Source organism: Streptomyces sp. CNH189 (assembly GCF_000527195.1).
The window spans coordinates 1-56724 of sequence record NZ_AZUS01000009.1 but is presented as its reverse complement, the minus strand read 5'-3'; the positions used below and the strand labels follow the sequence as shown (position 1 = coordinate 56724).

The window sequence follows — 56724 nt, the reverse complement described above, 5'->3', positions numbered from 1 at the left end:
CCGGCCGCGCAGGTCGCCGAGGCCGCCCGCGCCGTGGCACAGCGGCTCGCCGCCGACGAGACACTGAGGGCCCGCCTGGTGCGCGGCCTCGACCTGGCAGTCCTGCCGGCCGAGGCGACGCCGCCCGGCGAGCCCTTGTACGTACGTAACTGAAAAGACCGTGACCGGGAAGACGGAGCGGGCGCCCCGGTGAAGGGGCGCCCGCTCGGTCAGCCGTAGATCGCGCCCGTGTACTTCTCGCCCGGCCCCTGACCCGGCTCGTCCGGGACCACGGAGGCCTCGCGGAAGGCGAGCTGCAGCGACTTCAGGCCGTCCCGCAGCGGCGCCGCGTGGAAGGAGCTGATCTCGGTCGCCGAGGCGTCCAGCAGACCGGCCAGCGCGTGCACCAGCTTGCGGGCCTCGTCCAGGTCCTTGTGCTGGTCGCCCTCCTCGGTCAGACCGAGCTTCACGGCGGCGGCGCTCATCAGGTTGACGGCGACCGTCACGATCACCTCGACCGCCGGGACCTCCGCGATGTCGCGGGCCATGGCGTCGAAGTCGGGGTTGCCGGGGGTCTCGGGGGTGTCCGAGGGGGAGGTCTCACTCATGCCCCACACGATAGGCGGTGGCGTCCGGCGCCCTCCGGTTAGCCCTTGTCAAGCGATCCTGGTAATCTGGTGGGCGACCGGTCGGACCCGTATGCCTCATGGTGCACAGGCCCGGCCCACAAGTGGAGGCCTTGAACTCCCACCTGGCCGCCCTCAGGGCGGCGGGTCACCGGTCAGGCGGTCCCGTCCCCGAGTCGGCGATCAGCCCGAAAGCGCGCCCCGCGGTCCTCGCGGCGGTGCTCCGGTAGTTCGAGGAGCCCCGCCTGTGATCGTCCGGGGCATTTTTTGTGTTTCGGTGCGGTTAGGTCTCACAAGAACAGAGACGTTACGCGGCTGTCCGCCAGACCGTCGCGTGGTGCTACCGAGGAGGATCCATCAGCGCCGAGCCCCGCATCAACGACCGGATTCGCGTTCCCGAGGTGCGACTTGTCGGTCCCAGCGGCGAGCAGGTCGGGATTGTCCCGCTTGCCAAGGCCCTGGAGCTTGCGCAGGAGTACGACCTCGACCTCGTGGAGGTCGCGGCGAACGCCCGTCCGCCCGTGTGCAAGCTCATGGACTACGGGAAGTTCAAGTACGAGTCGGCCATGAAGGCCCGTGAGGCGCGCAAGAACCAGGCGCACACGGTCATCAAGGAGATGAAGCTCCGGCCGAAGATCGACCCGCACGACTACGACACCAAGAAGGGTCACGTCGTCCGGTTCCTCAAGCAGGGCGACAAGGTCAAGATCACGATCATGTTCCGTGGTCGCGAGCAGTCCCGGCCGGAGCTCGGCTACCGACTGCTGCAGCGTCTCGCGGAGGACGTGGCCGACCTCGGGTTCGTGGAGTCGAACCCGAAGCAGGACGGCCGCAACATGATCATGGTTCTCGGTCCGCACAAGAAGAAGACCGAGGCGATGGCCGAGGCCCGCCAGGCACAGGAAGCCCGCAAGGCAGAAGCGAAGGCCAACCCCGGCAAGTCGCAGAACGCCGCGGACGCGGACTCCGTCCAGGCGGCCGAGGAGCCGGCCGAGGCGTGACTCCCCGGGGCGCCAGCCCCAGGAAGCAACCCGAACAAGTACGACGCTCCACCGTGCCCGGTTTCACGACCGGGCACAGGAGCGCCACCGACGAGGAGAGAACGGCGCTATGCCGAAGAACAAGTCGCACAGCGGTGCCAGCAAGCGCTTCAAGATCACCGGCTCCGGCAAGGTGCTCCGCGAGCGTGCCGGCAAGCGCCACCTGCTCGAGCACAAGTCGTCCCGCGTGACGCGTCGCCTCACCGGCAACGCCGAGATGGCCCCGGGCGACGCCGCGAAGATCAAGAAGCTTCTCGGCAAGTGACGCCCCGGCGCGCGAGCGCCGTACGTACGTCAGACCGGGACCCAATCGATTTCGGGCCGTGTGAGCACCACCACGGCCCCGCTACAAGGAGTTAACAAGTGGCACGCGTCAAGCGGGCAGTCAACGCCCACAAGAAGCGCCGGGCGATCCTCGAGCAGGCCTCCGGCTACCGCGGTCAGCGTTCGCGCCTGTACCGCAAGGCCAAGGAGCAGGTCACCCACTCGCTGGTCTACAACTACAACGACCGCAAGAAGCGCAAGGGCGACTTCCGTCAGCTGTGGATCCAGCGCATCAACGCCGCTGCCCGCGCCAACGGCATCACCTACAACCGCTTCATCCAGGGTCTGAAGGCCGCCAACGTCGAGGTCGACCGCAAGATCCTGGCCGAGCTGGCCGTCAACGACGCCACCGCCTTCGCCGCGCTCGTCGAGGTCGCGCAGAAGGCGCTGCCCGCGGACGTGAACGCGCCCAAGGCTGCGTGAGGTCGTCGGCCTCGGCCGACGTTCCATTTCTCCGGGACCCGCAGGCTTCGGCCTGCGGGTCCCGTTGTTGTCGTTGCCCTCGGCCGGGTCGTCGGCCGCGGGTTCGTCGTGGTTGGTCGCGCAGTTCCCCGCGCCCCTGGGGGTGCTGTGCCGACCCCCGGTCGGGAAGTTGAAGGTGACTGAAAATGGTGTCCGTCGGTCCTGAGCTGATCTCTCCCCGTTCCGCCCGGGTGAGTGCCGCGCGGCGGCTCGCCAAGCGGAACTTCCGGGGGAAGGAACGGCTGTTCCTCGCCGAGGGGCCGCAGGCCGTCCGGGAGGCCGCCGCGCACCGTACCCAGGACACCGCCACGCTCGTCGAGCTGTTCGCCACCCCCGAGGCCGCCGAGCGCTACGCCGACATCGTCGGCGCCGCCCGGGACGCCGGCGCCCGCGTCCACCTCGCCTCCGAGCAGGTCGTCGCCGACATCTCCACCACCGTCACCCCGCAGGGCCTGGTGGGCGTGTGCCGTTTCCTGGACACCCCGTTCGAGGAGATCCTCGCCGCCCGCCCCCGCCTGGTCGCCGTCCTCGCCAACGTGCGCGACCCCGGCAACGCCGGGACCGTACTGCGCTGCGCCGACGCCGCCGGGGCCGACGCCGTCGTCCTCACCGACGCCTCCGTCGACCTGTACAACCCCAAGGCCGTCCGCGCCTCCGTCGGATCCCACTTCCACCTGCCCGTCGCCGTGAACGTGCCCGTCGAGCGGGCCGTCGCCGGACTGCGCGACGCCGGTGTGCGGCTGCTCGCCGCCGACGGGGCCGGCGACCGGGACCTCGACGAGGAACTCGACAAGGGCACCATGGGCGGCCCCACCGCCTGGGTCTTCGGCAACGAGGCGTGGGGGCTGCCCGAGGAGACCCGCGCCCTCACCGACGCCGTCGTCCGGGTGCCCATCCACGGAAAGGCGGAGAGTCTGAACCTCGCCACCGCCGCCGCCGTATGTCTCTACGCGTCGGCACGTGCACAGCGCGCCGCCGGAGGGTCCCGCTCCGTCACCGGGAGCTAGTAGGCTGACCAGCTCGGGGACCCTCCCCAGTCTTTCGGCCGGGGCCCGAGGACGGGGCGCCCCGAGGACGTTCCGAGAGGTGGGGTACGGGGATGAGCGTCGGCACGAGCAGCGCACCGGGAGCAGAGCGCACGGCGCGCCCGCCCGCGCCCCGGCCCGGTGACGTCGCCGACCTCGGCATCCACCCCGACCAGCTCCCCGACGGACTCGTCGTCGCCGACGAGCACGGCCGGGTGATCTGCTTCAACGCCGCCGCCGTACGCATCACCGCCGTCCCCGCCGAACAGGCCCTCGGCCGGTCCCTGGAGACCGCGCTGCCGTTAGAGGACCTGGAGGGGCGCCGCTGGTGGCAGCTCACCGACCCCTACGGCGGCCTCGCCATCCGGGTCGGCCAGCCCGAGCGCAACCTCCTGCTGCCCGGCGGCCGTGAGGTCCTCGTCTCCGCCCGCTACGTCCGCACCCGCCCCACCGGACCCGTCCGCCGTGTCGTCGTCACCCTGCGCGACACCGAGGCACGCCGCCGCACCGAGCGCAGCCACGCCGAGCTGATCGCCACCGTCGCGCACGAACTGCGCTCCCCGCTCACCTCGGTCAAAGGCTTCACCGCCACCCTCCTCGCCAAGTGGGAACGCTTCACCGACGACCAGAAGCGGCTCATGCTGGAGACCGTCGATGCCGACGCCGACCGCGTCACCCGGCTGATCGCCGAGCTGCTCGACATATCCCGCATCGACTCCGGGCGCCTGGAGGTGCGCCGCCAGCCCGTCGACATCGGGGCCGCCGTGGGCCGGCACATCCAGGCCTACGTCGCCGCCGGGCAGGCGGCCGACCGGTTCCTGCTGCGGGTGCAGCACCCGCTGCCCGCGCTGTGGGCCGATCCCGACAAGATCGACCAGGTGCTGAGCAACCTGCTGGAAAATGCCGTGCGTCACGGCGAGGGAACCGTCACCATCGACATCACACCCTCGGCGTCCCCGCGTGACCGCGAGCACGCCGAACCCGCAGCCACGTCGGTCACCGTCAGCGACGAGGGGCCCGGCATCCCGGAGGAGTCCATGAACCGCGTCTTCACCCGCTTCTGGCGGGGCAGCAAGCGCGGTGGCACGGGCCTCGGGCTGTACATCGTCAAGGGCATCGTCGAGGCCCACGGCGGCACCATCACGGTCGGACGCGCCCCCGGCGGCGGCGCCGAATTCCGATTTACGTTGCCCGTGGCGGCCCCCGCGTATCTCACCTGAGACGCAGGCGGCCCCCCACGGGCGCCTTCGCGTTCCCCCACCCCGTTAGACTCGGCCTTTGGCACCTTTGCGTCCCGAGGACGGAAAGCCGCGACGCCGAGCAGACGCGCGACGGACCATTCGTCCACGAGTCGATGACGGGGACCATCAGCCAGCCAACCGGAAGCACGGGAAGAGATGTCGGCACCGAATAAGTCGTACGACCCTGTCGAGGTCGAGGCGTTGAAACCGGAAGAGATCGAGCGCATGCGGGACGAGGCGCTCGCCGCCTTCGCCGCCGCGGACTCCCTCGACGCGCTCCAGGAGGCCAAGGTCGCGCACACCGGCGGCACGTCCCCGCTGGCCCTGGCCAACCGTGAGATCGGCGCCCTGCCCCCGCACGCCAAGGCCGAGGCCGGCAAGCGCGTCGGCCAGGCGCGCGGTGCCGTGAACAAGGCGTTCGCCGCCCGCCAGGCCGAGCTGGAGGCCGAGCGCGACGCGCGCGTCCTGGTCGAGGAGGCCGTGGACGTCACGCTGCCCCACGACCGCGTCCCGGCCGGCGCCCGGCACCCGCTCACCACCCTCTCCGAGCGCATCGAGGACATCTTCGTGGCCATGGGCTACGAGGTCGCCGAGGGCCCCGAGGTCGAGGCCGAGTGGTTCAACTTCGACGCCCTGAACATCGGCCCGGACCACCCCGCCCGAGGCGAGGCCGACACCTTCTTCGTGCAGGGTCCGGAAGGCGGCACCGAGTCCGGTGTCGTGCTGCGCACCCACACCTCGCCCGTGCAGGTCCGCTCCCTGCTCGACCGCGAGCTGCCGGTCTACGTGATCTGCCCCGGCCGGGTCTACCGCACCGACGAGCTGGACGCCACGCACACGCCGGTGTTCCACCAGGTCGAGCTGCTCGCCGTGGACGAGGGCCTGACCATGGCGGACCTCAAGGGCACCCTGGACCACATGGTGCAGTCGCTGTTCGGCGCGGAGATGAAGACGCGGCTGCGGCCGAACTTCTTCCCCTTCACGGAGCCGTCCGCCGAGATGGACATGCTCTGCTACGTCTGCAAGGGCGCGTCCGTCGGCAACCCCGACCGGCCCTGCCGCACCTGCTCCAGCGAGGGCTGGATCGAGCTCGGCGGCTGCGGCATGGTCAACCCGCGGGTGCTCACCGCCTGCGGCGTCGACCCGGAGAAGTACAGCGGCTTCGCCTTCGGGTTCGGCATCGAGCGGATGCTGATGTTCCGCCACAACGTCGAAGACATGCGAGACATGGTCGAGGGTGACGTCCGGTTCACCCGGCCGTTCGGGATGGAGATCTGATGCGGGTCCCGCTTTCCTGGCTGCGGGAGTACGTCGACCTGCCGGCCACCGAGACCGGCCGTGACGTGCAGGCCAAGCTGATTTCGGCCGGCCTCGAGGTCGAGACCGTCGAGCACCTCGGCGCCGACCTCAAGGGCCCGCTCGTCGTCGGTCAGGTGCTGACCGTCGAGGAGCTCGAGGGCTTCAAGAAGCCGATCCGCTTCTGCACCGTCGACGTCGGCCAGGCCAACGGCACCGGTGAGCCCCAGGAGATCGTCTGCGGCGCCCGCAACTTCGCCGTCGGCGACAAGGTCGTCGTGGTCCTGCCCGGCGCCACCCTGCCCGGCGGCTTCTCGATCAGCGCCCGCAAGACCTACGGCAAGGTCTCGCACGGCATGATCTGCTCCAGCGGCGAGCTGGGCATGGGCGACGACGGCACCCACGGCATCATCGTGCTGCCGCCGGAGACCGAGGTCGGCAAGGACGCCATCGAGCTGCTCGAACTGGTCGACGAGGTCCTGGACATCGCCGTCACCGCCAACCGCGGCGACTGCCTGTCCATCCGCGGCGTCGCCCGCGAGACCGCCATCGCCTACGGCCTGCCGCTGCGCGACCCGGCGCTGCTCGACGTACCCGGCCCGAACGCCTTCGGTTACCCGGTGAAGGTCTCCGACCCGGCCGGCTGCGACCGCTTCACCGCCCGTACGGTGACCGGCCTGAGCCCCGAGGCGCGCTCCCCGATCTGGCTCCAGCGCCGCCTGCAGAAGGTCGGCATGCGGCCGATCTCGCTCGCCGTCGACGTCACCAACTACGTGATGATGGAGCTCGGCCAGCCGCTGCACGCCTACGACCGCAGCCAGGTCCAGGGCACCATCGGCGTGCGCCGCGCGCAGGAGGGCGAGAAGATCGTCACCCTCGACGGCGTCGAGCGGAAGCTGCACGCCGAGGACCTCGTCATCACCGACGACCGCGGTCCGATCGGCCTCGCCGGCGTCATGGGCGGCGCCGACACCGAGATCGCCGACCACGACGACGTGGAGAAGTCGACCGGCGACGTGGTCATCGAGGCCGCCCACTTCGACCAGGTGTCCATCGCGCGTACCGCCCGCCGCCACAAGCTGTCCTCCGAGGCCTCCCGCCGCTTCGAGCGCGGCGTGGACCCGCAGGCCGCGGCGGCCGCCGCGCAGCGCACCGTCGACCTGCTGGTCCTGCTCGCGGGCGGCACCGCCGAGGCGGGTGTCACCGAGGTCATCGCCCCGAGCGCGCCGCACACCATCACGATCTCCGCCGACCACCCGGACAAGGTCGCCGGTGTGACCTACGGCCGGGAGACCGTCGTGCGCCGTCTCCAGGAGGTCGGCTGCGACGTCTACGGCCAGGACGAGCTCATCGTGACCGTCCCGTCGTGGCGGCCCGACCTGACCGACCCGAACGACCTCGCCGAAGAGGTCATCCGGCTGGAGGGCTACGAGAACCTGCCCTCCACCCTGCCCAGGCCGCCCGCCGGCCGGGGCCTGACCGGCCGCCAGCGGCTGCACCGCCGCATCGGGCGGGCGCTGGCCGGCGCCGGTTACGTGGAGGCGCCGAACTACCCGTTCGTCAGCGAGCAGGTCTTCGACCAGCTCGGCCTGGACGCCGACGACCCGGCCCGCCGCGTGGTCAAGCTGGTCAACCCGCTCAGCGACGAGGAGCCCGCGCTGCGCACCTCGCTGCTGCCGGGGCTGCTCGCCGCGCTGCGCCGCAACGACGGCCGCGGCTCGCACGACCTCGCGCTGTTCGAGACCGGCCTGGTCTTCCAGCCGCGGGACACGGCCAGGACCGCCGCGGACCTGTCCGTCGACCGCCGGCCGAGCACGGACGACATCGCCGCGCTGAACGCCGCGCTGCCCGACCAGCCCCGGCATGTCGCCGTGGTCATGGCCGGCGCCCGCGAGCAGGCCGGCTGGTGGGGCAAGGGCCGCCCGGCCGACTGGGCCGACGCGGTCGAGGCCGCCCGGACCGTCGCCCGTGAGGCCGGCGCCGAACTCGGCATGCGCAAGGGGCAGTACGGGCCGTGGCACCCGGGCCGCTGCGCCGAGCTGACCGCCGCCGTCGACGGCACCGAGCGCGTCGTCGGCCACGCCGGGGAGCTGCACCCGCGGGTGCTGAAGGCGCTGGGCCTGCCCGCGCGTGCCTGCGCGATGGAGCTGGACCTGGACGTCCTGGAGCGGATCGGCGACACCGTCCCGCAGGCGCCGTCCATCTCCACCTTCCCGGTCGCCACGCAGGACGTCGCCCTGGTCGTCGACGCCTACGTGCCCGCCGCTGACGTGGAGGCCGCGCTGCGTGAGGGCGCGGGCGAACTCCTGGAGTCCATCCGCCTGTTCGACGTCTACGAAAACGCCGAGCAGCTGGGTGAGGGCCGCAAGTCGCTGGCGTACGCGCTGCGCTTCCGGGCGGACGACCGCACGCTGACCGTCGACGAGGCGTCGGCGGCCCGCGAGGCGGCCGTCGCCCTGGCGACGGACCGCACCGGAGCGGTACTCCGCGGCTGACGCCGCGCGCTGTCCCACGCACGGGCCGGTCCTCGAGGCGGACGCCTCGGGGCCGGCCTGTCGTGCGTCTCGGCGGACGAGTTCGCCTGCGAGGCGTGAGGGGTCGCGAGGCGTGAGCGGTGAAGAGCGGCGGTCACGCGGTCGGTGTTCCGGGGGGCGCCCGGCATTGTGGGGTGGCGTGCCGCGGGGCGGCCGTGGGATGCCGCAGCCGTTCGGTCCGCGAGGCGCGGGCGGAGGGCGGGCTCGGGAGGTGCGTGCTGCGGGTATGCGCCCGGCGTTGTGGGGCTGCGGGATCGGCCGGGCAGCGGATCGGCCGGGGCAACGGGCTTGGCACCGCGACGCCGGGACAGGGGCGCGGTCCGCAGGGGGACCGAGGTCACCCCCGACGCGGCGAGGCGGCGCCTCGCGTGACGCGCGCGGCGCGGCATGTGCCGAGGCGGCATGGCCCCATGGCGACAGGCGGGGCGGCCCCGCCTGTCGCCGTTCCGCCGGGGCGGTGGCAAGACGGGTGGTCCCGCCCGTGGTGGCCTCGTCGGCGCGGGTGCGGGCGTCTCAGGTGCGCCCCTGCCGGAGGGGCCCTTGGGGTCGGGGCGGCCCGAAGGGCCGGAGGACGGGTTCCGCTTTGGGCATATGCGGGGGTGGGCGCGGGCATGCCAGGGCTGGTCAGCAGGCGGAACGTCGGCGTCCCACCAGTTACTCACTCGTTCGGGTGACTGAGTCGGGTGATGCGGCCGGAGCGGGGGCAACGCTCGACAGAATCGGACCGGCCTCTCGAGGCCGGTCTGCGCTGTCCGGGCCTATTTGGGGGGCCATCGGCATGATCCGCTTCAAGCCTGGGGCTCCCCGAGGGGTGCGACCCCGGCTCCTGTCACGGGTGCGCTCCCTCGCCGTACCCACGGCCTGGGGCGCCGTCGCCGTCGTCTACCGGCTGACCTGCCCGCTCGCCCAGGACGACGCCATCGGCGCGCGCCTGGTCAGCAGCGCCGTCCTGTGCGCGGTCGGCACCGGCATCGTGCTGCACATCCGGCGCCGCATGCTGCGCGAGGTACGGCACGCCCGGCGGATCGCCGAAGCCGCGCAGAGCGTGCTGCTGCGGCCCCCGCCGCCCCGGGTCGACGGGCTGGCCGTCGCCGCCGTCCACCTCTCCGCCGACCGGGGAGCCCGGATCGGCGGCGACCTGTACGAGGTCACGGCCACCGAGCACGGCGTACGGGCGGTCATCGGTGACGTCCGCGGCCATGGCCTCGGCGCCGTCCGCACCGGCGCCGCCGTCCTCGGCAGTTTCCGCGAGGCGGCCCACGACGAGCCGGACCTGGCCGGGGTGCTGCGCCGGCTGGAGCGGGCCCTGGACCGGCATCTGCGCGAGCGGGCGCACGGCGAGCACGACACCACGGACGGCGCCGGCACCCCGTCCGCGGAGGAATTCGTCACCGTCCTGCTGCTGGAGATCCTCCCGGACGGGGAAGTACGCGCCCTCAACTGCGGTCACCCCTGGCCGTACGTTCTGACCGACGCGGGCGCGGAACCGCTCGCCGGGGACGAGCCCCTCCCACCCCTCGGCCCGTTCCCGCTCCCCGGGGAGCTGCCCGCCACGGCCTGCGGCCGGCTGCTCCCCGGCGACACCCTCGTCCTGCACACCGACGGCGCGGAGGAGGCCCGGGACGCCGAGGGCCGCTTCTTCCCGCTGCGGGGCGTCCTCGCCGAGGCCGCGCGCGAGCGTCCGCGGACTCCCCATGCCGTACTGCGGACGGTTCTCGCGGCGCTGCTGCGGCACACCGCCGGCCCGCCGAAGGACGACGTGGCGCTGCTGATCCTCGGGAACGAGCGCTGCTCCCCGTCCGCGCACCAGTCCCACGGCGTCCCCCGCTCGGCCACCGCCGACCGCTAGGGTTCCTCGTTCGGATCAGGAACCCCGCGAGCCAGGCCCGGTCCGAACGAAGGACCCCGCGAGCCGGGCCCGGTCCGAACGGCAGCCCCTGGGGCCGGCACACGAGGCCGGCGGGCCGTCCGCCCGGCCACGGAGTGTCGGGCAGGCAGCCGGACGGACGGCGGAAAAACGGGCCGCCGCACTGTACGAGGGGGAGCCGGCGGCCCGGCCGGCCTCTTTCGAGGCATTTCAGTCAACCGGCCGGGCACGCTCCGCGACAGTGCGTGCACACTACGGATGCGGGCACTCCGTTCACACCCCGTGTGAACGCGCAGCCACTACTCTGTCCGCACCGAGCCGACGGGGGGCCCGAGATGCAGCCCAACACTCTGCTCGACGCGATCCTGGACGAGGCGGGCGTCTCCCACGCGGGACTGGCCGCGCACGTCAACCAGGCCGGCCGGGCACGTGGTCTGACGCTGCGGTACGAACACACCGCCGTGGCCCGCTGGCTGAAGGGCCAGCGCCCGCGGGGCCAGGTGCCCGACCTGATCTGCGAGGTGCTCGCCGCCCGTCTGCGCCGCCCGGTCACCCTCGACGACATCGGTCTCGGAGTCCCCGGCGGACCGTCCGCCCCGCACACCGGCACCCTCTCCGGCTTCGTCGAGCGGGCCACCGCGCTGTGGCGCTCCGACCAGCAGGGCCGCCCTCATCTGCTCGGCGCCCCCGCGGTCACCGGCACCCCGGCCGTGATGCCCGTGTGGGAGTGGGAGAACCCGCCCGAGGACGCCGACGTCTCCCGCGGCGGCCCGCACCGGGTCACCCCCGGCGACCTGGACATGCTGCGCGCCGCCCGCGCCCACTACGAGCAGCTGTACCGCAAGGCCGGAGGCATGGCGACCCGCGCCCGGATCGTCGGCTTCCTCAACGCCGAGGCGGCCCCGCTGCTGCGCGGCAGCTACACCGACGCCACGGGGCGTCAACTGCACCGGGCCACCGGCAGTCTGGTCGCCATCGCCGGCATCTGCGCCTACGACTCCGACGCCCACGGCCTCGCCCAGCGCTATTTCCACCAGGCGCTGCGGCTCGCCAAGGCCAGCGGCGACCGGGGCCTCGGCGCCTACGTGATCGCCCTGCTCGTCAACCAGTCGCTGTTCATGCGGGAGTTCCGGCAGGCCGTCGCCTTCGCGGAGGCCGCGCTGCGCACCGCGGGCGCCGACATCACCCCCGCGCTCGCCTCCGACCTGTACGCGATGCAGGCCAAGGCGTACGCACACCTCGGCGACGGCACGAGCGCGCTGTCCCGCATCCGGCGGGCCGAGCGGTCCGCCGAGCGCATTCACCGCGGCCATGAGCCCGACGAGACCGGCTATGTCCAGCCGGGCCTGGTCAACGTGCAGGTGGCGGAGGCGCTGTTGAGCCTCGGGGAGCTGGCGGCGGCGGGGGAGCACGCGGCGGCCGCCGTGGACACCCCGGCGCACGACCGGGGCCGGGTGCACCGGCTGGCCATGCTGAGCACCATCGAACTGCGCCAGGGCAACGCCGACCGTGCGGTGGCCGTCGCGGTGCAGATGGCCGAGCAGGCCCGCGGCATGGAGTCGCAGCGGCTGCGCGACCGGCTGCGGGCGGTGCGCGAGCACCTGGTGCGCAGCGGCTGTCCGGGCACCGCGGAGGCGGCCGAACTCATCGACGGGGCGCTGCGGGTACCGCTGTAGACACCCGCTCCCCGGCTCCGGCGTACGAGGGGCGGCCGTGACCGCGCCGCGCCCGGCGCATGCCTCACCGCGCCGCCCCATGCGTCACGGGCGGCCTCCCGTGCGCCTGCTGCACGGCCGTCACGGCTGCGATATTGCCCCTTACTCATCGGAAGGCGGCAGAAGCATGCAGTGGACGAAACAGAACGAGCAACCTGTGTACGCAAATCGCTGGTTCAGCGTCAATCTCGCCGATGTCGAACTGCCGGACGGCCGTCACCTCGACCACTTCCTCATACGGCTCAGGCCGGTCGCCGTGGCCACGGTGGTGAACGACGCCAACGAGGTCCTGCTGCTGTGGCGCCACCGCTTCATCACCGACAGCTGGGGGTGGGAGCTCGCGGCGGGCGTCGTGGAGGACGGCGAGGACGTCGCCGTGGCGGCGGCGCGGGAGCTGGAGGAGGAGACCGGCTGGCGGCCCGGCCCCCTGCACCACCTCATGACCGTGGAGCCGTCCAACGGCCTCACCGACGCGCGGCACCACATCTACTGGTCCGACGAGGGGGAGTACGCCGGCCACCCGGTGGACGACTTCGAGTCGGACCGCCGTGAGTGGGTGCCTCTGAAACTGGTCCCCGACCTGGTCGCCCGCGGCGAGGTCCCGGCAGCCAACATGGCGGCGGCCCTGCTCCTGCTCCACCACCTGCGCCTCTAGGAAGCGGCTGGGGTTCCGGTGCCGGCCCAGGATGCGCGGCCGGCTTCCGAGACGCGACAGCGGGCCCCGAGCCGGGTGTCCGGCAAGGGGCCCGCTGGCGCGGAGGTCACTCGTAGCTGTAGAAGCCCGACCCGGTCTTCCGGCCGAGCCGGCCCGCGTCCACCATGCGCTGGAGCAGCGGGGGAGCGGCGTACAGGGGCTCCTTGTACTCCTCGTACATCGAGTACGCGACCGAGGCGACCGTGTCCAGGCCGATCAGGTCGGAGAGCTTGAGCGGGCCCATCGGGTGGGCGCAGCCCATCTCCATGCCGTTGTCGATGTCCTCACGGCTGGCGATGCCCGACTCGAACATCCGGATCGCGGACAGCAGGTACGGGATCAGCAGCGCGTTCACCACGAAGCCGGAGCGGTCCTGGGCGCGGATCGCGTGCTTGCCCAGCACCTTCTCGGTGAAGACCTGCGCGCGGCTCAGCGTGCCCTCGGAGGTGGTGAGCGCAGGGATCAGCTCGACCAGCTTCTGCACCGGGGCCGGGTTGAAGAAGTGGATGCCGATGACGTGGTCCGGCCGGGAGGTGGCGACGGCCAGCTTCACCAGCGGGATGGAGGAGGTGTTCGACGCCAGGATCGCGTCGGGGCGGGTCACCACCTGGTCGAGCACCTGGAAGATCTCCGTCTTCACCTGCTCGTTCTCGACCACGGCCTCGATCACCAGGTCACGGTCGGCGAACTCGCCGAGGTCCGTGGTGAAGGTCAGCCGGGCCTGGGTGGAGGCCAGCTCCTCCTCGCTGATCTTGCCGCGCTCCGCCGCCTTCGACAGGGAGTTGAACAGCCGGGTACGGCCGATCTCCAGGGCTTCGCCGGTGGTCTCGGCGACCTTGACGTCCAGCCCGGCCCGGGCGCACACCTCGGCGATTCCCGCGCCCATCTGACCGCAGCCCACCACTCCGACGCGTTCGATGTCGGTCACATCGTCCCTTTCGCTCCTGCTTACGGCTGTGGCAGGGTGCCGGGTCCCGGCGCCTGCTCCGTTCGAGCACGTTACTCCGAAGTATCGATGATCGATCGCGGGGGTGCGGCATCCTGGCCGGGACACCGCCCTGACCAGGCGGTTCCAAGCGGGTTCGCGACAGTTGTCCAAGGGGGACGAGGGGTGCGGGTGTCACGCAGGAGCTTCACGGCGGCGCTGGCCGCCCTGGCGGTACCCGGGGCGTCCGCCGCCCCGCGGCCGGAGCCGGGCGCGGCGGGCGCCCCGGGCCGGGGCGGTGCGGCGAGCGGCGAGATGCGGGGGATGTGGGTGGCCACCGTCACCAACCGGGACTGGCCCTCACGGCCCGGCCTGGGCGCCGACCGGCAGCGCGCCGAGCTGACCGGCCACCTCGACACGGCCGTCCGCGCCCGCCTCAACACCGTGATCCTCCAGGTGCGGCCCACCGCCGACGCCCTGTGGCCCTCCCCGTACGAGCCGTGGTCGCAGTACCTCACCGGCACCCAGGGCACGCACCCCGGCTGGGACCCGCTCGGCACGGCCGTCGAGGAGGCGCACGCCCGCGGCCTCCACCTGCACGCCTGGTTCAACCCCTACCGGGTGGCCCTGCACGCCGACCCCGCCCGGCTCGCCGCCTCCCACCCCGCCCGCCGCAACCCCGGCTGGGTGATCCCGTACGGCGGCAAGCTGTACTACGACCCGGGGCTGCCCGAGGTCCGGGCCTTCGTGCGCGAGGCGATGCTGGACGCGGTGCGCCGCTACCCGGTCGACGGCGTCCACTTCGACGACTACTTCTACCCGTACCCGGTGGCCGGGCAGACCTTCGACGACGACGAGACGTACGACCGCCACGGCGGCGCCTTCCCGGACCGGGCGGCCTGGCGGCGGGACAACGTCGACCGGCTGGTGCGCGAGACGGCCGAGGGCATCAGGGCGATCCGGCCCGGCACCCGCTTCGGCATCAGCCCCTTCGGGGTGTGGCGCAACGCCGACGTGGACCCGCGCGGCTCCGACACCCGGGCGGGCGTGCAGTCGTACGACGACCTGCACGCGGACACCCGCACCTGGGCCGCGGAGAACTGGATCGACTACATCTGCCCGCAGCTGTACTGGAACATCGGCTTCGCCGTCGCGGACTACGCGAAGCTGCTGCCGTGGTGGGCCGAGGTCGTCCGGGGCTCGAAGACCCAGCTGTACACGGGAGAGGCGCTGTACAAGGCGGGGGACCCGGCGCAGCCCGCGGCCTGGGGCGATCCGGCCGAGCTGTCCCGTCACCTCACGCTGGCGAAGCGCCACCCGCGGGCGCGCGGGCACGTGTTCTTCGCGGCGCGTGAGGTGACGGCCGATCCGGTCGGGGCGATGGCACGGGTGGTGGCCGACCACTACGGGCAGCCGGCCGCCCCCCCGGCCTGATCAGTGCCGGTTCACGGTCTCCCGGTGCCGGATCTCGGTGTCGGGACCGGGCGAGCAGACACCCTCGTGCCCGTCCTCGAAGCGGACCCGGTAGGGCGGGCTGCCCTCCCGGCCGAGCACTTCGACGATCTCGCCGGCCTTGTCGTGCTGGCCGACCACCCTGCCGTGCTGGACAAGACGGTCACCCTCGGTTGCGCGCATCGTCGCCTCCTGCGGGAGCAGCGGTCCATGCCCTTCGAGTCTACGGCGGGGGCGGCGCCCCGGCTTCACGGCGGAGGGCCCCGGGATACCTCGGGGGCGCCCCAGGTTCCACGGCGGGGGAGCCGTCGGCCGTCCCGCGCCCCCCGTCGGCCCGCGCTACCCCCGCGCCCGCTGGGTGACGGCGATGCACACGAGGACCGCGGCCGCCGTCAGCGGGGCCGCCAGCGGCAGATGCTCGCCGAGCAGCAGCACCGACCACACCAGGGTGAGCAGCGGTTGCGCCAGTTGCAGCTGGCTCGCCTTGGGGATGCCGATCGCCGCCATGCCCCGGTACCAGGCGATCAGCCCCAGGAACTGCGAGCCCGCCGCCACCCACAGCAGTCCGGTGACGCTGTGCGCGGTCAGCCGTACCGGCTCGACGGTCAGGGCGACCGCGGCGACGGGCACGGTCAGCGGCAGGCACAGCACCAGCGCCCAGCCGATCACCTGCCAGCCCGGCATGGCCCCGGCCAGCCTTCCGCCCTCGGTGTAGCCGGCCGCGCAGATCAGCAGCGCCCCGAAGAGGTACACGTCGGCCGTGGACAGCGCGCCCCCGCTCTGCTGCACCGTGAACGCCAGCACGGCGGCCGCGCCGACGAGCGCCGCCGCCCAGAGGGTGCGCGAGGGGCGGGCGCCCGTCCGCAGGGCCGACAGCAGTGCCGTGGTGAGGGGGAGGAGGCCGACCACCACGGCGGCGTGCGCCGTGGTCGAGGTCTGCAGGGCCAGCGTGGTCAGCATGGGGAAGCCCAGCACCACCCCGGCGGCGACCACCGCGAGCCCCGGCCAGTGGCGGCGGGCCGGCGGCGGGACGCGCAGCGCCAGCAGACAGCCGCCGGCGATCACCGCCGCGAGCACACTGCGCACGGCCACCAGCGACCAGGGGCCGAAGCCCTCCAGGCCCCAGGCGGTGGCCGGGAAGGTCAGGGAGAAGGCGACCACGCCGAGGGCGGCCTGAAGGGTGCCGAAGCCCCGGGTGCGCGGCGGAGCGGTGACTGCTATCGGAGGCGCGGCGGTAGCGCTACTCTGTGCTCTCATGCACGACAGTAGCAGCGTGGGTGAGCTGGCGGAACAGCTGCGACAGGAGCTGGACCGCTACTCTCCTGGTGAGAAGCTCCCGTCCAGCCGGGCGCTGGTGGAGCGGTTCCGGGTCAGCCCGGTGACCGTCTCCCGGGCCCTGGCGCGGCTCGCCGCCGAGGGACTGGTGGTCACCCGCCCCGGCGCCGGCGCCTTCCGTGCCGTACCCCGCATCCCGGCCGCGCCCACCGGGGACACCTCGTGGCAGGAAGTCGCCCTCAGCGCCGACGGGGCCGCCGATCTCGTACCGCGCTCGGTGGACGCGTCCGGTGTCCTGGTGTCGCTGGCCGCACCGGCGCCCGGGGTGATCGAGTTCAACGGCGGCTATCTGCACCCCTCGCTCCAGCCGGAGCGGGCCATGGCGGCGGCGCTTGCCCGCGCCGGGCGCAGACCGGGCGCCTGGGGACGGCCGCCCGTGGAAGGACTGCCCGAACTGCGCGAGTGGTTCGCCCGCGCCATCGGCGGGCCGGTGACGGCGGCGGGCGTGCTGGTCACCTCGGGCGGGCAGTCCGCCCTGACCACGGCCCTGCGGGCGCTCGCCCCGCCCGGCGCGCCCGTCCTCGTCGAGTCGCCCACCTACCCGGGCATGCTGGCGATCGCCCGCGCCGCCGGACTGCGCCCCGTGCCCGTCCCGGTGGACGCCGACGGTGTGCGGCCGTCACTGCTCGCCGACGCGTTCCGGGCCTCCGGTGCCCGGGTCCTCGTCTGCCAGCCGCTGTTCCAGAACCCCACCGGCGCCGTGCTCGCCCCCGAACGGCGCGCGGAGGTGCTGCGCATCGCCCGGCAGGCCGGCGCCTTCGTCGTCGAGGACGACTTCGTACGGCGGCTGGTGCACGAGGACGCGGGCCCGCTGCCGCGCCCGCTCGCCGCCGACGATCCCGACGGGGTGGTGGTGCACGTCAGCTCGCTCACCAAGGCCACCTCGCCCAGCTTCCGGGTGAGCGCCCTCGCCGCGCACGGCCCCGTGCTGGAGCGGCTGCGGGCCATCCAGGTCGTCGACACCTTCTTCGTGCCCCGCCCGCTCCAGGAGGCCACCCTGGAACTCGTCGGCTCGGCAGCCTGGCCGCGTCATCTGCGCGCCATCGCCACGGCGCTGCGCGGCCGCCGCGACGCCATGACCGCGGCGCTGCGGCTGAACCTGCCGGACCTCGCCCTCCCGTACATCCCGTCCGGCGGCTACCACCTGTGGGTACGGCTGCCGGACGGCACGTCCGAGTCCGCGCTGACCGGGGCCGCCCTGCGCGCGGGCGTCGCCGTCACCCCCGGGCGTCCCTACTTCAGTGCCGAACCGCCCGCCGGGCACCTGAGGCTCAGCTTCGCCGCCGTGGCCGGCACCGGGGAGATCACGGAGGGCGTGCAGCGGCTGCGTACGGCCTGGTCCCAGGTGGTGGGATAAGGGCTCGACGCCCCTCGCCGACGACTGCGAGCATCGGCGCATGACTGCCGTTGTTCGCATGCCCGAGGGCTACGAGATCTCCGCCGACCCCGCCCGGATCGACGCCGGGAAGGTGCACCGGTGGCTGTCCACCGACGCGTACTGGGCGCTGGGCCGCTCCCGTGAGACACAGGACCGGGCGATCGCGGGATCGCTCAACTTCGGCGTGTACGACACGGTCTCGGGTGACCAGGTGGCGTACGCCAGGGTCATCACCGACCGGGCCACCTTCGCCTGGCTGTGCGACGTGTACGTCGACCCGGCCGTGCGCGGCAAGGGCCTCGGCACCGCGATGGTCACCGCCGTGCGGGAGGAGGTGCGGGACCACGGAGTACGGCGCGTCCTGCTGGCCACGCACGACGCGCACGAGGTGTACGCGCCGCTGGGGTTCCGCCCGCTGGAGCGGCCCGACCAGTGGATGGCGCTCATCTTCGAGCAGGCGTGAGCACCGTGTCACCTTGAGTGACCACGCGGTGGTGCCTCTTGACCAGCCGACCCCGGCGGCTGACCATCGCGGCATGGCACTTCGGGTCACGTTCGTCGCCGCCGCGGGGAGCTCCACGGTGCTGTCCGAGCGCTTCGAGGACGCCCGGCCGCTGGACCAGGCCGGATGGCACGAGGTGCAGCGCGCCGCGCACGAACTGCTGCCCCTGGCGGCGGCCGATCTGCGCTACTGCTCCCCGGCCCCGCGCAGCCGCGCCACCGGGGAGGGGCTCGGTTATGCGCCGCTGGTCCAACTCGCCCTGCGTGACTGCGACATGGGGCGCTGGCGTGGGCTGACGCTGGGGGAGGCGATGGCCCGGGAGCCGGAGGCGGTGGACGCCTGGCTCACCGACCCGCGCTCGACGTCGCACGGCGGGGAGTCCCTCTGGGACTTCATCGCCCGCGTCGGCGGCTGGCTCGACACCCGGCCGGTCGAGGACGGCTGCCGGATCGTCGCCGTGGCCGAGCCGTCGGTGATCCGCGCGGCGCTGGTCTACGTGCTCAAGGCGCCGCCCGCGACCTTCTGGAACATCGACGTCCGCTCGCTGTCCACGATCGGCGTGGCCGGCCGGGCGGGCCGCTGGAGCCTGCGCCTGGAGGGTGTCTCGGCGCAGCCGACGCGCGCGTAGGCCGGGCGCGCGGGCCGAGCAGGCGGGGCCTTCAGTCCACGCGTGTGTGATCGGTGACGAGTTCCAGGTCCTTGGCCGGGCCGCGCACCCGCCAGACCACGCGCCAGTGGCCGGCGTCCCGGACGGTGAACTCGCCCCGGTACAGGTCCGCCGAGCAGGGGTGGTCGGCGACGTACCGGCCGGCCCTGAGGTCCAGGCCGTGGAACGGGCGGCCGTCCGCGAACCGCACGTCCGCCGTGCCGTCGGGCCCGGGCAGAAATCGCAGCGTCCGCTCGGCGGGCCGGGTGACGCCCCGCCAGGTGAAGTCGCCGGACTCCCGCTGCAGCAGGCCGCCGTCCTCCAGCGGACCGAAAACGACCGTCCCCCGGAACCGGCCCTCGTCACCGCCCGCCAGGTCCCGTACGACGCGCTCCGCCCGCCAGCTGCCGCTGAGGTAGCTCAGTGCGTCGGGTACCGGCCAGAACTCGCCCATGCCGCCCCGTTCTCCCGCGCTCTCCGATGCCGCACGCCCCCATCGACGTGCCCCTGCCTGCTCCCTATCTTGCCGTTCGACGTGCTGAAAGGCGTCCGGTGTTCGGTGACGTCCCCGATGATCGGATGGCGCTGACACCGGCCCCGCCGGGCTAAGGTCTGGTCCTCATGAGTGACATGGCGGTCTGGAAGCGGGTGCGGCGGTCCGACAGGGCGGTAGCACCCTTCGCCGGCGCGGTGAGCGCCCTGGTGGGCGTGGTGCTGCTGTGGCTGGCCATCGGCGGCATCGGCAACCCCACCACACGTGAGGAGGAGAACGCCGCGCAGGAGCTGGCGCTGCGGATCTTCGGCTGCTGGCTGCTGGGCGGAGCGGCGCTGTACGCGGTGCTCGGCATGTTCCGCGCCCTGCTCGGTCACCTGGCCGCCCTCCTGGTCGCACCCCTCGTGGTGATCGTCGCCCTCCTGGTCCTGACCGCCTGACCGCCTGACCGCGGCCCCGGTGCGGGGGTGTCCGGGGGATCCCCCGCATGACCCCATTGCATAAACGTGCAGCGAAACGTATAGTCATGCCATCCAGGAGGAGGGTTTTCCATGGCGGTACGTGCGGCGGTGGCCGGAGCGAGCGGGTATGCGGGCGGCGAGCTGCTGCGTCTGCTCCTGACCCATCCCGAGGTCGAGATCGGCGCCCTGACCGGCAACTCCAACGCCGGCCAGCGCCTGGGCGCGCTCCAGCCGCACCTGCTGCCGCTCGCGGACCGGGTGCTGGAGCCGACCACCCCCGAGGCGCTCGCCGGGCACGACGTCGTCTTCCTCGCGCTGCCGCACGGCCAGTCCGCCGCCGTCGCCGAGCAGCTCGGCGACGAGGTGCTCGTGATCGACATGGGCGCCGACTTCCGCCTGAAGGACGCCGGCGACTGGGAGGCCTTCTACGGCTCCCCGCACGCCGGCACCTGGCCCTACGGCCTGCCCGAACTGCCGGGTGGCCGCGCCGCGCTGGAGGGGTCCAAGCGTGTCGCGGTGCCCGGTTGCTACCCCACCGCCGTCTCCCTCGCCCTGTTCCCGGCCTACGCCGCCGGGCTCGCCGAGGCCGAGGCCGTGGTCGTCGCCGCGTCCGGCACCTCCGGCGCGGGCAAGTCGCCCAAGCCGCACCTGCTGGGCAGCGAGGTCATGGGCTCCATGTCGCCGTACGGCGTGGGCGGCGGCCACCGGCACACCCCCGAGATGATCCAGAACCTCAGCGCGGCGGCCGGCGAGCGCGTCACCGTGTCCTTCACGCCCACCCTGGCGCCGATGCCCCGCGGCATCCTCGCCACCTGCTCCGCGAAGGCGAGGCCCGGCGTCACCGCCGAGTCCGTGCGCGCCGCCTACGGGAAGGCCCTCGCCGACGAGCCCTTCGTCCACCTCCTCCCCGAGGGGCAGTGGCCCGCCACCGCCTCCGTGTACGGCTCCAACGCCGTCCAGGTGCAGGTCGCGTACGACGCCGCCGCGGGCCGGATCGTCGCGATCAGCGCCATCGACAACCTGACCAAGGGCACCGCGGGCGGTGCCGTCCAGAGCATGAACATCGCCCTGGGTCTCGACGAGACCACGGGCCTTTCGACGATCGGAGTCGCGCCGTGAGCGACGCACGTGCAGCCGCCGGGCCGCAGACGATCACGATGCCCGCACCTCTGCGCTGCACGGGCGGGGAAGCGAACGAGGAGACACAGTGAGTGTGACGGCAGCAAAGGGATTCACGGCGGCGGGCATCGCCGCCGGGATCAAGGAGAACGGCAACCCCGACCTGGCCCTCGTGGTCAACAACGGCCCCCGCCGCGCCGCCGCCGGTGTCTTCACCTCCAACCGCGTGAAGGCCGCGCCCGTGCTCTGGTCCGAGCAGGTCCTCAAGAGCGGGCAGCTCGCCGCCGTCGTCCTCAACTCCGGCGGCGCCAACGCCTGCACCGGCCCCAAGGGCTTCCAGGACACCCACGCCACCGCGGAGAAGGCCGCCGAGGTGCTGGGCGTCGGCGCCGGCGAGGTCGCCGTCTGCTCGACGGGCCTCATCGGCGTCCTGCTCCCCATGGACAAGCTGCTCCCCGGCGTCGAGACCGCCGCCGGACAGCTCTCCGAGCACGGCGGCGAGAAGGCCGCCATCGCCATCAAGACCACGGACACCGTCCACAAGACGTCCGTGGCCGGTAAGGACAGCTGGACCGTCGGCGGCATGGCCAAGGGCGCGGGCATGCTCGCCCCCGGCCTCGCCACCATGCTCGTCGTCCTCACCACCGACGCCGACGTCGACAGCGAGACCCTGGACAAGGCGCTGCGCGCGGCCACCAAGGTCACCTTCGACCGCGTCGACTCCGACGGCTGCATGTCCACCAACGACACCGTGCTGCTCCTCGCCTCCGGCGCCTCCGGCGTCACCCCGGGGTACGAGGACTTCGCCGAGGCCGTGCGGACCGTCTGCGACGACCTCGGCCAGCAGCTCATCCGCGACGCCGAGGGCGCCAGCAAGGACATCAAGGTCGAGGTCGTGAACGCGGCCACCGAGGACGACGCCGTCGAGGTGGGCCGCTCCATCGCCCGCAACAACCTCCTCAAGTGCGCCATCCACGGCGAGGACCCCAACTGGGGCCGCGTCCTGTCCGCCATCGGCACCACCCGGGCCGCCTTCGAGCCCGACCGGCTCAACGTCGCCATCAACGGCGTCTGGGTCTGCATGAACGGCGGAGTGGGCGAGGACCGCGACAAGGTCGACATGCGCTACCGCGAGGTGCACGTCGTCGCCGACCTGGCCGCCGGTGACGCCACCGCCACCATCTGGACCAACGACCTCACCGCCGACTACGTCCACGAGAACAGCGCCTATTCCTCATGACCGTCACCCGTAAGCACACCGCGCTGCCCAAGGCGCAGATCCTCGTCGAGGCCCTGCCCTGGCTGACCCGGCACCACGGCAGGACCGTCGTCATCAAGTTCGGCGGCAACGCCATGGTCGACGAGGACCTGAAGGCCGCCTTCGCCCAGGACGTCGTCTTCCTGCGGCACGCCGGCCTGAAGCCCGTCGTCGTGCACGGCGGCGGCCCGCAGATCAGCCGCGCGCTCGAGACCCACGGCATCGTCAGCGAGTTCAAGGCCGGCCTGCGCGTCACCACCGAGGACGCCATGGACGTCGTACGGATGGTGCTCGCCGGGCAGGTCCAGCGGGAGCTGGTCGGGCTGCTCAACCGGCACGGCCCGCTCGCCGTCGGCCTCACCGGCGAGGACGCGCACACCCTCACCGCCGTCAAGCACCAGCCCGAGATCGACGGAGAGCTGGTCGACATCGGGCGGGTCGGCGAGATCACCGAGATCGACACGGGAGCCATCGAGGCCCTGCTCGCCGACGGCCGCATCCCGGTCGTCTCGTCGATCGCCCGCTCCCAGGACGACCACCATGTCTACAACGTCAATGCTGATACGGCGGCTGCGGCACTCGCTGCTGCTCTGGGCGCCGAGACCCTCATGGTCCTCACGGACGTCGAGGGCCTCTACGAGGACTGGCCGAACAGCGACGAGGTGATCAGCCGTCTCACCGCGTCGCAGCTGGAGAAGCTCCTGCCGGACCTGTCCTCCGGCATGGTGCCCAAGATGGAGGGCTGTCTCCACGCCGTACGCAACGGCGTGAACACCGCCCGCGTCATCGACGGCCGGGTCCAGCACTCGATCCTGCTGGAGATCTTCACGGACGAGGGCATCGGCACCATGGTCGTGCCCGACGAACAGGGGGAGTCGTGAGCAACGCGGAACTCACCGCCCGGTGGCAGGGCGCGCTGATGAACAACTACGGCACGCCCCGCCTCCCCCTGGTGCGCGGGGAGGGCCAGCGGCTCTGGGACGCCGACGGCAAGGAGTACCTCGACTTCGTCGGGGGCATCGCGACCAACGCCCTCGGCCACGCCCACCCGGCGGTCGTCGACGCCGTGACCCGGCAGATCTCCTCCCTCGGCCACATCTCCAACCTCTTCCTCGCCGAGCCGACCGTGGCGCTGGCCGAGCGGCTGCTCCAGCACTTCGGCCGGGACGGCAGGGTCTTCTTCTGCAACTCCGGCGCCGAGGCCAACGAGGCCGCCTTCAAGATCGGCCGGCTCACCGGGCGGACCCACGTCGTCGCGACGGAGGGCGCCTTCCACGGCCGCACCATGGGCGCCCTCGCCCTCACCGGGCAGGCCGGCAAGCGGGAGCCGTTCCTGCCGCTGCCCGGCGACGTCACCCACGTGCCGTTCGGCGACGCCCAGGCCCTGGACGCGGCCGTCACCGAGGACACGGCCCTCGTCGTCCTCGAACCCATCCAGGGCGAGCTCGGCGTCGTCGTCCCGCCCCCCGGCTACCTCAAGGCGGCCCGCGCCATCACGGCCGCCAAGGGCGCGCTGCTGGTCCTGGACGAGGTGCAGACCGGTGTCGGCCGCACCGGGAACTGGTTCGAGTACCAGGCCCACGAGGGCGTGCTCCCGGACGTCGTGACCCTCGCCAAGCAGCTCGGCGGCGGTCTGCCGCTCGGTGCCACCGTCGCCTTCGGCCGCGCGGCCCACCTGCTCGGACCCGGCCACCACGGCACCACCTTCGGCGGCAACCCGGTGGCCTGCGCCGCCGGACTCGCCGTGCTCGACACCATCGCCGACGAGGGTCTGCTGGAGAACGTCAAGCGGCAGGGCGCGAAACTCCGCGACGGGATCGAGGGCTCCGGCCACGCGTTGATCGACCACGTCCGGGGAGCGGGCCTCCTCCTGGGTATCGTGCTCACCGAGCCGCTCGCGCCCCAGGCGCAACAGGCGGCTCAGGACGCCGGGTTCCTCGTGAACGCGCCCGCCCCCGATGTCGTACGGCTGATGCCTCCGCTGAACCTCGGCGACGACGCGGTGGACGCGTTCCTCGGGGCGCTGCCCGGCATCCTGGACGCCGCCGGCCAGGCGGGCGGGGAAGGACGATCCGGAGAATGAGACGACGATGAGCCAGGAGCAGGATCAGGGGCGTACGCCGGGAGGGGCCGGGCAGGCCGGGCCCGCCGTGCCGCAGACCCGTACCGCGCGGCACCGGCGGATCGTGGACATCCTCAACCGGCAGCCGGTGCGGTCGCAGAGCCAGCTCGCGAAGCTGCTCGCCGACGACGGGCTGAGCGTCACCCAGGCGACGCTCTCCCGCGACCTCGACGAGCTGAACGCGGTGAAGATCCGCAACAACGACGGGGACCTGATCTACGCGGTGCCCAGCGAGGGGGGCTTCCGCACGCCGCGGGCGCCGTTGGGGGAGTCCGCCAAGGAGGAGCGGATGCGGAGGCTGTCGGCGGAGCTGCTGATCTCCGCGGAGGCGTCCGCGAATCTGGTCGTCCTTCGGACGCCGCCCGGGGCCGCCCAGTTCCTGGCGTCCGCGATCGATCAGGCGGAGTTGCAGGACATCCTCGGGACCATCGCCGGGGACGACACGTTGTTGCTGATCAGCAGGGAGCCCACGGGTGGGCAGGCCCTGGCCGATCACCTGCTGCGGTTGGCCCAGAACGGGCACTGAGGGGGGCGATCGGGGGTCGTCGTCGGGTGCGGGTGGGTGGGGGCTCGTCGCGCAGTTCCCCGCGCCCCTTGGGGTGTCTTCGTCAGCCCAGCCACCTTGCCAGGTTGCCGGTGCAGCGGACCTCGTCGCCTGCCGTGATCAGGAGGGCCTCCGTGTCGGGGAGGGACTCCAGCCAGCGCAGGCCCTCCCGTGAGCCCATCGCGAAGGCCGCCGTGGCCCAGCAGTCCGCCCACGTCAGCCGGGGGGCGACCACCGTCACCGCCACCAGGTCGGTCACCGCGGAAAGGCCCGTACGCGGGTCGGCGATGTGGTCGCCGCGCTCCGCGGTCCCCGACGTGGCCACCGCCAGCTCCCGCGCGCCGGCCGCGGAGACCACCGCCGCCAGACCCCCGGGGCGCAACGGGTCCGACACGCCGACCCGCCAGGGGCGCCCCGTCCCCGGTGACCCGAGCAGTTGGACGTCCCCGCCCCCGTTGACGTTCACCCCCGACACCCCGGCCGCCAGCAGCCGCCGGGCCGCGCGCTCGGTGGCCCAGCCCTTGACGATCCCGGTCGGGTCGAGCTCCCCCCGGTACCGCGTGCTGAACCAGCCCTCGCTGACCCGTTCCGCCTCCGCGGCCAGCTCCAGCACCTCGGCGACCTCGGGATCGCACGCCCCGACGTCCAGCTCACCGCGCGCCAGCCGGGAGATCTGGCTGTCCTCGCGGTAGGTGCTGAAGACCTCGTCCACCCGGCGCAGTCCGGCGACGGCCTCCTCCATCGCCGCGCGCACCGCGCCCGGTTCCCCGCCACGGACGTCGAGGGAGAAGATGGTCCCCATCGTCTCCTCCACGCGACGCACCGAGGCGGGTGCCTCAACGGGTTCGGCGGCCACCGTGTCAGCCACCGGCCTGGTCCAGCGCCGACTGGAGGGACTCCTTGTAGCCGGCACTGGTGTACGTGGCGCCCGACACGGCGTCGATGTCGGCGGAGCCGGCCCGCACCGCCGCCTGGTTGAGCTTCGGTACGGCGTCGGAGGTGACCTGGTCGCTCTGGCCGCCCTTGGGTGCCTGGACGGCCTCCGCCTTGGTGATCTTCCCGCCGTCGACGGTGACGCGTACCTGCACGGGTCCGTACTGGGTCTGCGCCACCTCGCCGGTGACCGTCCGCGCCTCGGCCGCGGCACCGCCCCCCGGGTCGGCGGGCGCGGCGGCGCGTGCCTTGTCCAGGGCCGACTGGAGGGACTGCTTGTAGCCGTCGCTGGTGTAGGTGGCGCCGGAGACGGCGTCGATCTCGGCACTCTGCGCGGCCACGGCCGCCTGGTTGAGTCTCGGTACGGAGCTGGAGGTGACCTGGTCGCTCTGGCCGCCCTTGGGTGCCTGGACCGCCTCCGCCTTGGTGATCTTCCCGCCGCTGACGGTCAGCCGGACCTGCACCGCCCCGTACTGGGTCTGCGCCGCGTCGCCGGTGACCGTGCCGTCCCCGATGGGCCGGGCGCCGCCCTGCACGGACTCCGCCGCGGGAGGGGCGCCGCCCGCCGCCGCGGCCGACCCCGGGTCGGCCCCGGGTTTCAGCGACAGCAGCAGCACGATCCCGGAGACGGTGACGGCGGTCGCCAGCACGGCACGCCGGAGGGGGTGACTCTTCCTCATCGCTTCTCAAGCTCCTGGAGGGTAACGGGCGACCGGGGCCGACGGCCCGCCGCTCACATCTCGAACGACTCGTGGTGGATCCGGCGCGCGGGGACCCCGGCGTCGCGCAGCGCCGCGTACACCTGCTGGGCGAACCCGGGCGGCCCGCACATGAAGACGTCATGGCGGTCGATGTCCGGCATCTTGCGCCGCAGGCTCTCCGCGGAGATGTCCGGGCGCTCCCCGTCGGGGCTGTTCACCGCGTACATCAGCCGGGCGCCGCGCTCGTCGGCGATCTTCGCCAGCTCGCCCCACAGCGCCAGGTCCTGCGTGCTGTTGGCCCGGTACAGCAGGGTGATGTCACCGGACGCGCCGGGCAGCGTCTCGAACAGGGCGCGCATCGGGGTGATACCCACCCCGCCCGCGACCAGCAGCACCTTGCCGCGGCTGCGGCGCTGCGCGGTCAGCGCCCCGTACGGGCCCTCGGCCCACACCCGGGTGCCGGGCTCCAGCTCACGCAGCCGGGAGCTGTGGTCGCCGATCGCCTTGACGGTGATCCGCAGCATGTCCGGGCGGGGTGCCGCGGACAGGGAGTACGGGTGCGAGCTGAACCGCATCCCGCGCGCCAGGAAGCGCCAGCGGAAGAACTGCCCGGCCTCGGCGCCCATCCGGTGCAGCCGGCGCCCGCCGATCAGCACCGACACGACGCCCGGCGTCTCCTCGATGACCGCCTGGACGCGCATCTGGTGCCGCAGGTTCAGCCGGACCGGGGTGATGATCCGGTACCAGAGGACCAGCGCGGTGACGGCGCCGTAGAGGCCGTACCAGAAGGTTTTCGCGGACGGGGTGACCGCGAACTCGTTGCCGGTGGTGATCTGGTGCCAGAACGTCAGGAACACCGCCGCGTACGTCAGCAGGTGCACGTGGTACCAGCCGTCGTACGGCAGCCGGCGCCGGACCGGGCCGACCGACAGGAAGGCGATCACGAACAGCAGCCCGGTGCCGAGGGCGGCCTTGCCCATGTCCGGCAGCGTGGTGACGGAGGTGACCGTCTGCGACACGATGTCGGCGAGGGTCCTGCCGGCCTGCCGGGCGTAGCCCCACATGATCAGGAAGACGTGCGCGACGACCAGGCTGACGGTGTAGCGGCCGCTCATCGCGTGCCAGCGGGCGACCCGGTCCGAGCCCACCCGCCGCTCCAGCGCGGGCACCCGGGCCATCTGCAGCACGACCAGGGCCATCAGATATCCGGCGAGCAGACCGGTGATCCGGCCCGCGGCGATGATCTTCCCGGTGGTGTCCGCGATGGACGGTGTGCTCGTCCACCAGAGCCACAGCACGGCCACCGCGCCCGCGCCCACGGCGAGCAGCAGCGGCACGGCGGGGGAGCGGCGCGGACGGATGCGGCGCATCGTCTGGCGGCGGGCGGCACGGCCGCCGGCGAGCGTGGTGGTCACGGTTCCTCCGTGGGACTCGGCCCTTGGCCCACTCATACGTGCCGTCACGCTGGAGTGTTCAGAGGAATTCGTGCTTCTGTCGCGCGCCTCAGTAGCGGGTGACGGCCGTGCGTCCGCCGGTCGTGCCGATCGCCAGGTGCGGGGCCCGCGCGGGGTCGGCCCAGCGCAGGATCCGCCGCATCGCGCTCTTGGACACGGAGACACAACCGGCCGTGGCGCCACGCCCGTTGACGTGCAGGAAGATGCCGGCGCCCCGGCCGCGCACGGGCTTGCGGTAGTTGAAGTCGACGACCAGGGCGTGGGCGTACTGGGCGCGGTAGGTGATCAGGTGTTCCGCCTGGCCGGCCCGGCAGTCGGCCGCCCGGGGCTCGGTCCAGCGGTTGTAGGAGCGCGAGTCGTTGTCCTGGCACCACCAGGAGTTCTGCCGCACGGGGCGATAGGTGTACCGGGTCCCGGACGGGGGCGCCGCGGTCCCGAAGGCGTACGGCATGCCGTACAGGCCGGTGGGGGTGGTGTTGGTGCCCTGCTTACGCCGCGTCCCCTCGACGAGTCCGCCCGAGCCGAAGCGGGCCGGTGCGGAACCGGCCGCCGTCCAGCGTCCGCCCTTGCGGCTCCACCAGGTGACCGTGCCGGTGGTGGAGCCGGTCCGCGCCGCCACCGCGGTGATGAGCTGGGTGCCGCCCCCGGTGTCCGCCATCCGCTCCGGCAGCGGCGACCCGGGACGCTGGGCGGTGCCGAGCGAGAGGAGAGACAGGGACACGAGGACGGCGGCGGAGACGGCACCTGGGCGCATGGCTCAGACGCTAGAGGGGGGCAGCGGCAACGGCAGCCCGGGAAGTCCGTCCATGCTCGTCGCGATGTGCTCCTTCTTGGTGAAGTAGGCGTCCAGGGAGGCGTCGTCCTCCCGGGCGAACCGCTTCTCGTGCAGATCGCGTTCACTCTCGTACGCCATGAAGGGCACGGCGTAGCCGCAGGTGTCGCGGATCAGCTCGGCCCTCACGACCACGATCGCGCGCAGCCCGTGGGTCCACGGGTCGATGTCCGGGAAGTGCGCGAGCAGCTCCGCGAACCGCGGGTCGTCCCGGAACACGGGCTCCCCGCGCCCGTGCACGCGCACGATGTTCGGCGGCCCCTGGAAGGCGCACCACATCAGGGTGATCCGGCCGTTCTCCCGCAGATGGGCGACGGTCTCGGCGTTGGAGCCGGCGAAGTCGAGGTAGGCGACGGTGAGCTCGTCGAGGACCGCGAACGATCCTTTGAGTCCTTTGGGCGAGAGGTTGACCGTGCCGTCGGCGGACAGCGGAGCGGTGGCGGTGAAGAAGACGGGCTGGTCCTCGATGAAGGTGCGCAGGCGTCCGTCGATGCGTTCGTACGTTTTCCCCATGTCAACCGATTATCGGGCCGGATCATTCGCCTGTCTAAGGATTTTCGAGGTGCTGTCCCGGCCTCGGTGGCGGAAAGGACCGTGGCCGCCCCGGCCGGCGCGTACACGGGGCGGCCACAGCGCCTGTCACCTCACTTGGTGAGTGTGCAGGCGGCCAGGGGTGGCGGGCTCGTCCCTGAGGGGTGTCTCCGGGTGGGTCGAAGCGGCGCCTGCCCCCGGTGGGCAATACGCGCAAGCGGTTTCCCGCGTTCAACGCCCGTACGGAGTGACCCCGAGAGGGCCGGGCGAGGCGCCGCCCGAGGATTGAATTGACGAATCATGCGGACTCCTGCATACTCATGCATGTCAGCGAATGCACTGTGAGGAGAAACCCGTGACCGAGCGCGTCGTACTCGCCTACTCAGGCGGTCTGGACACCTCCGTCGCCATCGGCTGGATCGCCGAGGAGACGGGCGCCGAGGTCATCGCCGTTGCGGTCGACGTCGGCCAGGGCGGCGAGGACCTGGACGTCATCCGCAAGCGCGCGCTCGCCTGCGGTGCCGTCGAGGCCGAGGTCGCGGACGCGAAGGACGAGTTCGCCGAGGAGTACTGCCTCCCGGCGATCAAGGCCAACGCCCTCTACATGGACCGCTACCCGCTGGTCTCCGCGCTGTCCCGGCCGACGATCGTCAAGCACCTGGTCGCCGCCGCGCAGAAGCACGGCGCCACCACCGTCGCCCACGGCTGCACCGGCAAGGGGAACGATCAGGTCCGCTTCGAGGCCGGCATCGTCGCCCTCGCCCCCGACCTGAAGTGCATCGCCCCGGTCCGCGACTACGCGATGACCCGTGACAAGGCCATCGCCTTCTGCGAGGCCAAGGGCCTGCCGATCGCCACCACCAAGAAGTCCCCGTACTCCATCGACCAGAACGTCTTCGGCCGTGCCGTCGAGACCGGCTTCCTCGAGGACATCTGGAACGCGCCCATCGAGGACGTCTACGAGTACACCCAGAACCCGGCCGTGGCCCGGGAGCCCGACGAGGTCGTCATCACCTTCAAGGAGGGCGTCCCGGTCGCCATCGACGGCAAGCCCGTCACCGTCCTCCAGGCGATCCAGCAGCTCAACGAGCGCGCCGGCGCCCAGGGCATCGGCCGGATCGACATGGTCGAGGACCGCCTCGTCGGCATCAAGTCCCGCGAGGTCTACGAGGCCCCCGGCGCGATCGCCCTGATCACCGCCCACCAGGAGCTGGAGAACGTCACGGTCGAGCGCGAGCTGGCCCGCTACAAGCGGCAGGTCGAGCAGCGCTGGGGCGAGCTGGTCTACGACGGCCAGTGGTTCTCCCCGCTGAAGCGTGCTCTCGACGGCTTCATCGCCGAGGCCAACCAGCACGTCAACGGCGACATCCGGATGACCCTGCACGGCGGCCGCGCCGTCGTCACCGGCCGGCGCTCGGAGTCGTCCCTGTACGACTTCAACCTGGCCACCTACGACACCGGCGACACCTTCGACCAGGCCGCGGCCAAGGGCTTCATCGACATCTACAGCCTGTCGTCGAAGATCGCGGCCAAGCGCGACCTCGGCTGAGCCGCAACGCCTGACGACCCCTCACACGCACTAGCCTGACAGCCGCCTCTCCACACGTCCGTGGGGAGGCGGCGGCACATCCGGAACCCTGGAGGAGCACGCAAGTGAGCAGCAACAGCGGTGACGTCCGGCTCTGGGGCGGCCGTTTCGCCGACGGTCCCGCCGAGGCCCTGGCGAAGCTGTCCGCGTCCGTCCACTTCGACTGGCGGCTCGCCCCCTACGACATCGCCGGTTCCCGCGCCCACGCGCGCGTGCTGCACACGGCGGGCCTGCTCACCGAGGACGAGCTGACCCGCATGATCGAGGGGCTCGACCGGCTGGAGGCCGACGTGGCCTCCGGCGCGTTCACCGGCACCATCGCCGACGAGGACGTCCACACCGCGCTGGAGCGCGGCCTGCTGGAGCGCCTCGGCCCGGACCTCGGCGGCAAGCTCCGCGCCGGACGGTCCCGCAACGACCAGGTCGCCACCCTCTTCCGGATGTACCTGCGCGACCACGCCCGCGTCATCGGCGGCCTGATCGCCGAGCTCCAGGACGCGCTGGTCGGGCTGGCCGAGGCCCACCCGGACGTGGCGATGCCCGGCCGCACCCACCTCCAGCACGCCCAGCCGGTGCTCTTCGCCCACCACGTCCTCGCCCACGTCCAGTCCCTCTCCCGGGACGCGGAGCGGCTGCGCCAGTGGGACGAGCGCACCGCCGTCTCCCCCTACGGCTCCGGCGCCCTCGCGGGCTCCTCGCTGGGCCTGGACCCCGAGGCGGTCGCCAAGGACCTCGGCTTCGAGCACGGCAGCGCCGCCAACTCCATCGACGGCACGGCCTCCCGGGACTTCGTCGCGGAGTTCGCCTTCATCACCGCGATGATCGGTGTGAACCTCTCCCGGATCGCCGAGGAGGTCATCATCTGGAACACGAAGGAGTTCTCCTTCGTGACGCTGCACGACGCCTTCTCCACCGGCTCGTCGATCATGCCGCAGAAGAAGAACCCGGACATCGCCGAGCTGGCACGCGGCAAGTCCGGCCGCCTGATCGGCAACCTCACCGGCCTGATGGCCACCCTCAAGGCCCTGCCGCTCGCCTACAACCGCGACCTCCAGGAGGACAAGGAGCCGGTCTTCGACTCCATCGACCAGCTGGAGATCCTGCTGCCCGCGTTCACCGGGATGATGGCCACGCTCACCGTGCACCGCGAGCGCATGGAGGAACTGGCCCCGGCCGGCTTCTCCCTCGCCACCGACATCGCCGAGTGGCTGGTCCGGCAGGGCGTGCCGTTCCGGGTCGCCCACGAGGTGGCCGGCGAGTGCGTGAAGGTCGCCGAGGCGGAGGGCAAGGAGCTGGACGAGCTGACCGACGAGCAGTTCGCGAAGATCTCCGCGCACCTCACCCCGGAGGTCCGCTCGGTCCTCGACGTCCCCGGCGCCCTGGCCTCCCGTAACGGCCGAGGCGGCACAGCCCCGAGCGCGGTGGCGATCCAGCTCGCGGAACTGAAGGAGAACGTAGCCCTCCAGCACAAGTGGTCGACAGCCAAGAAGCAGTAGGCCAGGACGCCCCTCAGGAGCGCGGGGACTTGCGCGCCAGGCCCGCACGGCGCCGCACGCACCGCGCCCCGGAGTCCCGCCCCCTCAGGGGCGCGGGGAACTGCGCGAACAACCCCCACGTCGCCGCACCTGCCCCGCCCCGGCAAGTCCCGACCTCATAGGCGAAGCCGCAGCCACGACGCGGGTTACGTTGGCACAGCCACACCGCAGCCAACCGACGGAGTCGCCATGCCCTTCGCCCGCCTGGCCACCGCCACCACCCCCACCGCCCACCTGGGCCTGGGCCTCGCCGCAGTGGGCCGCCCCGCCTACATCACCCTCGACCGAGCCGCCGACCTGGGCGAAGGCGACGACCGAACGGTCGAGAACCTCCGCGCCCGCACCCACGAACTCCTCGACGCCGCCTACGCCCAGGGCGTGCGCTACTTCGACGCGGCCCGCTCCTACGGCCGCAGCGAGGAATTCCTCGCCGACTGGCTGAAGAACCACCCGGACGCCACCGACGTGGTCGTCGGCAGCAAGTGGGGCTACACCTACACCGCCGACTGGACCACCGACGCCGAACGGCACGAGGTCAAGGACCACTCCCTCGCCGCGTACGAACGCCAGCGCGCCGAGACCGACGCGATCCTCGGCGACCGGCTGGACCTCTACCAGATCCACTCGCTGACCCCGGACAGCCCCGCCCTCGCCGACAAGGAACTGCACGCCCGGCTCGCCGAGGCCGCGGCCCAGGGTCTCACCGTCGGCTTCTCCACCAGCGGCCCCCGCCAGGCGGACGCCATCCGCGCCGCCCTCGCCGTCACGGTCGACGGCGAGCCCCTCTTCCGCACGGTGCAGTCGACCTACAACGTCCTGGAGACCTCCGCCGGCCCCGCGCTGGCCGAGGCCCACGACGCGGGGCTCACGGTGATCGTCAAGGAGGGCATGGCAAACGGCCGCCTGGCCGGCCCGCAGGCCCCCGAGCCGTTGCGCGCCGTCGCCGAGGAGACCGGCCTGGGCTGCGACGCCGTGGCCCTCGCCGTCGCGCTGCGTGAGCCGTGGGCGGGCATGGTCCTGTCGGGCGCGGCCACCACCGTCCAGCTCGTCTCCAACCTGCACGCGGCCGCCGTCGACCTCACCGACGACCAGCTCGCCCGCCTGGCCCCGCTGGCAGAGAACCCCGACGCGTACTGGCAGCACCGTGGCGGCCTGCCCTGGCACTGACCTCACCGTCCGCCGCCGACACCCACAGGACGACGCCAGGCGATGAGACATGAGTACCCCGCGTGAGACACCACCGTCTCACGTGAGGTACCGTCGTCTCATGGCTGTCGACCGCGACCACGTGCTGCGCAGCGCCGCAGCGCTGCTGACCCGCAAGTCCACCGCGACGATGGACGAGGTCGCCAGGGCCGCCGGCATCAGCCGCGCCACCCTGCACCGCCAGTTCGCCGGGCGGGACGCACTGGTCCGTGCCCTCGAAGCGCTCGGGATCGCCGAGTGCGAGGCCGCCCTCGCCGCCGCCCGCACCGACGAGGGCCCCGCCACCGACGCCGTGCGGCGCCTGGTCGCCGAGATCGAACCGCACGCGGGCCTGCTCGCCTTCCTCTACTCCGAGAACCAGCTGTTCGAGGGCGAGGAGCAGAACGAGGGCTGGGCCAGGATCGACGAGGGCGTCGCGGACCTGTTCCGGCGCGGCCAGTCGAGCGGTGAGTTCCGCATCGACCTCACCCCGGCCTGGCTCACCGAGGCCCTCTACGGCCTGCTCGCCTCCGCCGCCTGGGCGGTCGCCGAGGGCCGGGTCGCCCCCAACGACTTCACCCACATGATCGTCGAGCTGCTGCTGGGCGGCGTACGACGCCCGGAAGAACCGGCACGAAGGAAGCAGTCATGACCAGCGCCATACGGCCGCACACCACGACCGAGGAGACGCCGCGGCCCGGGCGCTGGCTCGCCCTCTCCGTCCTGGTGCTCGCCGTCCTGCTGGTGGCCGTCGACGCGACCGTCCTCGGCCTCGCCACCCCGTACATCAGCGAGGACCTCGCACCCACCGGCACCCAGCTGCTGTGGATCGGCGACGTCTACTCCTTCGTGATCGCCGGTCTGCTCGTCTCCATGGGCAGCCTCGGCGACCGTATCGGCCGCAAGCGCATCCTGCTGTTCGGCGCCGCCGCCTTCGGCGCGATCTCCGTGCTCAACGCGTACGCGCACACGCCCGAGGTGATGATCATGGCGCGCGCCCTGCTCGGCGTCGCCGGGGCCACGCTGATGCCGGCCACCCTCGCCCTGATCCGCAACCTCTTCCACGACCCGCGCGAGCGCAGCTTCGCCATCGGCATCTGGGGCGCGACCGCCTCCGCGGGCACCGCGGTCGGCCCGATCCTCGGCGGGCTGCTGCTCGAACACTTCTGGTGGGGCTCGGTCTTCCTGATCAACCTGCCGGTGATGGCCGTCCTGGTGGTCGTCGGCATCAAGCTCCTGCCCGAGTCCCGCACGCCGCAGCCGGGCCCGTGGGACCTGACCAGCGTGGTCCTGTCCCTGGCTGGGATGATCGGCGTCGTCTACGCGGTGAAGGAGACGGCGAGCCACGGCCCCGCACCGTCCGCGCTGGCCGCGGGCCTGCTGGGCGCGGCGGCCCTGTACCTGTTCGTCCGCCGCCAGCTCACCCTTCCGGTGCCGCTGCTGGACGTGCGGCTGTTCCGGCACCCGGGGTTCAGCGGCGCGGTGCTGGCCGACCTGCTGGCCGTCCTCGGCCTGTCCGGCCTGGTCTTCTTCCTCTCCCAGTACCTGCAACTGGTCCAGGGGCGGCGCCCGTTCGAGGCGGGCCTCGCCGAACTGCCCGCGGCGATCGGCGCGGTGGTGGCCGGCCTGATCGCCGGCCGTGCCGCGCGCCGCTTCTCGGTGCGCTCCGTCGTGGCCGGGGGACTGGCCGCCATCGGTCTCGCCCTGGCCGCCCTCACCGTCATCGGCCAGTCCACCGGCTACCCCCTGCTCGGGGCGGCCCTGCTGGTGGTCGGCGCGGGCGCGGGTTTCTCGTTCACCGTGACGGCGGACGTGATCCTCTCCAGCGTGCCCAAGGAACAGGCGGGCGCGGCCTCCGCCGTCTCGGAGACGGCGTACGAACTCGGCGCGGCCCTCGGCATCGCCGTCCTGGGCTCCATCGTCACCGGCGCCTACCGGGGCTTCCCCGGCCCGGCGGGCACCCCGGCGGCCGCCCACGAGTCCCTGGGCGGCGCGGTGGAAGCGGCGACCCACATGCCGGCCGCCACCGCGGCCCCCATGCTCGACGCAGCCCGCGAGGCCTTTGTGTACGGCCTCACCCTGGCAGCAGGAGTTGGAGCGACAGTCCTCCTGGCCGCCTCAGCAGCAGCCTGGCACATGCTCCGCAACCAACACCTGGACAACACCTGAGCCCCCCAAGGGCGCGGGGAACTGCGCGACAAGCCCCCACCCGCCTGCGGGGACCCAAAACGGCGGTGGGCGCCGGTGGAGGAAACTCCACCGGCGCCCACCGGAAAAGAAACGCCGGCCGACTAGGCCGCCTCTTTCGCCTTGCTCGCGTACATGTCCACGTACTCCTGCCCCGACAGCCGCATGACCTCCGTCATCACCGAGTCGGTGACCGCCCGCAGCACGTACCGGTCCCGGTCCATGCCCTCGTAGCGCGAGAACTCCATCGCCTCACCGAACCGCACGGTGACCCGCCCCGGCCGGGGCACCCCCGCCCCGCCCGGCTGCAGCTTGTCCGTGCCGATCATGGCGAACGGCACCACCGGCGCCCCGGTCATCAGCGTGAGCCGGGCGATGCCGGTCCGCCCCCGGTACAGCCGTCCGTCGGGGGAGCGGGTGCCCTCCGGGTAGATCCCGAAGACGTTCCCCTCCTCCAGGACCCGGCGCCCGGTCATCAGGGCGGCCACACCGCCCCGCCCGCCGTCGCGGTCCACCGGGATCATGCCGACGCCCGTGAAGAACCACGCCATCAGCCGCCCCTTGAAGCCCTTGCCGGTGACGTACTCGTCCTTGCCGATGAAGAAGACCTGCCGGTCGCAGACGAGCGGCAGGATCATCGAGTCGATGAAGGTGAGGTGGTTGCCGGCCAGGATCACCGGACCGTCGCCCGGGATGTGCTCCGCGCCCTCCACCCGTGGGCGGAACATCAGGCGCATGATCGGACCGAGCACTGCCTTGATGAGCGCGAAGCGGGACAACGGGCCCTCCGGTGGGAAGCGGACGTCGACGAATGCCGTATGAGTCTGTGCAGGTGAGGACATTACTCGCGGTCCGGGGAGTCACGCACATCGGGCTCGTGGCAGTTAACCGAGGTCTTACGGACTCTTGACCCGGGTTCACCTGCGCGCCCGTACCCGTGGGCGGTGGGCAACACGGCCGTCACGCTGTGACGGAGCTCGCTCGCACGACGGCGGCGCTCGCCCCGGCCCGCGCTCCGTGCGGGTACCCGAGTGCGCCGGTACGAACCGGACGTGCCGTCACATCGCCATCGCAATACGACATGTGTACGTCATCCGTATGAGGGACGGACGCCCACGCGGACGCCATGCGACACCACCCGCGTGTTCGGCTCCAGGTCTCCCGTGCGTCATTCGCACCCCCCTACGATCGGCCCGCACCGGACGAGCCGACACAGGAGGCGTTCATGGCAGCACGGCAGTCGAACGAACAGGCGAGCGGGACCGGACGGCGGGCCCTGCTCGGCGCGGCGGTCCTCGGCGCGGGCGGAACCGTCCTCGGACTCGGCGGCACTGCGCGGGCCGCCGGCGGCCGGCAGGGACACGGGGGCGGCCGGGGCCTGGAGAGCCTGCCCGTGCCGACCGTCATCGGCCACCGGGGCGCCAGCGGCTACCGTCCCGAGCACACGTTCGGCTCGTACCAGCTCGCCCTCGACATGGGCGCGGACATCGTCGAGGCCGGCGACCTCGTCCCCACCAAGGACGGCCACCTCGTCTGCCGCCACGAACCGGAGATCGGCGGCACCACCGACGTCGCCGAGCACCCCGAGTTCGCCGGCCGCCGCACCACCAAGACGCTGGACGGCGTCCAGGTCACCGGCTGGTTCACCGAGGACTTCACGCTCGCCGAGCTCAAGCGGCTGCGGGCCGTGGAGCGCATCCCCGCCAACCGCCCGCACAACACCCTCTACAACGGCCGCTGGGAGATCCCCACCTTCGAGGAGGTGCTGCGCTGGCAGGATGAGCAGACCCGCAGGCGCGGCAAGCAGGTGTGGATCTATCCCGAGCTCAAGCACCCCACCTACTTCCGGGGGCTCGGCCTCGGCCTGGAGGAGCGGGTGGCGAAGGTCCTGCGCCGGCACGGCAAGGACCGCAAGAACTCACCCGTCATCCTGCAGTCGTTCGAGCCGACCGCCGTCGAGCGGATGAACGAACTGGTCGGCAACCCGCTCGTCGTCCTGCTCGACGCGGCGGGCACCCGCCCCTGGGACTTCACCGAGACCGGCGACCCGCGCACCGTCGACGACCTGATCACGCCCAAGGGCCTGAAGGAGATCGCCTCCTACGCGCAGGGCATCGGCCCCACGCTCGACCTGATCATCCCGCGCGACGCCTCCGGCCGGCTGACCGAGCCCACCACCCTGGTCCGTGACGCGCACCGGGCGGGCCTGATCCTGCACCCCTACACCATGCGCAACGAGAACCCGTTCCTGCCCGCGGAGTTCCGCAAGGGCAGCGACCCCGACGCCTACGGCGACGTCTTCGGCGCCTACCGGGCGTACTTCGCCACCGGCATCGACGGCGTCTTCACCGACAACCCCGACACCGGCCTGCTGGCCCGCGAGGACTTCGTCAACCGCTGACCCGCCCCGCCCCGGAAGGGGTGAGGTACGCGCGCCCCGGGCAACCCCGCCCGGGGCGCGCGGGTCGTTGCGCATGTGAGAACCGACCCGCTTTCCGCATGCGACCCGTCCGCCCACGACCTGATCGCCGACGGTCTGTCCGCCCATGATCTGTCCGCCCACGACCTGATCGCCCTGCTCCGCCCCCTCCTCGCCGCGGAGGCCGCCGCCGAGGCGTTCGGCTCCGGTGCCGAACCGGGCGACCTGGAACAGGCGGTCTGGCTGCGGCTGCTGGAGCGGCTGCGCCGTGCCGGCCCGCCGCCCGATCCGCCGCTGTGGCTGCGCCGTGCCGTCCGCGCCGAGGCCCGCCGGGTCCGCCGTACCGCCCGCCGCGAGACGGCGCTGACCTGCGAACCGGCCGACGCGGACCGCCCGGACCCGGAACGGCTCGCCCTCGTCGCCGCCCACCGCCGCGTCCTGCGTGACGCCGTGCGCCGGCTGCCCGGCCGCTGCCCCCGCCTGCTCGCCGCGTTGCTGTCCCCGCGCGATCCGACATACCGGGAAATCGCAGGGGAGTTGGGTATCTCACAGGGCAGTCTCGGCCCGGAACGCTCCAGATGCCTGGGATGTCTGCGGCGTTTACTCGCGGCGGAGGTTGCGGCGCGCTGAGGGCGGGGATAGGAGTGAGGGACAACAGGTGATCAGGTGAGCGGGAGGCGTGCGCACATGGGCATGAGCGTGACCATCTCTGCGGCGGCCGAGCAGGACGCGGAGCAGATCTTCAGGTTGCAGTACCTGTGCTTCCAGAGCGAAGCCGCCCTCTACGGCAACTACCGCATCGATCCCCTGATCCAGAGTCTCGACTCGGTGCGCGAGGAGGTCGCCGACGACTGTGTGTTCGTCGCCCGCCTCGGCGACGAGATCGTCGGCTCGGTGCACGGCAGGATCACCGAGGACGGCGCCGCCGCGATCGGCAAGCTCTGCGTCCACCCCCGCCTCCAGGGGCACGGAATCGGCGCCCGGCTGCTCAAGGCCGCCGAGTCCGCCCTCGCGGGCGAGCGCGGCGCCCGCACGTTCCGGCTGCACGCCGGTCACCGCAGCGAGAGCAACCTCAGCCTCTACAGCAAGGTCGGCTACCAGCGGGTGGGCACATCGCGGGGCGCGGACGGCGTACCGATGATCGTGTTGGAGAAGAAGGCGGAGACGTACGCGACGACCGCCTGACCGTGACGACGTGACACAGGGGGCGGCCGCCCGAGGGGGGGCCGCCCGTCAGGCCGCCGGCTCCTGCGGCCGTGCCCGGCGCAGCCAGTACACGGCGGTCAGCGGCAGCAGCACGGGGATGAAGAGGTAGCCCATCCCGTAGTCCGACCACACGGTCGCGTCGGAGAAGGCGGACGGCTCCACCAGCGTCCACGTGCCTACGGTCAGTACGCCCACCAGCTCGGCGGCGCAGCAGACCAGCGCCGCCTTGCGGGCCTTCTCCCCGCCGCGTACCAGCGTGTAGGTGATGAAGCCGTAGACGACGCCGGCCAGCGCCGACAGCGAGTAGGCGAGCGGCGCCCGGTCGAACTCGGTGGCGATCTGGTAGACCGAGCGCGACACCGCGCCGACCACCATCACCCCGTACAGCCAGACCAGCAGCACCCCGGGCCCGCCGGTCAGCCGTGTCCGGTTCGTCCGTTCCTGCGTCGCGGTCACCTCAGCCTCCCCAGATGTCGAAGAGCCGCACCTCGAGCACGGCCAGCACCACGCCGCTCGCGGCGACGGTCACCGAACCCCAGCGGGTGCGCTCGCCCAGCGACAGGAAGCCCGCCGCCGGTACACAGGCGAACGAGCCCAGCAGGTACGCCACGAAGATGGTCGTCCCCTGCTCCGGCTTCTCGCCCCGGGCCAGCTGCACGATCCCGATCACCAGCTGCACCAGCGTCAGCAGCGTGACCACCGCCATGCCGATGAAGTGCCAGTCCTTCGTCGGCTGGTCACGGTAGGCGGCCCAGCCGCACCAGGCGGCGAGCAGCAGCGCGGCGACAGCGGTCACCACGGTCAGGGCATCCAGCATGGCAGCGAGCCTATTACGCGGGGAAAGCCGCGCCCACGTCGGCCCCGCGCACCGTTCCCGGTCCGCGCCCCGAGGCCCGTAGGGTCGATGGCATGACCATTCACGCGCGCGCCCTGCTCTTCGACAACGACGGGACCCTCGTCTCCTCCCTGGACTCCGTGAACCGCTGCTGGACGCGGTGGGCCGTGGAGTACGGGCTCACGGCCGAGGACTTCGCGCGGGTCGAGCTGCACGGCAGGCCGGCCGCCGAGATAGCCGCCGACCTGCTGCCCGCCCGCGTGGTGCCGGAGGCCGTCGCGCGGATCGAGGACCTGGAGGTGGGGGACGTGCCGAACGGAGGGGTCCGTCTGCTGCCCGGGACGAAGGAGTTCCTCGCCGCCCTGCCCGCCGAGCGCTGGGCCGTGGTCACCTCCGCCACCCGGCGCCTCGCCGGGGCCCGGCTCGGGGCCGTCGGCATCCTGCCCAAGATTCTGATCGCCGCCGACGACATCACCCGCGGCAAGCCCGACCCCGAGCCCTACCTGCTCGCCGCCCGCACCCTCGGCGTCGACCCCGCCCACTGCGTGGTCTTCGAGGACGCCCCCGCCGGGCTGCAGGCCGGCCGCGCCGCCGGCATGACGACCGTGGCCTTGGCCACAACCCACCGGGCCGAGGAGCTGACCGCCGACCTGGTCGTCGACGACCTCTCCGCCCTGTCCGCACTGGTCACGCACGCCGGAGTCGAGATCTCCGTACGCCCCTGACGTGCGCGCACGGGTGTCCACGGCTGTCCAGTATGCGGACAGCCGTGTCCGCTCCGAGGTGAACGTCTGCTTTACTGACCGCATGACCACGACGAGCGACCGCATCCCTGCGACCGAGGCGACCATGACGCCCGGTGCTCGTTGTATGTGTCCGCTCCGAATGCGCGCCTTCTAGAGGGCCCCCGCACCGCCTGAGCCTCGCGCCCCGAAGCGAGACCGCTCGCGTCCGCCCGCATGCCCCGCATGCGCGACCGAGCCACGCCCCGCGCACGTTCCTCCACGGCCTTCCGCGCCGCACCGCGAGTTCCGTGCCGCCCCATGCCTTCCCCCCGTATGCCTCGTGCCCGGCGCCCACGACGCGCCACGCACTCGACAGTGACGGAAACCCACGTGATCACCACCTCGGGCCTCACCAAGGTCTACCGCTCACGCGGCCGCGAGGTCACCGCCCTGGACGGCGTCGACCTCCACGTCCGCGAAGGAGAGGTCTACGGCGTCATCGGCCAGTCCGGCGCCGGCAAGTCCTCCCTCATCCGCTGCGTCAACCTGCTGGAGCGACCCACCGCGGGCACCGTGACCGTGGCCGGCCAGGACCTCACCGCGCTCGCCGGCCGCGGCCCGCGGGCCGGCCGGGAACTGCGCCAGGCGCGCAGCCGTGTCGGCATGGTCTTCCAGCACTTCAACCTGCTGTCCTCGCGCACCGTCCAGGACAACGTCGAACTCCCGCTGGAGATCCTCGGCAAGAGCGGGAAGGAACGTTCCCGCAAGGCGCTGGAGCTGCTCGACCTGGTCGGTCTCGCCGACAAGGCCAAGGCGTACCCGGCCCAGCTCTCCGGCGGGCAGAAGCAGCGCGTCGGCATCGCCCGCGCCCTCGCCGGCGACCCCAAGGTGCTGCTCTCCGACGAGGCCACCAGCGCCCTCGACCCGGAGACCACCCGCTCGATCCTGCAGCTGCTGCGCGACCTGAACCGCCAACTCGGCCTCACCGTCCTGCTCATCACCCACGAGATGGACGTCGTGAAGTCGATCTGCGACTCGGCCGCCCTCATGGAGCGGGGCCGCATCGTCGAGTCCGGCACGGTCACCGACCTGCTGGCCACCCCCGGCTCGGAACTCGCCGCCGCGCTGTTCCCCGTCGGCGGCGAGGCCACCGGCGAGGACCGCACCGTCGTCGACGTCACCTTCCACGGCGAGAGCGCCACCCAGCCGGTCATCTCCCAGCTGTCGCGTACCTACAACATCGACATATCGATCCTCGGCGCGGCCATCGACACCGTCGCCGGCCTCCAGGTCGGCCGCATGCGCATCGAACTGCCCGGCCGCTACGAGGACAACGTCGTGCCCATCGGTTTCCTGCGCGAACAGGGCCTGCAGATCGACGTCGTCGACCACGACGAGCCCACGCTGGTGAAGGAGGGCGTCAAGTGACCTGGTCCGAGATGCAGCCGCTGCTCGAACAGGCCTGTACCGAGACGCTGGTCATGGTCGGCTGGTCCACCCTGATCGCCGTCGTCGGCGGCCTCCCGCTCGGCATCCTGCTGGTCCTCACCGACAAGGGCGGACTGCTGCAGAACACCGTGGTGAACAAGATCATCGGGCAGGTCGTGAACATCGGCCGCTCGCTGCCGTTCATCATCCTCATGGTCGCCCTGATGAACTTCACCCGCTGGGTCACCGGCACCACCATCGGCAGCGAGGCCGCGATCGTGCCGCTCGCCATCGGCGGCATCCCCTTCTTCGCGCGGCTCGTCGAGACCGCCGTGCGCGAGGTGGACCACGGGCTCGTCGAGGCCGTGCAGGCGATGGGCGGCAACACCTGGACCATCGTCCGCAAGGTCCTCGTCCCCGAGGCCCTGCCCTCGCTGATCGCCTCGACCACGACCACGGTCATCGCGCTCATCGGCTACTCCGCCATGGCCGGCACGGTCGGCGGCGGCGGACTCGGCGACCTCGCCGTCCGCTACGGCTACCAGCGCTTCGAGACCGGCCTGATGTGGATCACCGTCGTGATCCTCGCCGTGGTCATCTCCCTCATCCAGTTCGCCGGCGACTTCGCCGCCCGCGCCCTGCACCGCCGCGGCGCCCGCTCCGGACCCGGTCCGAAGCTGCGGCTGCTGAAGGGCGAGAAGCCCGCCGCGGCCGAGGTCGGCAAGGTCGCCTGACCCGTCCCCGGCCACCCCCCCCGGACTCCCCGTGCACCGCGACGGGGTCGCACCACCCAAGGAAAGGCACTTTTCGTGCGTAACACCGCCAAGATCACCACCGCCGTCCTCGCCGCCGGAGCCCTCACCCTCGGGCTCTCCGCCTGCGGCTCGGACAAGGACGCCGCCTCCGACACCTCCGGCCCGCTGGTCGTCGCCGCGAGCCCCGTGCCCCACGCCGAGATCCTGAACTTCGTCAAGGACAACCTCGCCGAGAAGGCCGGCCTCGACCTCGAGGTCAAGGAGTTCACCGACTACGTCACCCCGAACACCGCGACGGAGGACGGCTCGGTCGGCGCCAACTTCTTCCAGACCCAGCCGTACCTCGACGACTTCAACAAGAAGAACGGCACGCACATCGTGTCCGTCGTCGACGTGCACCTGGAGCCGCTCGGCCTCTACTCGCACAAGGTGAAGAAGGCCGACGAGCTGAAGAGCGGCGCGACGATCGCGATCCCCAACGACACCGTCAACGAGGGCCGGGCGCTGCAGCTGCTCGCGGCCAACGGCCTGCTCACCCTCAAGGACGGCGTCGGCACCTCGGCGACCCCCGCGGACATCACGGACAACCCGAAGAAGCTCACCTTCAAGGAGCTCGAGGCCGCCCAGACCCCGCGCTCCCTGGACGACGTCGACGCCGCGGTGGTCAACGGCAACTACGCCATCGAGGCCGACCTGAAGCCCGCCAAGGACGCCCTGGTCCTCGAAGAGGCGAAGGACAACCCGAACAGCAACCTCCTCGCCGTCAAGGAGGGCCAGGAGGACGACCCGCGGGTGAAGAAGCTCGCCGACCTCCTCACCTCGCCCGAGGTGAAGAAGTACATCGAGGACACCTACGCCGGATCGGTCCTCCCCTCCTTCTGATCCCGCCGGATCCACCGCGACACCCTCCACGGGGTCCGACTCCGCGCCGCTCGGCGACGGGGGAGGACCCCGTGGTGCGTTCCGGTGCTTTCATGCTGCATGCTGGGCAGTTCAGCAGCACCCGACGGTCTCTCAGTTACGGAGCGGCGCATGACGAGCACCTTCCCCGACATCTCCATCAGCACGGAGCGGTTGGTGCTGCGTCCCCTCGACGCGGACGACGTGCCCGCCCTCGCCGCGATGATGAACGACGAGCAGGTGGGCGCCTGGACCGACGCCCCCCAGCCCTTCTCCGAGGAGGCGGCCCGCGCCTGGATCACCGAGGACGCGCCCGCCGAACGCGCCTCCGGCCGCGGACTCGACCTCGCGGTCACCGAGTTCCTCACCCAGCGCCTGGTCGGCGTCATCCGGCTGGCGGGGACCGACTGGCACGTGCGGTCCACCGTACTGTCGTACATCATCGCGCCGTGGGCGCGCGGGGAGGGATACGCCTCCGAGGCGGCGCTCGCCACCGCCCAGTGGCTCTTCGGCGACCAGAAGCTCGAACGCGTCGAACTGCGCACCGCGGCCGACAACGCCGCGGCGCAGCAGGTCGCCCAGAAGATCGGCTGCATCAGCGAGGGGGTGCTGCGCAACGCCTGCATAGCCAGGGTCCGCACCGAGGACGGAGGCTGGAGCGAGGTGCGCACCGACTTCATCGTGTGGAGCCTGCTGCCGGAGGACATCGAGGGCGCGGACGGCCAACTGGCCGACAGCAACGGCTTCTCCGGCTACACCGACTGGAACTGACGTCCGACGAGCGCCCGGCGGGCGGCACCGGCGCGGCGGTCCGTGTCCGCACCAGGTAATCTCGACAGACCGCCTCCGGGCGGAACAGCCGAGGACGACCTGCGCAAACCCAGGAGACTGACGACGATGGCCGACCGGGTCACGGTGATCGGCTGGGACGGCTCGCCGCTGACCGAGGCGGCACGCGCCGCACTGGGAGCCGCCACCCTGGTGGCCGGCGCCGCTCACCACCTGGCACTCCCCGAGGTGCCCGCCACCGCCGAGCGTATCCGGCTCGGCTCCGTCGCCCTCGCCGCCCGGCGCGTCGCCGCCCACCGCGGTACCGCGGTCGTGCTCGCCGACGGCGACCCCGGCTTCTTCGGCGTCGTACGGACCCTGCGCGCGCCGGAGTTCGGCCTGGAGGTCGAGGTCGTGCCCGCCGTCTCCTCGGTCGCCGCCGCCTTCGCCCGGGCCGGCATGCCCTGGGACGACGCGGAGGTCGTGGTCGCCCACCCCCGCACCCTGCGTCGCGCGGTGAACGTCTGCCGGGCCCACACCAAAGTGGCGGTCCTCACCTCCCCGGGCGCCGGCCCCGCCGAACTGAGCCTGCTCATGGAGGGCGTCCACCGCTCCTTCGTCATCTGCGAGGAACTCGGCACCGAGCGCGAACAGGTCACGGTCGTCACCTCCGACAAGGCCGCCGACCACACCTGGCGCGACCCCAACGTGGTGATCGTCATCGGCGGCCCGGTGGCCGCCGGCGACTCCGCGGGCTGGCTCGCCGGGCGCGGCCCCGCGCCCGGGCCGCGCGGCTGGACGCTGCCCGCCGAGGAGTACGGCGGCGAGCTCGGCGAGGGCGAGCAGGACGTCCTGCGCACCGGCCAACTCGCCCGCCTGGGACCGGGCCTCGGCGACCTCGTCTGGGACATCGGCTGCGGCTCCGGCGCCTTCGCCACCGACGCCGCACGCGCCGGCGCCGCCGTCATCGCCGTCGACAGCGACCCGCGGGCCTGCGCCCGCACCGACGCCGCCGCCCGCCGGCACGGGGTCCAGATGCAGATCGTCCACGGCTCCGCCCCGCAGGTCATGGAGAACCTGCCCGAACCGGACGTCGTCCGCGTCGGCGGCGGGGGAGCGGCCGTGGTCTCCGCCGTCGCCGACCGCCGCCCGCAGCGCATCGTCACGCACGCCGCCACCCGCGACGCGGCCGAGCTGATCGGCCGGAACCTGACGGAGCACGGCTACCGGGTCGAGTGCGCGCTGCTGCAGTCCGTCGAACTCGACACGCGGGCCTGGACGGAGACGGAACGGAGCGTTGCGTTCCTGCTCAGCGGGGTGCTGCCCGCGCGCGGCCGCTGAGCCGCGTTGCCGTCCCCGTGATCGGGTTGTCGTACCGCGCGCGGTAGGCTGGCCGATCGTTGTACCGCACCGGACACCCGACGCTTCGTCGGTCAATGTCCAAAAAGCGCGCCCGTTTTGGGGTGGGTCGTGGTACGGCAGGAACCGGAGGACGCGCAACGTGGCGCAGTCCACAGCGGAACCGTCGCCGATCAAGCTGACGCGACGGCGGTACGGCCGCGACAATGCCAGTGAATGGCTTTGTCGCCTTTTTCGGGCGGGCCGTTCGTGCCGCTGGGGACGCACGCTCGTTCTCCAGTGTGGGGCGGTCGGTGCGCCGTTCCGGGTGAGCTGGTCGTAGGAGCACTAACCGATGGGCGAGGGGTACGCATGACCGACACCGGCCAGGTCCCGGGCGAGGGACTGCCGGAGAACGCAGGCAGGGTGGAGCAGCCGGGCGTCACCGCGCCTGAGGCGTACACCTACCTCTCCGACAGTCCCGCCGAGGACGAAGACCTGCTGCTCCCTGGCGCCCAGGGCGCCTGGGGCAACGAGATCGCACCGCCCGCGCCCGAGCCGGTGGTCGAGACCGTCCACCAGCCCGGCCCGCACGAGACAGCCGGCCGCGACAGCGGATCGGTCGACCTCAACGGCGTCCGGCTCCCCGAGCCGCCCCAGCAGGTCCCGGCCGCGCCGCGCCGCCCGCTGCACCTCGGCCCGCCGATGCCCGACCTCTCCACGAGCCCGGTCCGCTCCCTCGCCGACCGCGGCCCCGCCGACCTGCCGGCCCGCCAGCCCGGCCCGCCGACCCTCGGCCCCGAGTACCTCGACGTCCAGCCCGCCCGGGAGGCCGCCGCACCGCAGGTCGCGGCGGCGCAGGCCGCGGGGCCCTGGGCCGCCCGGGGGACGGCCGGTGCGGGGGTGGGGACCGCGGAAGCGGCAGCCCCCGAGGCGGGACCCGTCGACGCGGCCCAGGCGGTCGTCGCCCGGGTCTCCACGGACACGGTCGCGCAGGCGGACGTGAGTGCGCGGAGCGCCGCCGGCGGCGAACAGGCTCCCGCCGCCGTGCCGTACACCGACCACGGCACACCGGTGGTGCCGGCGCCGGGTGCGCCCGTCGACACGGCCGCCGGGCAGGGGAATCCGCAGGCGGACGCGGTCGTGTCCGTGCCGGCCGGCCGTGGGGCGCCCGAGGGTGTGCCCCCCGAGGGGGTCCCCGTCGCGCCGGAACACGCCGAGGTGGCGGAGCCCGTGGCGGAGGCGCCGCAGCAGGCTGAAGCCGTACAGCAGGCGGAACCCGCTGCGGAGGTTCCCGTGGCGGCGCCGGAGGCCGGCCGGCCCGAGCAGGCGGCGGCCGAGACGGTTCCGGCGCCGGGCGAGGCGGGCCCCGCGGGCGTCGCCGTGACCGAGGCCGGTCCGGCGCGGGAGGCGCCCGTGCCGGGTGCCGGGACCGTGGAGCCTGTCGCCGAGGCGCCCGACGGTGACGTCGCCGTCGCCGCGCCCGAGGGCGCGCAGGCGCCGCAGGAGACCCCTGCCGAGGACGTGGCCGTGACGCAGGCGCCTCAGATGCCGGACGCCGAAGGTGTGGTGCCTCAGCCCGAGCCCGGGCACCAGGCGGAGACCGAGGCCGCGATCGCGGTCGCCGTCGCGCGGGAAGCCCAGGACAGCGCGGCCGAACAGGCCCAGGCTCCGGAGGACGCCGTCCAGGCGCCGGTCGTCGACGGTGCCGTGCCGCAGCCGGCCGGTGACCAGATCGCCGGTGCGCCGGCGGGCGAGCCCCAGGGCGACCCCGAGCCGGGCGCGGCCCTTGGCACCGACGTGCCGCGGGCGGCCCCCGTCGCGGAGACTCCCGTACCCGAGCCCGTCCAGGCACCCGAGGCCCCCGAGGCCGCGCCGGCGCCCGAGCCCCTCGCGGCGCAGGGCGTGCAAGCGCCCGAAGCCCCGGCGCCTGAAGCGGCCCTCGCGCCCGAAACGGCCCCCGTGCCCGAAGCCGTAGCGCCCGACGCCCCGACACCGGACGCCCCCGACACGGCCGCCGCACCCGCCGCCGAGGACGGGACGACCGTGGCCTCCCCGGAGCCGGAAGCCACCGCACCGGCCGCGGACGCGACCGCCGACCCGTTCGTCGCCCCGGCCCCCGCCGAGCCCGAGGCCCCCGCACCGGCCGACGCCGTGCAGGGGCCCCAGCAGACCCCCGCGCACGCGACCCCGCTGCCCGGCACCCTGCCGCTCACGCCCGAGGCCGACCAGCCGCTGGGGCAGTTCGTCCCCGTGGACGGCACCGTGCCCACCGCGCCGCACCTCGCCCCCACCCCGCCGCAGGGCGTCACCGTCCCGGAGGACGGGACCGCCCCGGCCGACGCCGTACCGGCCGCCCCCGCGGCCGACGCCGACACGGACGTCCCGCAGAACGCCGACGACCTGGACACCCAGGGCGCGGGAGTGGAACCGGAGCCGGCGGCCGGCCCGGCGGGGCCCGCCGCCCCCGGGTACGCGGACGCCGAGCGCGAGGCCGTGCTGAAGGTCATGCGCGAGCGCCGCGACATCCGCAACGGCTTCCGCAGCGACCCCATCCCCCACGAGGTGCTGCTCCGGGTCCTGGAGGCCGCCCACACCGCGCCCTCCGTCGGCCACTCGCAGCCCTGGGACTTCGTCGTCATCCGCTCCGCCGAGACCCGGCGCCGGATGCACGAACTGGCCATGCGTCAGCGCGCGGCCTACGCCAAGTCGCTCCCCAAGGGCCGGGCCAAGCAGTTCAAAGAACTGAAGATCGAGGCCATCCTCGACACCCCGGTGAACATCGTCGTCACCGCCGACCCCACCCGCGGCGGCCGCCACACCCTCGGCCGGCACACCCAGCCGCAGATGGCGCCGTACTCCTCCGCGCTCGCCGTGGAGAACCTCTGGCTCGCCGCCCGCGCCGAAGGGCTCGGCGTCGGCTGGGTCAGCTTCTTCGACGAGCGCGAGATGGTCCGCGCCCTGGAGCTGCCCGACCACCTGGAGGTCGTCGCCTACCTGTGCGTCGGCTACGTCGACGAATTCCCGGACGAGCCCGAGCTGATGCAGGCCGGCTGGTCCAAGCGTCGCCCCCTGTCCTGGGTGGTGCACGAGGAGACGTACGGCCGCCGCGCCCTGCCCGGAGAGGACCCCCACGACCTGCTTGCCGAGACCGTCGCGCAGATCCGCCCGCTGGACGCCAAGGCGCTCGGCGAGGCGTGGGAGCGCCAGAAGCGCATGACCAAGCCGGCCGGAGCACTCGGCATGCTGGAGATCATCTCCGCGCAGCTGTCCGGCCTGTCCCGCCAGTGCCCGCCGCCGATTCCGGAGCCCGCGGCCGTCGCGGTCTTCGCCGGCGACCACGGGGTGCACGCCCAGGGCGTCACCCCCTGGCCGCAGGAGGTCACCGCCCAGATGGTGGCCAACTTCCTCGGCGGGGGAGCGGTCTGCAACGCCTTCGCCGCCCAGGTCGGCGCCGAGGTCTGCGTCGTCGACGTGGGCGTCTCCTCCGACCTGCCGGCCACCCCCGGGCTGCTGCCCCGCAAGATCCGCGCCGGCACGTCCGACATGACCACCGGTCCCGCGATGACCCGCGAGGAGGCCAAGCAGGCCATCGAGGTGGGCATCGAGACGGCCCGGGACCTGGTCGCGGCCGGCAACAAGGCCCTGCTCACCGGCGAGATGGGCATCGCGAACACCACCGCGTCGGCGGCCCTGATCTCCGTCTTCACCGGCGCGGACCCGGCCGAGGTCACCGGCCGCGGCACCGGCATCAACGACGAGACGCTGGTCCGCAAGACCGACGTCGTGCGCCGCGCCCTGGAACTGCACCGGCCCGACCCGGCCGACCCGCTGGGCGTCCTGGCCGCCGTCGGCGGCTTCGAGCACGCGGCCATGGTCGGCCTGCTGCTCGGTGGCGCGTCGCTGCGTACGCCGGTGATCCTGGACGGCGTCAGCGCCGGCGCCGCCGCCCTGGTGGCGCGGGCCATCGCCCCCGAGGTCCTCGCGGCCTGCATCGCGGGCCACCGCAGCGCCGAGCCCGGCCATGTCGCCGCGCTCAACAAGCTGGGTCTGCGTCCCCTGGTCGACCTCGACCTGCGGCTCGGCGAGGGCACGGGCGCCCTCCTCGCGCTGCCGCTGGTGCAGAGCACCGCCCGGGCCATGCACGAGGTGGCGACGTTCGACTCGGCGGGCGTGACGGAGAAGTAGCAGCCGACGTCCTCGCGCGCCCCCTCGACACGGGGCGCGCGGGGACACCTTTCTCCCAGGTTCCTTGGCGCCTTTCTCCCAGGTTCCTTGGCGCCCAGGGGTCCGGTGAGTGAGACCCGTCCCACTCACCGGACCCACCCCGCCCCCGCCGCCCGCGGGCATAAAATGCCACGTCAGGCCCGCTCCGACGCCGCAGCGTGCCCGCGCTGACCCATCGCTCGTCCGAGGAGCCCCCGCTGATGGCCGAACACCCGCCCTACCCCGTAGGCCTCCGCCTCACCGGCCGCCGGGTCGTCGTCCTCGGCGGTGGCCAGGTCGCCCAGCGGCGCCTTCCCGCCCTGATCGGGGCCGGCGCCGACATCCACCTCGTGTCTCCCGAGGCCACCCCGTCCGTCGAGGCGATGGCGGACGCCGGCGAGATCACCTGGCACCGGCGCCCCTACGCCGAGGGCGACCTCGCGGACGCCTGGTACGCGCTGATCGCCACCAGCGACCCCGAGGCGAACACGGCGGCGTCCGCCGAGGCGGAGACCCACCGCGTCTGGTGCGTGCGGTCCGACGACGCCGACCAGGCCACCGCCTGGACCCCGGCGACCGGCCACAGCGAGGGCGTCACCGTCGCCGTGCTCACCACCGACGCGCGCGGACGCGACCCCCGGCACACCGCCGCCGTCCGCGACGCCGTGGTCGAGGGCCTGCGCGACGGCACCCTCGTCGCCCCGCACCACCGCACCCGCACGGCGGGCGTCGCCCTCGTCGGCGGCGGCCCGGGCGACCCGGACCTCATCACCGTCCGCGGCCGGCGCCTGCTCGCCGAGGCCGACGTGGTCATCGCCGACCGGCTCGGCCCCCGCGACCTGCTCGCCGAACTCCCGCCGCACGTCGAGGTGATCGACGCGGCGAAGATCCCCTACGGCCGGTACATGGCCCAGGAGGCCATCAACAACGCGCTCGTCGAGCACGCCCGGCAGGGGAAGTCCGTCGTCCGCCTCAAGGGCGGCGACCCGTACGTCTTCGGCCGCGGCATGGAGGAGCTCCAGGCGCTCACCGAGGCCGGCATCCCCTGCACGGTAGTCCCCGGCATCTCCAGCTCCGTCTCCGTCCCGGGCGCGGCCGGCATCCCCGTCACCCACCGCGGTGTGGCGCACGAGTTCACCGTGGTCAGCGGCCATGTCGCCCCCGACGACGAGCGCTCGCTGGTCGACTGGCCGTCCCTGGCGAAGCTGACCGGCACCCTCGTCGTCCTCATGGGCGTCGACAAGATCGGCCGGATCGCCGAGACCCTGGTGGCGCACGGCAAGTCCCCGGACACCCCGGTCGCCCTCGTCCAGGAGGGCACCACCGCCGCCCAGCGCCGCGTCGACGCCACCCTCGCCACGGTCGCCGAGACCGTCGTCGCGCAGGACGTGAAGCCGCCGGCGGTCATCGTCATCGGCGCCGTCGTGGCCGTGGGCCCGGCCGGGACGGCGGCCTGACATGGGCGAGATCATCACCGTCGACGACCCCGCGGACCCGCGCCTGCACGACTACACCGACCTCACCGACGTCGAACTGCGCCGCCGCCGCGAACCCGCCGAGGGCCTGTTCATCGCCGAGGGCGAGAAGGTCATCAGGCGCGCCGGGGACGCCGGTTACGCCATGAGGTCCATGCTCCTGTCGCAGAAGTGGGTCGACGTCATGCGGGACGTCATCGACCGCTCCGACACCCCGGTGTACGTCGTGGAGCCCGCGCTCGCCGAACAGGTCACCGGATACCACGTGCACCGCGGCGCGCTCGCCTCCATGCGGCGCCGGCCCCTGCCCACCACCGCCGACGTGCTGCGCACGGCCCGCCGCGTGGTCGTCATGGAGGCGGTCAACGACCACACCAACATCGGCGCGATCTTCCGCTCCGCCGCCGCCCTCGGCATGGACGCGGTGCTGCTCTCCCCGGACTGCGCCGACCCGCTGTACCGCCGCAGCGTCAAGGTCTCCATGGGCGCCGTCTTCTCCGTGCCGTACGCCCGCCTGGAGACCTGGCCCAAGGACCTCGCGTCGGTCCGTGAGGCGGGGTTCACCGTGCTCGCCCTCACCCCGGACGAGCGGGCCCGGTCCCTCGACGAGGCGGCCCCGCACCGGATGGAGCGGGTGGCGCTGATGCTCGGCGCGGAGGGCAGCGGCCTGTCCGCCCGCGCCCTGTCCGCCGCCGACGCCTGGGTCCGCATCCCCATGTCCCACGGCGTCGACTCGCTCAACGTGGGCGCGGCGGCCGCGGTCGCCTTCTACGCGGTGACGGCGGGCCGGCCGCAGGAGTAGCGGATCCCCGTCCGCCGTCGTCCGGCGGGACGGGAGCGCCGCGGGCTCAGGACGGGCCCTGGCAGCCCTGCACCAGCGCGATGCCGAGCGCCACCACCAGCGTCACCACCACGAACACGAACAACCGCTGCCTGAGCAGGCGCGGATTGGCCGGACGCAGACCCGACCCGCTCGTCCGGGGGGCGGGTCGGCGGCCGCCCGTACCGGTGCCGGGCCGCGTGGTGCCGCGGGACGCGGGGCCGGAGCGCGGCCTGGGGCGCGCGGGCGAGCCCTGGCGGGGCGCACCCTCACGGGGCGCACCCCCTCCCCGGGACGCCGGGACACCGCGGCCGCCCCGTGAGGGTGTCGGGCCACCGCCCCGGGACACGGGACCCGGCCCGCGCCCGGCCGACGCACCGCGCGGGGGAGTGGCCCGGCCGCCCTGCCTGCGCGCGTCCCGCTCCGGATAGGTGTCCGCGAGGCGCCCGGTGGGCCGTTCGGACTCCGGGGTGCGCGGCGCGGGTGGGCGGACGTCGGCGAGGCCCTGCGCCTCACGCGCGGCGATCTCCTTGAGCCGCAGCGACAGTTGCAGCGTGCTGGGCCGCTCCTCGGGGTCCTTCGCCAGACAGGCGCGGACCAGCGGGGCCAGCGCGTCCGGGACACCCTGCAGCTGGGCCTCCTCGTGCACCACGCGGTACAGCATCACCTCGGAACTGCCGTGCCCGAAGGGGGAGTCGCCCATCGACGCGTAGGCGAGCGTGGCGCCCAGCGAGAACACGTCGGTGGCGGGGGTGACGGCCGCGCCGCGCACCTGCTCGGGGGCGAGGAAGCCGGGCGAGCCGACGGCCGTGCCGACGTGCGTGAGCGTCGAGGCGCCCGTGGCCCAGGCGATGCCGAAGTCGATGATCCGCGGCCCCTTCGGGGACAGCAAGATGTTGGACGGCTTGAGGTCCCGGTGCACCACACCGGCCTCGTGCACGGCGACGAGCCCCTCGGACAGGGCGGCGCCGACGGCGGCCACCTCGGCTGCGCCCAGCGGGCCCTCGTCGGCGACCTTGTCGTGCAGCGACGGGCCCGGCACGTACTGGGTGGCGAACCAGGGGCGGTCCGCCTCCAGGTCGGCGGCCACGAGGCGGGCGGTGCAGCCACCCCTGATGCGCCGGGCCGCCGAGACCTCGCGGGCGAACCGGGAGCGGAACTCCTGGTCCTCCGCCAGATCGGGACGGATGACCTTCAGCGCGACCCGCTGCCCCTTCTTGTCGGAGCCCAGGTAGACCACGCCCATCCCGCCCGCGCCGAGCCGTCGGTGAAGCCTGAAAGAGCCGACGACGCGCGGGTCCTCGCGCCTCAGGCGCATCATCGCCATGTTCATCCCCGCTGCCCGGTCCTGTGACGTGCCACAGCTTACGTTTCCACACCCGTCCGCGCGCAGAGGCCGCGCCCTCTCGTATCGACGGATTGTCAGTGGCGGGTGGGAGACTTGAAGAGTGGTCAGGGGGCGCGTGAGCAGGCCGGGTTCGCGCGACGGCGTAAAGCGCCGATCCCAACCACCCGACGGGTAAGGGGGATTGATCACGTGAAGGGTGACCGGGTGGAGATCGTCGTGGACGCCGGGGACACGACGCGTACGTACGAGGTGGTGGCCTCCAGGGCCGGGCGCAGGGTGGAGACGGCGGTGCGACGAGGAGTGGTCGAAGTGAGCGAAGTCACCCGAACCGGGGCTGTGGTGCGGACCGCGCGTTTCATGGCGAACCGGGTGCTCGCCCTGGTCGAGCAGCCCGTGCCGCGGCAGGACACCTCGGAGGGGTCCTGACGGGGCGGTCGTCCCCTCGGGGATGTCCCTGAGGCGGAGGAGTCCGTCTCCACCCAGGGGAGTACGACGCCGGTGCCCGCTCATCCTCGGGGAGGCCCGCCAATCGGTACGAGGGCATGACGTGACGGATGCCGGTGACCCCTAGATTTGAAGTCGAGCGGCGGGTGCAGCACTCGTCCCCCGAGGTCAACGCCCGCCGCCGTCAAAGACAACCAGGAGAGGGGCCATGGCGTACACGGCACCGCGGACACTGCTCCGCACGCGGGAACGCGGCGAGGGCCGCCGGCACCCGCTGGTGGCGACGCTGATGGCCCTGCCCCTGGCGGTCCTGCTCCTCCTCGTCTTCGACGGGTGGGAGACGGTGACCACACAGGCGTCGTCCGTGGGAGAGATGCTGGGGCGCTGATCAGCGACCCCCAGGCCCGGAAGAGCGGTCCGGGCGGGGACATCACCCATGAAACCCCGTGGGGACGGGGGTGCGGCGGACGGCAAAATGCCGGCGCAGCTGGGGAGCTGCGCCGGCATTGCCATGTCCGGGACACGCTGGACGCGCCGGACGTCAGTACATCCGTACGCCGTGGCCCGTCGGGCAGGCGACGGATGGCGTCCTCCCGGCCCGCGTAGCCTCACCCCGTGACCCCGGACCTGCCTTCCGCCCTGACCGCCCGCGCCGCGCAGGCGGCTCACGCGAGTGCCGTCGCCTGCGCCTGTGTCGCGGCCACCCTGGCCCACCGCGAGGACACCACCGTCGTCCGGCACGCCGCCACCGTGGCCAAGGCACACGCCCCCGGCACCGACCCCGCCGAACTGGCCCTGCGCCTCGCTGTCGCCGCCGGTCTCCCCGGCGTCCTGCTGCCCCCGCTCGCCACGGCCCCGGTCGAGCTGCACGGCCGCCCGGTCACGTACTGGCCCTACGGCACACCCGTGGACCCCGACGACCCGGACGCCGCCCCCTGGGAGGAGGCGGCCACCCTCCTGGCCCGCCTGCACCTCGCCCCGCTCCCCGCCGGCCTGCCCCCGATGCGCGGCCCCGGGAAGGCGGCCCGCGCCGTCGCCCTCCTCCGGGACACCGCACCCCGCCATCCCGCCGCCGCCCCGCTGCTGGACGCCTGGGGAGAGCTGCCTCCGTGGGCCCGGGGAGAGGAACCGGCGCCGGGCCCCGCACGCCTCTGCCACGGCGACTTCCACCTCGGCCAGCTGATACGCCGGGCCGGGCCCGGCAGTCCCTGGCTGCTGATCGACGTGGACGACCTGGGCTCCGGCACACCCGTGTGGGATCTGGCCCGCCCCGCCGCCTGGTACGCCTGCGGCATGTTCGACCCCGACGCCTGGCACCGCTTCCTGACCGCCTACCGCGCGGCCGGCGGTCCGGCCGTACCGGCCGACGGCGACCCGTGGACCGCGTTGGACGTCCCGGCCCGCGCGCTGACCGTCCAGACCGCCGCCCGCGCCGTCGCCAAGGCGGTCGCCGCGGGCCGGGCGCTGGACGAGGTGGAGGAGTCGCTGGTCGACGCCTGCGCCCGCATGCGGTCCGTGGCGGCGCCGCCCCCGGCGGACTGAGACCAATTTCCGCGACGTAGGGTGCAACCGGCCCGCGGCAGGAGAGAGTCTGTCCTGGCGATACGCGAAGCAGGAACGACCGGCGAGGAGTTGAACCGGATATGCAGTGTCCGAAGTGCCGTGCCCCCATGCACACCTACAACCGCAACGGTGTCCAGATCGAGCAGTGCAGCGGGTGCCGGGGGATCTTCCTCGACTACGGCGAGCTCGAGGCGCTGACCCGGCTGGAGTCCCAGTGGTCGCAGCCCGCCCCGCCCCCGCCCGCCGCACCCCAGGCGTACCCGGCCGCGGCGCCGCAGGCCCCGGCATGGGGAGCGCCGCACGGCGGCCACTACGGCAACCGCCGCCACAAGAGCTTCGGCCACATGCTCTTCTCCAGCTGACGGCACACGACGAAGCCCCCGGTCGAGGGACCGGGGGCTTCGTGCGGTGTGGACGATACTGGGATTGAACCAGTGACCTCTTCCGTGTCAGGGAAGCGCTCTCCCGCTGAGCTAATCGTCCTCGGGACCACGACCACTCCGCGGAGCG

Annotated in this window: 56 protein-coding genes and 1 tRNA gene (1 of these 57 only partly in view); 42 read left to right on the top strand and 15 right to left on the bottom strand. The window is 73.0% G+C overall.

The features are described from left to right. Positions 1-153: the final stretch of an SseB family protein gene (locus B100_RS0114350; RefSeq protein ID WP_024885137.1), read on the top strand. Its footprint begins 627 nt before the window's first position; the window shows 153 of its 780 coding nt (coding positions 628-780); the start codon falls outside the window, past its left edge; it ends in the stop codon at positions 151-153. A gap of 56 nt (positions 154-209) precedes the next feature. On the opposite strand, the gene B100_RS0114345 is transcribed toward B100_RS0114350, so the two are convergent. Next, positions 210-587 (bottom strand): DUF1844 domain-containing protein, encoded by a 378-nt coding sequence (locus tag B100_RS0114345; RefSeq protein WP_024885136.1) that lies wholly within the window; start codon positions 585-587, stop codon positions 210-212. A gap of 374 nt (positions 588-961) precedes the next feature. On the opposite strand from B100_RS0114345, the gene infC reads away from it, so the two are divergent. The 10 genes from infC to B100_RS33940 all read left to right on the top strand — a co-directional run bounded on the left by infC (position 962) and on the right by B100_RS33940 (position 12764). After that, complete coding sequence (infC, locus tag B100_RS0114340) at positions 962-1606, top strand: translation initiation factor IF-3 (protein ID WP_078540917.1); 645 nt, start codon at positions 962-964, stop codon at positions 1604-1606. Positions 1607-1715: 109 nt separating this feature from the next. After that, complete coding sequence (gene rpmI / locus B100_RS0114335) at positions 1716-1910, top strand: 50S ribosomal protein L35 (protein ID WP_003977225.1); 195 nt, start codon at positions 1716-1718, stop codon at positions 1908-1910. A 98-nt stretch (positions 1911-2008) separates the two neighbouring features. Further along, positions 2009-2392 (top strand): 50S ribosomal protein L20, encoded by a 384-nt coding sequence (gene rplT / locus B100_RS0114330; protein ID WP_004933571.1) that lies wholly within the window; start codon positions 2009-2011, stop codon positions 2390-2392. Positions 2393-2577: 185 nt separating this feature from the next. Continuing rightward, positions 2578-3438, top strand: a complete 861-nt coding sequence (locus tag B100_RS0114325; protein WP_024885135.1) for a TrmH family RNA methyltransferase — start codon at positions 2578-2580, stop codon at positions 3436-3438. 92 nt (positions 3439-3530) lie between these two features. Continuing rightward, the gene (locus B100_RS0114320) at positions 3531-4676 is read left to right on the top strand and encodes an ATP-binding protein (protein ID WP_024885134.1); all 1146 of its coding nucleotides are present in this window, start codon (positions 3531-3533) and stop codon (positions 4674-4676) included. Between the two features lie 177 nt (positions 4677-4853). Continuing rightward, positions 4854-5975 carry a phenylalanine--tRNA ligase subunit alpha gene (gene pheS / locus B100_RS0114315; protein WP_024885133.1) on the top strand — a complete coding sequence of 374 codons (1122 nt, stop codon included), beginning with the start codon at positions 4854-4856 and terminating at the stop codon, positions 5973-5975. Beyond that, positions 5975-8488: a phenylalanine--tRNA ligase subunit beta gene (gene pheT, locus B100_RS0114310; protein WP_024885132.1), complete on the top strand. Its 2514-nt coding sequence runs from the start codon at positions 5975-5977 to the stop codon at positions 8486-8488. Before pheS ends, pheT begins: the two co-directional genes overlap by 1 nt. Positions 8489-9305: 817 nt before the next feature. Beyond that, positions 9306-10376, top strand: a complete 1071-nt coding sequence (locus B100_RS0114305) for a PP2C family protein-serine/threonine phosphatase (RefSeq protein ID WP_024885131.1) — start codon at positions 9306-9308, stop codon at positions 10374-10376. 353 nt (positions 10377-10729) lie between these two features. Then, on the top strand, positions 10730-12070 hold the full coding sequence (locus B100_RS0114300) for an NsdA family TPR-like regulatory protein (RefSeq protein ID WP_024885130.1): 1341 nt from the start codon (positions 10730-10732) through the stop codon (positions 12068-12070). A gap of 166 nt (positions 12071-12236) precedes the next feature. Then, complete coding sequence (locus tag B100_RS33940) at positions 12237-12764, top strand: NUDIX hydrolase (protein ID WP_078540915.1); 528 nt, start codon at positions 12237-12239, stop codon at positions 12762-12764. 106 nt (positions 12765-12870) lie between these two features. Here B100_RS33940 and B100_RS0114290 read toward each other — a convergent pair whose 3' ends face one another. Next, the gene (locus B100_RS0114290) at positions 12871-13731 is read right to left on the bottom strand and encodes a 3-hydroxybutyryl-CoA dehydrogenase (RefSeq protein WP_024885129.1); all 861 of its coding nucleotides are present in this window, start codon (positions 13729-13731) and stop codon (positions 12871-12873) included. A gap of 189 nt (positions 13732-13920) precedes the next feature. Here B100_RS0114290 and B100_RS0114285 point away from each other — a divergent pair, with 189 nt between their 5' ends. Further along, the gene (locus B100_RS0114285) at positions 13921-15162 is read left to right on the top strand and encodes a family 10 glycosylhydrolase (RefSeq protein ID WP_024885128.1); all 1242 of its coding nucleotides are present in this window, start codon (positions 13921-13923) and stop codon (positions 15160-15162) included. Here the strand turns inward: B100_RS0114285 and B100_RS0114280 are convergent, their stop codons facing one another. Then, positions 15163-15363 carry a DUF1918 domain-containing protein gene (locus B100_RS0114280; protein ID WP_024885127.1) on the bottom strand — a complete coding sequence of 67 codons (201 nt, stop codon included), beginning with the start codon at positions 15361-15363 and terminating at the stop codon, positions 15163-15165. It lies immediately after the preceding gene. Positions 15364-15519: 156 nt separating this feature from the next. Beyond that, positions 15520-16437, bottom strand: a complete 918-nt coding sequence (locus B100_RS0114275; protein ID WP_024885126.1) for a DMT family transporter — start codon at positions 16435-16437, stop codon at positions 15520-15522. Here B100_RS0114275 and B100_RS0114270 point away from each other — a divergent pair. The 3 genes from B100_RS0114270 (at position 16436) to B100_RS0114260 (ending at position 19023) form a co-directional block, all read left to right on the top strand. Further along, positions 16436-17872, top strand: a complete 1437-nt coding sequence (locus B100_RS0114270) for an aminotransferase-like domain-containing protein (RefSeq protein WP_024885125.1) — start codon at positions 16436-16438, stop codon at positions 17870-17872. The two genes, B100_RS0114275 and B100_RS0114270, sit on opposite strands and share 2 nt — an antisense overlap. Positions 17873-17912: 40 nt before the next feature. After that, positions 17913-18356: a GNAT family N-acetyltransferase gene (locus B100_RS0114265; RefSeq protein WP_024885124.1), complete on the top strand. Its 444-nt coding sequence runs from the start codon at positions 17913-17915 to the stop codon at positions 18354-18356. A gap of 73 nt (positions 18357-18429) precedes the next feature. Continuing rightward, a complete protein-coding gene (locus tag B100_RS0114260; protein ID WP_024885123.1) occupies positions 18430-19023 on the top strand; it encodes a histidine phosphatase family protein in 594 nt (197 codons plus the stop codon). Between the two features lie 31 nt (positions 19024-19054). On the opposite strand, the gene B100_RS0114255 is transcribed toward B100_RS0114260, so the two are convergent. Further along, the gene (locus B100_RS0114255; protein ID WP_024885122.1) at positions 19055-19495 is read right to left on the bottom strand and encodes a DUF6314 family protein; all 441 of its coding nucleotides are present in this window, start codon (positions 19493-19495) and stop codon (positions 19055-19057) included. Between the two features lie 167 nt (positions 19496-19662). On the opposite strand from B100_RS0114255, the gene B100_RS0114250 reads away from it, so the two are divergent. From B100_RS0114250 to B100_RS0114225, 6 genes are all read left to right on the top strand, one after another. Further along, positions 19663-19974, top strand: a complete 312-nt coding sequence (locus B100_RS0114250) for a hypothetical protein (RefSeq protein WP_024885121.1) — start codon at positions 19663-19665, stop codon at positions 19972-19974. A 111-nt stretch (positions 19975-20085) separates the two neighbouring features. Further along, entirely contained in the window at positions 20086-21114 is a 1029-nt protein-coding gene (gene argC / locus B100_RS0114245; RefSeq protein ID WP_024885120.1) for an N-acetyl-gamma-glutamyl-phosphate reductase, read from the top strand. A gap of 88 nt (positions 21115-21202) precedes the next feature. Continuing rightward, complete coding sequence (gene argJ, locus B100_RS0114240; protein WP_024885119.1) at positions 21203-22354, top strand: bifunctional glutamate N-acetyltransferase/amino-acid acetyltransferase ArgJ; 1152 nt, start codon at positions 21203-21205, stop codon at positions 22352-22354. Continuing rightward, entirely contained in the window at positions 22351-23253 is a 903-nt protein-coding gene (argB, locus tag B100_RS0114235) for an acetylglutamate kinase (protein WP_024885118.1), read from the top strand. The genes argJ and argB overlap by 4 nt, the downstream gene beginning before the upstream one ends. Further along, a complete protein-coding gene (locus B100_RS0114230; RefSeq protein ID WP_024885117.1) occupies positions 23250-24455 on the top strand; it encodes an acetylornithine transaminase in 1206 nt (401 codons plus the stop codon). Before argB ends, B100_RS0114230 begins: the two co-directional genes overlap by 4 nt. Before the next feature lie 7 nt (positions 24456-24462). Next, a complete protein-coding gene (locus B100_RS0114225; protein ID WP_024885116.1) occupies positions 24463-25020 on the top strand; it encodes an arginine repressor in 558 nt (185 codons plus the stop codon). An 82-nt stretch (positions 25021-25102) separates the two neighbouring features. Here B100_RS0114225 and B100_RS0114220 read toward each other — a convergent pair whose 3' ends face one another. The 5 genes from B100_RS0114220 to B100_RS0114200 form a co-directional block, all read right to left on the bottom strand. Beyond that, the gene (locus B100_RS0114220; protein WP_037722839.1) at positions 25103-25840 is read right to left on the bottom strand and encodes an FAD:protein FMN transferase; all 738 of its coding nucleotides are present in this window, start codon (positions 25838-25840) and stop codon (positions 25103-25105) included. A 58-nt stretch (positions 25841-25898) separates the two neighbouring features. Then, on the bottom strand, positions 25899-26651 hold the full coding sequence (locus B100_RS0114215; RefSeq protein ID WP_024885114.1) for an FMN-binding protein: 753 nt from the start codon (positions 26649-26651) through the stop codon (positions 25899-25901). A gap of 53 nt (positions 26652-26704) precedes the next feature. Then, on the bottom strand, positions 26705-28087 hold the full coding sequence (locus tag B100_RS0114210) for a ferredoxin reductase family protein (RefSeq protein ID WP_024885113.1): 1383 nt from the start codon (positions 28085-28087) through the stop codon (positions 26705-26707). 88 nt (positions 28088-28175) lie between these two features. After that, positions 28176-28880, bottom strand: coding sequence for a L,D-transpeptidase family protein (locus tag B100_RS0114205; protein WP_024885112.1), 705 nt, complete (start codon positions 28878-28880; stop codon positions 28176-28178). Positions 28881-28883: 3 nt separating this feature from the next. Next, positions 28884-29471, bottom strand: coding sequence for a pyridoxamine 5'-phosphate oxidase family protein (locus B100_RS0114200; RefSeq protein ID WP_024885111.1), 588 nt, complete (start codon positions 29469-29471; stop codon positions 28884-28886). Between the two features lie 373 nt (positions 29472-29844). Here B100_RS0114200 and B100_RS0114195 point away from each other — a divergent pair, with 373 nt between their 5' ends. From B100_RS0114195 to B100_RS0114175, 5 genes are all read left to right on the top strand, one after another. Further along, the gene (locus B100_RS0114195) at positions 29845-31038 is read left to right on the top strand and encodes an argininosuccinate synthase (RefSeq protein ID WP_024885110.1); all 1194 of its coding nucleotides are present in this window, start codon (positions 29845-29847) and stop codon (positions 31036-31038) included. Positions 31039-31142: 104 nt separating this feature from the next. After that, positions 31143-32573: an argininosuccinate lyase gene (gene argH, locus B100_RS0114190; RefSeq protein ID WP_024885109.1), complete on the top strand. Its 1431-nt coding sequence runs from the start codon at positions 31143-31145 to the stop codon at positions 32571-32573. A gap of 228 nt (positions 32574-32801) precedes the next feature. After that, positions 32802-33779: an aldo/keto reductase gene (locus B100_RS0114185; RefSeq protein ID WP_024885108.1), complete on the top strand. Its 978-nt coding sequence runs from the start codon at positions 32802-32804 to the stop codon at positions 33777-33779. A 100-nt stretch (positions 33780-33879) separates the two neighbouring features. Continuing rightward, positions 33880-34449 (top strand): TetR/AcrR family transcriptional regulator, encoded by a 570-nt coding sequence (locus tag B100_RS0114180; protein WP_024885107.1) that lies wholly within the window; start codon positions 33880-33882, stop codon positions 34447-34449. Beyond that, complete coding sequence (locus B100_RS0114175; RefSeq protein WP_024885106.1) at positions 34446-35966, top strand: MFS transporter; 1521 nt, start codon at positions 34446-34448, stop codon at positions 35964-35966. The genes B100_RS0114180 and B100_RS0114175 overlap by 4 nt, the downstream gene beginning before the upstream one ends. Before the next feature lie 122 nt (positions 35967-36088). On the opposite strand, the gene B100_RS0114170 is transcribed toward B100_RS0114175, so the two are convergent. Continuing rightward, positions 36089-36763 (bottom strand): lysophospholipid acyltransferase family protein, encoded by a 675-nt coding sequence (locus tag B100_RS0114170; protein ID WP_024885105.1) that lies wholly within the window; start codon positions 36761-36763, stop codon positions 36089-36091. A gap of 446 nt (positions 36764-37209) precedes the next feature. On the opposite strand from B100_RS0114170, the gene B100_RS0114165 reads away from it, so the two are divergent. The 3 genes from B100_RS0114165 to B100_RS0114155 all read left to right on the top strand — a co-directional run bounded on the left by B100_RS0114165 (position 37210) and on the right by B100_RS0114155 (position 39588). Further along, positions 37210-38385: a glycerophosphodiester phosphodiesterase gene (locus B100_RS0114165; RefSeq protein WP_024885104.1), complete on the top strand. Its 1176-nt coding sequence runs from the start codon at positions 37210-37212 to the stop codon at positions 38383-38385. 135 nt (positions 38386-38520) lie between these two features. Beyond that, complete coding sequence (locus tag B100_RS0114160) at positions 38521-39033, top strand: sigma-70 family RNA polymerase sigma factor (RefSeq protein ID WP_024885103.1); 513 nt, start codon at positions 38521-38523, stop codon at positions 39031-39033. A 57-nt stretch (positions 39034-39090) separates the two neighbouring features. Then, positions 39091-39588 (top strand): GNAT family N-acetyltransferase, encoded by a 498-nt coding sequence (locus tag B100_RS0114155; protein WP_024885102.1) that lies wholly within the window; start codon positions 39091-39093, stop codon positions 39586-39588. Positions 39589-39636: 48 nt separating this feature from the next. Here the strand turns inward: B100_RS0114155 and B100_RS0114150 are convergent, their stop codons facing one another. Both B100_RS0114150 and B100_RS0114145 read right to left on the bottom strand, forming a co-directional pair. Then, positions 39637-40065 carry a hypothetical protein gene (locus B100_RS0114150; protein ID WP_024885101.1) on the bottom strand — a complete coding sequence of 143 codons (429 nt, stop codon included), beginning with the start codon at positions 40063-40065 and terminating at the stop codon, positions 39637-39639. A 1-nt stretch (position 40066) separates the two neighbouring features. Continuing rightward, positions 40067-40426 carry a hypothetical protein gene (locus B100_RS0114145; protein ID WP_024885100.1) on the bottom strand — a complete coding sequence of 120 codons (360 nt, stop codon included), beginning with the start codon at positions 40424-40426 and terminating at the stop codon, positions 40067-40069. Between the two features lie 92 nt (positions 40427-40518). Here B100_RS0114145 and B100_RS0114140 point away from each other — a divergent pair, with 92 nt between their 5' ends. From B100_RS0114140 to B100_RS0114100, 9 genes are all read left to right on the top strand, one after another. Further along, positions 40519-41169, top strand: a complete 651-nt coding sequence (locus tag B100_RS0114140; RefSeq protein WP_024885099.1) for an HAD family hydrolase — start codon at positions 40519-40521, stop codon at positions 41167-41169. Between the two features lie 390 nt (positions 41170-41559). Further along, positions 41560-42597, top strand: a complete 1038-nt coding sequence (locus B100_RS0114135; protein ID WP_024885098.1) for an ATP-binding cassette domain-containing protein — start codon at positions 41560-41562, stop codon at positions 42595-42597. Further along, positions 42594-43331, top strand: coding sequence for a methionine ABC transporter permease (locus tag B100_RS0114130; protein ID WP_024885097.1), 738 nt, complete (start codon positions 42594-42596; stop codon positions 43329-43331). The genes B100_RS0114135 and B100_RS0114130 overlap by 4 nt, the downstream gene beginning before the upstream one ends. 75 nt (positions 43332-43406) lie before the next feature. After that, entirely contained in the window at positions 43407-44234 is an 828-nt protein-coding gene (locus B100_RS0114125) for a MetQ/NlpA family ABC transporter substrate-binding protein (protein WP_024885096.1), read from the top strand. A 150-nt stretch (positions 44235-44384) separates the two neighbouring features. Further along, positions 44385-45023, top strand: a complete 639-nt coding sequence (locus tag B100_RS0114120) for a GNAT family N-acetyltransferase (RefSeq protein WP_024885095.1) — start codon at positions 44385-44387, stop codon at positions 45021-45023. Between the two features lie 126 nt (positions 45024-45149). Beyond that, positions 45150-46361 (top strand): precorrin-6y C5,15-methyltransferase (decarboxylating) subunit CbiE, encoded by a 1212-nt coding sequence (gene cbiE / locus B100_RS0114115; RefSeq protein ID WP_024885094.1) that lies wholly within the window; start codon positions 45150-45152, stop codon positions 46359-46361. A 369-nt stretch (positions 46362-46730) separates the two neighbouring features. After that, positions 46731-50546, top strand: a complete 3816-nt coding sequence (cobT, locus tag B100_RS0114110; RefSeq protein WP_024885093.1) for a nicotinate-nucleotide--dimethylbenzimidazole phosphoribosyltransferase — start codon at positions 46731-46733, stop codon at positions 50544-50546. A gap of 239 nt (positions 50547-50785) precedes the next feature. Next, positions 50786-52021 carry a uroporphyrinogen-III C-methyltransferase gene (gene cobA, locus B100_RS0114105; protein WP_024885092.1) on the top strand — a complete coding sequence of 412 codons (1236 nt, stop codon included), beginning with the start codon at positions 50786-50788 and terminating at the stop codon, positions 52019-52021. A gap of 1 nt (position 52022) precedes the next feature. After that, positions 52023-52841, top strand: a complete 819-nt coding sequence (locus B100_RS0114100) for a TrmH family RNA methyltransferase (protein ID WP_024885091.1) — start codon at positions 52023-52025, stop codon at positions 52839-52841. A gap of 46 nt (positions 52842-52887) precedes the next feature. On the opposite strand, the gene B100_RS0114095 is transcribed toward B100_RS0114100, so the two are convergent. Further along, positions 52888-54192 carry a protein kinase domain-containing protein gene (locus tag B100_RS0114095; protein WP_024885090.1) on the bottom strand — a complete coding sequence of 435 codons (1305 nt, stop codon included), beginning with the start codon at positions 54190-54192 and terminating at the stop codon, positions 52888-52890. A gap of 204 nt (positions 54193-54396) precedes the next feature. On the opposite strand from B100_RS0114095, the gene B100_RS0114090 reads away from it, so the two are divergent. The 4 genes from B100_RS0114090 (at position 54397) to B100_RS0114075 (ending at position 56576) form a co-directional block, all read left to right on the top strand. Beyond that, a complete protein-coding gene (locus tag B100_RS0114090) occupies positions 54397-54633 on the top strand; it encodes a hypothetical protein (protein WP_024885089.1) in 237 nt (78 codons plus the stop codon). A gap of 226 nt (positions 54634-54859) precedes the next feature. Beyond that, positions 54860-55039 (top strand): hypothetical protein, encoded by a 180-nt coding sequence (locus B100_RS0114085; RefSeq protein WP_024885088.1) that lies wholly within the window; start codon positions 54860-54862, stop codon positions 55037-55039. Between the two features lie 227 nt (positions 55040-55266). Next, positions 55267-56193: an aminoglycoside phosphotransferase family protein gene (locus B100_RS0114080; RefSeq protein WP_024885087.1), complete on the top strand. Its 927-nt coding sequence runs from the start codon at positions 55267-55269 to the stop codon at positions 56191-56193. Positions 56194-56294: 101 nt separating this feature from the next. Further along, positions 56295-56576 carry a TFIIB-type zinc ribbon-containing protein gene (locus B100_RS0114075; protein WP_078540911.1) on the top strand — a complete coding sequence of 94 codons (282 nt, stop codon included), beginning with the start codon at positions 56295-56297 and terminating at the stop codon, positions 56574-56576. Positions 56577-56625: 49 nt separating this feature from the next. On the opposite strand, the gene B100_RS0114070 is transcribed toward B100_RS0114075, so the two are convergent. Beyond that, positions 56626-56697, bottom strand: a tRNA-Val gene (locus tag B100_RS0114070). Positions 56698-56724 lie beyond the last annotated feature (27 nt).

Coding starts and splice junctions, on each gene's coding strand:
- B100_RS0114345 (WP_024885136.1), bottom strand. CDS start 587: ATGAGTGAGACCTCCCCCTCGGACACCCCCGAGACCCCCGGCAACCCC.
- rpmI (WP_003977225.1), top strand. CDS start 1,716: ATGCCGAAGAACAAGTCGCACAGCGGTGCCAGCAAGCGCTTCAAGATC.
- B100_RS0114325 (WP_024885135.1), top strand. CDS start 2,578: ATGGTGTCCGTCGGTCCTGAGCTGATCTCTCCCCGTTCCGCCCGGGTG.
- B100_RS0114320 (WP_024885134.1), top strand. CDS start 3,531: ATGAGCGTCGGCACGAGCAGCGCACCGGGAGCAGAGCGCACGGCGCGC.
- pheS (WP_024885133.1), top strand. CDS start 4,854: ATGTCGGCACCGAATAAGTCGTACGACCCTGTCGAGGTCGAGGCGTTG.
- pheT (WP_024885132.1), top strand. CDS start 5,975: ATGCGGGTCCCGCTTTCCTGGCTGCGGGAGTACGTCGACCTGCCGGCC.
- B100_RS0114305 (WP_024885131.1), top strand. CDS start 9,306: ATGATCCGCTTCAAGCCTGGGGCTCCCCGAGGGGTGCGACCCCGGCTC.
- B100_RS0114300 (WP_024885130.1), top strand. CDS start 10,730: ATGCAGCCCAACACTCTGCTCGACGCGATCCTGGACGAGGCGGGCGTC.
- B100_RS33940 (WP_078540915.1), top strand. CDS start 12,237: ATGCAGTGGACGAAACAGAACGAGCAACCTGTGTACGCAAATCGCTGG.
- B100_RS0114280 (WP_024885127.1), bottom strand. CDS start 15,363: ATGCGCGCAACCGAGGGTGACCGTCTTGTCCAGCACGGCAGGGTGGTC.
- B100_RS0114270 (WP_024885125.1), top strand. CDS start 16,436: ATGCACGACAGTAGCAGCGTGGGTGAGCTGGCGGAACAGCTGCGACAG.
- B100_RS0114275 (WP_024885126.1), bottom strand. CDS start 16,437: ATGAGAGCACAGAGTAGCGCTACCGCCGCGCCTCCGATAGCAGTCACC.
- B100_RS0114265 (WP_024885124.1), top strand. CDS start 17,913: ATGACTGCCGTTGTTCGCATGCCCGAGGGCTACGAGATCTCCGCCGAC.
- B100_RS0114260 (WP_024885123.1), top strand. CDS start 18,430: ATGGCACTTCGGGTCACGTTCGTCGCCGCCGCGGGGAGCTCCACGGTG.
- B100_RS0114255 (WP_024885122.1), bottom strand. CDS start 19,495: ATGGGCGAGTTCTGGCCGGTACCCGACGCACTGAGCTACCTCAGCGGC.
- B100_RS0114250 (WP_024885121.1), top strand. CDS start 19,663: ATGAGTGACATGGCGGTCTGGAAGCGGGTGCGGCGGTCCGACAGGGCG.
- argC (WP_024885120.1), top strand. CDS start 20,086: ATGGCGGTACGTGCGGCGGTGGCCGGAGCGAGCGGGTATGCGGGCGGC.
- argB (WP_024885118.1), top strand. CDS start 22,351: ATGACCGTCACCCGTAAGCACACCGCGCTGCCCAAGGCGCAGATCCTC.
- B100_RS0114225 (WP_024885116.1), top strand. CDS start 24,463: ATGAGCCAGGAGCAGGATCAGGGGCGTACGCCGGGAGGGGCCGGGCAG.
- B100_RS0114220 (WP_037722839.1), bottom strand. CDS start 25,840: ATGGGGACCATCTTCTCCCTCGACGTCCGTGGCGGGGAACCGGGCGCG.
- B100_RS0114215 (WP_024885114.1), bottom strand. CDS start 26,651: ATGAGGAAGAGTCACCCCCTCCGGCGTGCCGTGCTGGCGACCGCCGTC.
- B100_RS0114205 (WP_024885112.1), bottom strand. CDS start 28,880: ATGCGCCCAGGTGCCGTCTCCGCCGCCGTCCTCGTGTCCCTGTCTCTC.
- B100_RS0114200 (WP_024885111.1), bottom strand. CDS start 29,471: ATGGGGAAAACGTACGAACGCATCGACGGACGCCTGCGCACCTTCATC.
- B100_RS0114185 (WP_024885108.1), top strand. CDS start 32,802: ATGCCCTTCGCCCGCCTGGCCACCGCCACCACCCCCACCGCCCACCTG.
- B100_RS0114180 (WP_024885107.1), top strand. CDS start 33,880: ATGGCTGTCGACCGCGACCACGTGCTGCGCAGCGCCGCAGCGCTGCTG.
- B100_RS0114175 (WP_024885106.1), top strand. CDS start 34,446: ATGACCAGCGCCATACGGCCGCACACCACGACCGAGGAGACGCCGCGG.
- B100_RS0114165 (WP_024885104.1), top strand. CDS start 37,210: ATGGCAGCACGGCAGTCGAACGAACAGGCGAGCGGGACCGGACGGCGG.
- B100_RS0114155 (WP_024885102.1), top strand. CDS start 39,091: ATGGGCATGAGCGTGACCATCTCTGCGGCGGCCGAGCAGGACGCGGAG.
- B100_RS0114145 (WP_024885100.1), bottom strand. CDS start 40,426: ATGCTGGATGCCCTGACCGTGGTGACCGCTGTCGCCGCGCTGCTGCTC.
- B100_RS0114140 (WP_024885099.1), top strand. CDS start 40,519: ATGACCATTCACGCGCGCGCCCTGCTCTTCGACAACGACGGGACCCTC.
- B100_RS0114120 (WP_024885095.1), top strand. CDS start 44,385: ATGACGAGCACCTTCCCCGACATCTCCATCAGCACGGAGCGGTTGGTG.
- cbiE (WP_024885094.1), top strand. CDS start 45,150: ATGGCCGACCGGGTCACGGTGATCGGCTGGGACGGCTCGCCGCTGACC.
- cobT (WP_024885093.1), top strand. CDS start 46,731: ATGACCGACACCGGCCAGGTCCCGGGCGAGGGACTGCCGGAGAACGCA.
- cobA (WP_024885092.1), top strand. CDS start 50,786: ATGGCCGAACACCCGCCCTACCCCGTAGGCCTCCGCCTCACCGGCCGC.
- B100_RS0114100 (WP_024885091.1), top strand. CDS start 52,023: ATGGGCGAGATCATCACCGTCGACGACCCCGCGGACCCGCGCCTGCAC.
- B100_RS0114095 (WP_024885090.1), bottom strand. CDS start 54,192: ATGAACATGGCGATGATGCGCCTGAGGCGCGAGGACCCGCGCGTCGTC.
- B100_RS0114085 (WP_024885088.1), top strand. CDS start 54,860: ATGGCGTACACGGCACCGCGGACACTGCTCCGCACGCGGGAACGCGGC.
- B100_RS0114075 (WP_078540911.1), top strand. CDS start 56,295: ATGCAGTGTCCGAAGTGCCGTGCCCCCATGCACACCTACAACCGCAAC.